The sequence below is a fragment of the Actinoplanes sp. NPDC049316 genome, from assembly GCF_040677315.1.
Taxonomy (GTDB): Bacteria; Actinomycetota; Actinomycetes; order Mycobacteriales; family Micromonosporaceae; genus Actinoplanes.
The window spans coordinates 56,884-112,053 of the sequence record NZ_JBFAQM010000010.1 but is presented as its reverse complement, the minus strand read 5'-3'; the positions used below and the strand labels follow the sequence as shown (position 1 = coordinate 112,053).

Annotated in this window: 58 protein-coding genes and 1 pseudogene (2 of these 59 cut by a window edge); 29 read left to right on the top strand and 30 right to left on the bottom strand. The window is 73.0% G+C overall.

Going from position 1 to position 55,170, the window contains the following annotated elements; all coding sequences use genetic code 11:
• The 3 genes from AB0K03_RS17910 to AB0K03_RS17900 form a co-directional block, all read right to left on the bottom strand.
• A protein-coding gene (locus AB0K03_RS17910; protein WP_364685795.1) for an IucA/IucC family protein crosses the window boundary here: on the bottom strand, window positions 1-10 show its 5' portion. The gene continues 1,610 nt to the left of window position 1, outside the view; the window shows 10 of its 1,620 coding nt (coding positions 1-10); it begins with the start codon at window positions 8-10; the stop codon falls past the left edge of the window.
• A complete protein-coding gene (locus AB0K03_RS17905; RefSeq protein WP_364685792.1) occupies window positions 7-1,449 on the bottom strand; it encodes an IucA/IucC family protein in 1,443 nt (480 codons plus the stop codon). The genes AB0K03_RS17910 and AB0K03_RS17905 overlap by 4 nt, the downstream gene beginning before the upstream one ends.
• A gap of 112 nt (window positions 1,450-1,561) precedes the next feature.
• The gene (locus tag AB0K03_RS17900; protein WP_364685789.1) at window positions 1,562-2,545 is read right to left on the bottom strand and encodes an NAD-dependent epimerase/dehydratase family protein; all 984 of its coding nucleotides are present in this window, start codon (window positions 2,543-2,545) and stop codon (window positions 1,562-1,564) included.
• A 272-nt stretch (window positions 2,546-2,817) separates the two neighbouring features.
• On the opposite strand from AB0K03_RS17900, the gene AB0K03_RS17895 reads away from it, so the two are divergent.
• From AB0K03_RS17895 to AB0K03_RS17875, 5 genes are all read left to right on the top strand, one after another.
• Window positions 2,818-3,780 carry an ABC transporter ATP-binding protein gene (locus tag AB0K03_RS17895; RefSeq protein ID WP_364685786.1) on the top strand — a complete coding sequence of 321 codons (963 nt, stop codon included), beginning with the start codon at window positions 2,818-2,820 and terminating at the stop codon, window positions 3,778-3,780.
• Window positions 3,777-4,562 carry an ABC transporter permease gene (locus tag AB0K03_RS17890; RefSeq protein ID WP_364685783.1) on the top strand — a complete coding sequence of 262 codons (786 nt, stop codon included), beginning with the start codon at window positions 3,777-3,779 and terminating at the stop codon, window positions 4,560-4,562. The genes AB0K03_RS17895 and AB0K03_RS17890 overlap by 4 nt, the downstream gene beginning before the upstream one ends.
• A 50-nt stretch (window positions 4,563-4,612) precedes the next feature.
• A complete protein-coding gene (locus tag AB0K03_RS17885; RefSeq protein ID WP_364685780.1) occupies window positions 4,613-5,701 on the top strand; it encodes a histidine kinase in 1,089 nt (362 codons plus the stop codon).
• A complete protein-coding gene (locus AB0K03_RS17880; protein WP_364685777.1) occupies window positions 5,698-6,312 on the top strand; it encodes a response regulator transcription factor in 615 nt (204 codons plus the stop codon). The genes AB0K03_RS17885 and AB0K03_RS17880 overlap by 4 nt, the downstream gene beginning before the upstream one ends.
• 125 nt (window positions 6,313-6,437) lie before the next feature.
• Window positions 6,438-7,304, top strand: a complete 867-nt coding sequence (locus tag AB0K03_RS17875; protein ID WP_364685774.1) for a sigma-70 family RNA polymerase sigma factor — start codon at window positions 6,438-6,440, stop codon at window positions 7,302-7,304.
• 61 nt (window positions 7,305-7,365) lie between these two features.
• On the opposite strand, the gene AB0K03_RS17870 is transcribed toward AB0K03_RS17875, so the two are convergent.
• Window positions 7,366-8,412 (bottom strand): hypothetical protein, encoded by a 1,047-nt coding sequence (locus tag AB0K03_RS17870; protein ID WP_364685771.1) that lies wholly within the window; start codon window positions 8,410-8,412, stop codon window positions 7,366-7,368.
• The gene (locus AB0K03_RS17865) at window positions 8,409-8,756 is read right to left on the bottom strand and encodes a PadR family transcriptional regulator (RefSeq protein WP_364685768.1); all 348 of its coding nucleotides are present in this window, start codon (window positions 8,754-8,756) and stop codon (window positions 8,409-8,411) included. The genes AB0K03_RS17870 and AB0K03_RS17865 overlap by 4 nt, the downstream gene beginning before the upstream one ends.
• A 224-nt stretch (window positions 8,757-8,980) precedes the next feature.
• Here AB0K03_RS17865 and AB0K03_RS17860 point away from each other — a divergent pair, with 224 nt between their 5' ends.
• The 6 genes from AB0K03_RS17860 (at window position 8,981) to AB0K03_RS17835 (ending at window position 14,914) form a co-directional block, all read left to right on the top strand.
• A complete protein-coding gene (locus tag AB0K03_RS17860; RefSeq protein WP_364685765.1) occupies window positions 8,981-10,573 on the top strand; it encodes an ABC-F family ATP-binding cassette domain-containing protein in 1,593 nt (530 codons plus the stop codon).
• A gap of 12 nt (window positions 10,574-10,585) precedes the next feature.
• A complete protein-coding gene (locus tag AB0K03_RS17855) occupies window positions 10,586-11,554 on the top strand; it encodes a tyrosine-type recombinase/integrase (protein ID WP_364685762.1) in 969 nt (322 codons plus the stop codon).
• A 54-nt stretch (window positions 11,555-11,608) separates the two neighbouring features.
• Complete coding sequence (locus tag AB0K03_RS17850) at window positions 11,609-12,454, top strand: undecaprenyl-diphosphate phosphatase (protein ID WP_364685759.1); 846 nt, start codon at window positions 11,609-11,611, stop codon at window positions 12,452-12,454.
• Window positions 12,451-13,389: a DUF3626 domain-containing protein gene (locus AB0K03_RS17845; protein WP_364685757.1), complete on the top strand. Its 939-nt coding sequence runs from the start codon at window positions 12,451-12,453 to the stop codon at window positions 13,387-13,389. The genes AB0K03_RS17850 and AB0K03_RS17845 overlap by 4 nt, the downstream gene beginning before the upstream one ends.
• Window positions 13,390-13,490: 101 nt before the next feature.
• Entirely contained in the window at window positions 13,491-14,717 is a 1,227-nt protein-coding gene (locus AB0K03_RS17840) for a cytochrome P450 (RefSeq protein WP_364685754.1), read from the top strand.
• A complete protein-coding gene (locus AB0K03_RS17835; RefSeq protein WP_364685751.1) occupies window positions 14,714-14,914 on the top strand; it encodes a (4Fe-4S)-binding protein in 201 nt (66 codons plus the stop codon). Before AB0K03_RS17840 ends, AB0K03_RS17835 begins: the two co-directional genes overlap by 4 nt.
• 24 nt (window positions 14,915-14,938) lie before the next feature.
• Here the strand turns inward: AB0K03_RS17835 and AB0K03_RS17830 are convergent, their stop codons facing one another.
• The 5 genes from AB0K03_RS17830 to AB0K03_RS17810 all read right to left on the bottom strand — a co-directional run bounded on the left by AB0K03_RS17830 (window position 14,939) and on the right by AB0K03_RS17810 (window position 20,961).
• Window positions 14,939-15,301, bottom strand: coding sequence for a GntR family transcriptional regulator (locus AB0K03_RS17830; protein WP_364685748.1), 363 nt, complete (start codon window positions 15,299-15,301; stop codon window positions 14,939-14,941).
• Window positions 15,302-15,321: 20 nt separating this feature from the next.
• Complete coding sequence (locus AB0K03_RS17825) at window positions 15,322-16,710, bottom strand: MFS transporter (protein ID WP_364685745.1); 1,389 nt, start codon at window positions 16,708-16,710, stop codon at window positions 15,322-15,324.
• Window positions 16,711-16,862: 152 nt separating this feature from the next.
• Window positions 16,863-17,474: a hypothetical protein gene (locus AB0K03_RS17820; protein ID WP_364685742.1), complete on the bottom strand. Its 612-nt coding sequence runs from the start codon at window positions 17,472-17,474 to the stop codon at window positions 16,863-16,865.
• Window positions 17,471-19,309, bottom strand: coding sequence for a dynamin family protein (locus tag AB0K03_RS17815; RefSeq protein WP_364685739.1), 1,839 nt, complete (start codon window positions 19,307-19,309; stop codon window positions 17,471-17,473). Before AB0K03_RS17815 ends, AB0K03_RS17820 begins: the two co-directional genes overlap by 4 nt.
• Window positions 19,306-20,961, bottom strand: coding sequence for a dynamin family protein (locus AB0K03_RS17810; RefSeq protein WP_364685736.1), 1,656 nt, complete (start codon window positions 20,959-20,961; stop codon window positions 19,306-19,308). The genes AB0K03_RS17815 and AB0K03_RS17810 overlap by 4 nt, the downstream gene beginning before the upstream one ends.
• Before the next feature lie 199 nt (window positions 20,962-21,160).
• On the opposite strand from AB0K03_RS17810, the gene AB0K03_RS17805 reads away from it, so the two are divergent.
• From AB0K03_RS17805 to istA, 4 genes and pseudogenes are all read left to right on the top strand, one after another.
• A complete protein-coding gene (locus tag AB0K03_RS17805) occupies window positions 21,161-23,764 on the top strand; it encodes a LuxR C-terminal-related transcriptional regulator (protein ID WP_364685733.1) in 2,604 nt (867 codons plus the stop codon).
• Window positions 23,761-24,312, top strand: coding sequence for a LuxR family transcriptional regulator (locus tag AB0K03_RS17800; RefSeq protein ID WP_364685730.1), 552 nt, complete (start codon window positions 23,761-23,763; stop codon window positions 24,310-24,312). The genes AB0K03_RS17805 and AB0K03_RS17800 overlap by 4 nt, the downstream gene beginning before the upstream one ends.
• 124 nt (window positions 24,313-24,436) lie before the next feature.
• Window positions 24,437-25,258, top strand: a complete 822-nt coding sequence (locus AB0K03_RS17795) for a M55 family metallopeptidase (protein ID WP_364685727.1) — start codon at window positions 24,437-24,439, stop codon at window positions 25,256-25,258.
• A gap of 193 nt (window positions 25,259-25,451) precedes the next feature.
• Window positions 25,452-26,542, top strand: a pseudogene (istA, locus tag AB0K03_RS17790) (IS21 family transposase); the annotation flags it as partial.
• A gap of 96 nt (window positions 26,543-26,638) precedes the next feature.
• Here istA and AB0K03_RS17785 read toward each other — a convergent pair.
• The 7 genes from AB0K03_RS17785 to AB0K03_RS17755 form a co-directional block, all read right to left on the bottom strand.
• Window positions 26,639-27,385 (bottom strand): hypothetical protein, encoded by a 747-nt coding sequence (locus tag AB0K03_RS17785; RefSeq protein WP_364685724.1) that lies wholly within the window; start codon window positions 27,383-27,385, stop codon window positions 26,639-26,641.
• Window positions 27,386-27,595: 210 nt separating this feature from the next.
• Complete coding sequence (locus AB0K03_RS17780) at window positions 27,596-28,213, bottom strand: hypothetical protein (protein WP_364685721.1); 618 nt, start codon at window positions 28,211-28,213, stop codon at window positions 27,596-27,598.
• A 190-nt stretch (window positions 28,214-28,403) separates the two neighbouring features.
• Window positions 28,404-29,171, bottom strand: a complete 768-nt coding sequence (locus tag AB0K03_RS17775) for a lysophospholipid acyltransferase family protein (RefSeq protein WP_364685718.1) — start codon at window positions 29,169-29,171, stop codon at window positions 28,404-28,406.
• 269 nt (window positions 29,172-29,440) lie between these two features.
• Window positions 29,441-30,226 carry a hypothetical protein gene (locus AB0K03_RS17770; protein WP_364685715.1) on the bottom strand — a complete coding sequence of 262 codons (786 nt, stop codon included), beginning with the start codon at window positions 30,224-30,226 and terminating at the stop codon, window positions 29,441-29,443.
• 367 nt (window positions 30,227-30,593) lie between these two features.
• Window positions 30,594-31,019, bottom strand: coding sequence for a MarR family winged helix-turn-helix transcriptional regulator (locus AB0K03_RS17765; protein WP_364685712.1), 426 nt, complete (start codon window positions 31,017-31,019; stop codon window positions 30,594-30,596).
• 37 nt (window positions 31,020-31,056) lie between these two features.
• A complete protein-coding gene (locus AB0K03_RS17760; RefSeq protein WP_364685709.1) occupies window positions 31,057-31,518 on the bottom strand; it encodes a phosphotransferase in 462 nt (153 codons plus the stop codon).
• A 615-nt stretch (window positions 31,519-32,133) separates the two neighbouring features.
• Window positions 32,134-32,595: a GNAT family N-acetyltransferase gene (locus tag AB0K03_RS17755; RefSeq protein WP_364685706.1), complete on the bottom strand. Its 462-nt coding sequence runs from the start codon at window positions 32,593-32,595 to the stop codon at window positions 32,134-32,136.
• Between the two features lie 318 nt (window positions 32,596-32,913).
• On the opposite strand from AB0K03_RS17755, the gene AB0K03_RS17750 reads away from it, so the two are divergent.
• Window positions 32,914-34,173 (top strand): hypothetical protein, encoded by a 1,260-nt coding sequence (locus AB0K03_RS17750; protein WP_364685703.1) that lies wholly within the window; start codon window positions 32,914-32,916, stop codon window positions 34,171-34,173.
• Between the two features lie 739 nt (window positions 34,174-34,912).
• Window positions 34,913-35,887 (top strand): tyrosine-type recombinase/integrase, encoded by a 975-nt coding sequence (locus AB0K03_RS17745; protein WP_364685700.1) that lies wholly within the window; start codon window positions 34,913-34,915, stop codon window positions 35,885-35,887.
• Between the two features lie 47 nt (window positions 35,888-35,934).
• On the opposite strand, the gene AB0K03_RS17740 is transcribed toward AB0K03_RS17745, so the two are convergent.
• Genes AB0K03_RS17740 through AB0K03_RS17730 form a run of 3 tightly spaced genes read right to left on the bottom strand, consistent with a single transcriptional unit; the run spans window position 35,935 to window position 37,627 of the window.
• Window positions 35,935-36,756, bottom strand: a complete 822-nt coding sequence (locus AB0K03_RS17740; protein WP_364685697.1) for an alpha/beta hydrolase — start codon at window positions 36,754-36,756, stop codon at window positions 35,935-35,937.
• An 11-nt stretch (window positions 36,757-36,767) separates the two neighbouring features.
• Complete coding sequence (locus AB0K03_RS17735; RefSeq protein ID WP_364685694.1) at window positions 36,768-37,187, bottom strand: organic hydroperoxide resistance protein; 420 nt, start codon at window positions 37,185-37,187, stop codon at window positions 36,768-36,770.
• A 14-nt stretch (window positions 37,188-37,201) separates the two neighbouring features.
• Entirely contained in the window at window positions 37,202-37,627 is a 426-nt protein-coding gene (locus AB0K03_RS17730) for a MarR family transcriptional regulator (RefSeq protein ID WP_364685691.1), read from the bottom strand.
• 74 nt (window positions 37,628-37,701) lie between these two features.
• Between AB0K03_RS17730 and AB0K03_RS17725 the strand changes: the two genes are divergently transcribed.
• A complete protein-coding gene (locus AB0K03_RS17725; RefSeq protein WP_364685688.1) occupies window positions 37,702-38,190 on the top strand; it encodes a GNAT family protein in 489 nt (162 codons plus the stop codon).
• Here AB0K03_RS17725 and AB0K03_RS17720 read toward each other — a convergent pair.
• Window positions 38,172-38,969: an endonuclease/exonuclease/phosphatase family protein gene (locus tag AB0K03_RS17720; protein WP_364685685.1), complete on the bottom strand. Its 798-nt coding sequence runs from the start codon at window positions 38,967-38,969 to the stop codon at window positions 38,172-38,174. The two genes, AB0K03_RS17725 and AB0K03_RS17720, sit on opposite strands and share 19 nt — an antisense overlap.
• A gap of 142 nt (window positions 38,970-39,111) precedes the next feature.
• On the opposite strand from AB0K03_RS17720, the gene AB0K03_RS17715 reads away from it, so the two are divergent.
• On the top strand, window positions 39,112-39,882 hold the full coding sequence (locus tag AB0K03_RS17715; RefSeq protein ID WP_364685682.1) for a TSUP family transporter: 771 nt from the start codon (window positions 39,112-39,114) through the stop codon (window positions 39,880-39,882).
• 22 nt (window positions 39,883-39,904) lie between these two features.
• On the top strand, window positions 39,905-40,372 hold the full coding sequence (locus AB0K03_RS17710) for a heme-degrading domain-containing protein (RefSeq protein ID WP_364685679.1): 468 nt from the start codon (window positions 39,905-39,907) through the stop codon (window positions 40,370-40,372).
• Here the strand turns inward: AB0K03_RS17710 and AB0K03_RS17705 are convergent.
• The gene (locus AB0K03_RS17705; protein ID WP_364685676.1) at window positions 40,357-41,037 is read right to left on the bottom strand and encodes a Clp protease N-terminal domain-containing protein; all 681 of its coding nucleotides are present in this window, start codon (window positions 41,035-41,037) and stop codon (window positions 40,357-40,359) included. The genes AB0K03_RS17710 and AB0K03_RS17705 overlap by 16 nt on opposite strands.
• 65 nt (window positions 41,038-41,102) lie before the next feature.
• Between AB0K03_RS17705 and AB0K03_RS17700 the strand changes: the two genes are divergently transcribed.
• On the top strand, window positions 41,103-41,243 hold the full coding sequence (locus AB0K03_RS17700; protein ID WP_364685673.1) for a hypothetical protein: 141 nt from the start codon (window positions 41,103-41,105) through the stop codon (window positions 41,241-41,243).
• The gene (locus AB0K03_RS17695) at window positions 41,240-42,091 is read left to right on the top strand and encodes an aldo/keto reductase (RefSeq protein ID WP_364685670.1); all 852 of its coding nucleotides are present in this window, start codon (window positions 41,240-41,242) and stop codon (window positions 42,089-42,091) included. The genes AB0K03_RS17700 and AB0K03_RS17695 overlap by 4 nt, the downstream gene beginning before the upstream one ends.
• Here the strand turns inward: AB0K03_RS17695 and AB0K03_RS17690 are convergent.
• Together AB0K03_RS17690 and AB0K03_RS17685 are read right to left on the bottom strand one after the other, a co-directional pair.
• Complete coding sequence (locus AB0K03_RS17690; protein WP_364685668.1) at window positions 42,088-42,444, bottom strand: DUF6204 family protein; 357 nt, start codon at window positions 42,442-42,444, stop codon at window positions 42,088-42,090. The genes AB0K03_RS17695 and AB0K03_RS17690 overlap by 4 nt on opposite strands.
• A 41-nt stretch (window positions 42,445-42,485) precedes the next feature.
• On the bottom strand, window positions 42,486-44,153 hold the full coding sequence (locus AB0K03_RS17685) for a sulfatase (RefSeq protein WP_364685665.1): 1,668 nt from the start codon (window positions 44,151-44,153) through the stop codon (window positions 42,486-42,488).
• Window positions 44,154-44,364: 211 nt separating this feature from the next.
• Here AB0K03_RS17685 and AB0K03_RS17680 point away from each other — a divergent pair, with 211 nt between their 5' ends.
• Complete coding sequence (locus tag AB0K03_RS17680) at window positions 44,365-44,772, top strand: YciI family protein (protein WP_364685662.1); 408 nt, start codon at window positions 44,365-44,367, stop codon at window positions 44,770-44,772.
• Between the two features lie 6 nt (window positions 44,773-44,778).
• On the top strand, window positions 44,779-45,945 hold the full coding sequence (locus AB0K03_RS17675; protein ID WP_364685659.1) for a DUF6596 domain-containing protein: 1,167 nt from the start codon (window positions 44,779-44,781) through the stop codon (window positions 45,943-45,945).
• On the opposite strand, the gene AB0K03_RS17670 is transcribed toward AB0K03_RS17675, so the two are convergent.
• On the bottom strand, window positions 45,914-46,303 hold the full coding sequence (locus AB0K03_RS17670) for a nuclear transport factor 2 family protein (RefSeq protein ID WP_364685656.1): 390 nt from the start codon (window positions 46,301-46,303) through the stop codon (window positions 45,914-45,916). The genes AB0K03_RS17675 and AB0K03_RS17670 overlap by 32 nt on opposite strands.
• Window positions 46,304-46,381: 78 nt before the next feature.
• Between AB0K03_RS17670 and AB0K03_RS17665 the strand changes: the two genes are divergently transcribed.
• On the top strand, window positions 46,382-47,323 hold the full coding sequence (locus AB0K03_RS17665; protein ID WP_364685653.1) for a serine hydrolase domain-containing protein: 942 nt from the start codon (window positions 46,382-46,384) through the stop codon (window positions 47,321-47,323).
• Here AB0K03_RS17665 and AB0K03_RS17660 read toward each other — a convergent pair.
• The gene (locus AB0K03_RS17660) at window positions 47,300-47,767 is read right to left on the bottom strand and encodes a hypothetical protein (RefSeq protein ID WP_364685650.1); all 468 of its coding nucleotides are present in this window, start codon (window positions 47,765-47,767) and stop codon (window positions 47,300-47,302) included. The genes AB0K03_RS17665 and AB0K03_RS17660 overlap by 24 nt on opposite strands.
• A 60-nt stretch (window positions 47,768-47,827) precedes the next feature.
• Between AB0K03_RS17660 and AB0K03_RS17655 the strand changes: the two genes are divergently transcribed.
• Window positions 47,828-48,727, top strand: a complete 900-nt coding sequence (locus tag AB0K03_RS17655) for an aminoglycoside phosphotransferase family protein (protein WP_364685647.1) — start codon at window positions 47,828-47,830, stop codon at window positions 48,725-48,727.
• 15 nt (window positions 48,728-48,742) lie between these two features.
• Here AB0K03_RS17655 and AB0K03_RS17650 read toward each other — a convergent pair whose 3' ends face one another.
• Complete coding sequence (locus AB0K03_RS17650; RefSeq protein ID WP_364685644.1) at window positions 48,743-49,204, bottom strand: endonuclease domain-containing protein; 462 nt, start codon at window positions 49,202-49,204, stop codon at window positions 48,743-48,745.
• 294 nt (window positions 49,205-49,498) lie between these two features.
• Here AB0K03_RS17650 and AB0K03_RS17645 point away from each other — a divergent pair, with 294 nt between their 5' ends.
• Complete coding sequence (locus AB0K03_RS17645) at window positions 49,499-51,097, top strand: methyl-accepting chemotaxis protein (protein WP_364685641.1); 1,599 nt, start codon at window positions 49,499-49,501, stop codon at window positions 51,095-51,097.
• A 48-nt stretch (window positions 51,098-51,145) separates the two neighbouring features.
• Entirely contained in the window at window positions 51,146-52,246 is a 1,101-nt protein-coding gene (locus tag AB0K03_RS17640; protein ID WP_364685638.1) for a substrate-binding domain-containing protein, read from the top strand.
• Between the two features lie 30 nt (window positions 52,247-52,276).
• Here AB0K03_RS17640 and AB0K03_RS17635 read toward each other — a convergent pair whose 3' ends face one another.
• From AB0K03_RS17635 to AB0K03_RS17625, 3 genes are read right to left on the bottom strand one after another with little or no spacing between them, the layout of a single operon-like run.
• On the bottom strand, window positions 52,277-52,801 hold the full coding sequence (locus tag AB0K03_RS17635) for a DUF6817 domain-containing protein (RefSeq protein ID WP_364685635.1): 525 nt from the start codon (window positions 52,799-52,801) through the stop codon (window positions 52,277-52,279).
• Window positions 52,798-53,712, bottom strand: a complete 915-nt coding sequence (locus tag AB0K03_RS17630) for a virginiamycin B lyase (RefSeq protein ID WP_364686128.1) — start codon at window positions 53,710-53,712, stop codon at window positions 52,798-52,800. Before AB0K03_RS17630 ends, AB0K03_RS17635 begins: the two co-directional genes overlap by 4 nt.
• Window positions 53,687-54,592, bottom strand: a complete 906-nt coding sequence (locus AB0K03_RS17625) for a dihydrodipicolinate synthase family protein (RefSeq protein ID WP_364685632.1) — start codon at window positions 54,590-54,592, stop codon at window positions 53,687-53,689. The genes AB0K03_RS17630 and AB0K03_RS17625 overlap by 26 nt, the downstream gene beginning before the upstream one ends.
• A 70-nt stretch (window positions 54,593-54,662) precedes the next feature.
• Between AB0K03_RS17625 and AB0K03_RS17620 the strand changes: the two genes are divergently transcribed.
• Window positions 54,663-55,170 carry the 5' portion of a LysR substrate-binding domain-containing protein gene (locus tag AB0K03_RS17620; protein WP_364685629.1) on the top strand. 458 nt of this gene lie beyond the right edge of the window, so only the first 508 of its 966 coding nucleotides appear in the window; it begins with the start codon at window positions 54,663-54,665; its stop codon lies beyond the right edge, outside the window.

Here is a 55,170-nt window from a genome sequence, read left to right as displayed (position 1 = left end):
TGCGGGTCATGCGCCGGCCAGGGGGTTGTCGTGGTACGTCCACACGTCGGCGAGCGGATCCGCGGCCAGCCGCATCGCCGTCGTGGCCTTGCGCGGCAGCGGCTCGGTGAGCAGGACGCGAGCGTCCGGCGTCGCGACCGTGGCGACGGCCTCCGCGGTGCCGGCCCACAGCTTCGCGGGGTCGGCCCCGGCGGCGGTGAGGACGGCGATGAGCTGCGGGGCGACCGTGCCCAGGACGGCGGCGGCGAGTTTGGTCCGCAGCTCGTGCGGGTCGTCGGTGGGCAGGTCCCCGCGCAGCGGCGGCGCGTCGAGGCCGGCGGCGCGCAGCCGGGCGGGGCTGACCCGGACCCCGCCGAAGTCGCGGTACACGATCCGGACGGGCCGGCCGCGGTCGAGCACGACGAGCGTGTTCTGGCCGTGGGCCTCCAGCGCGACACCGCGGTGCAGCAGCGCCAGCAGCGGCGGGAACAGCAGGTGGGACAGGTCGCGCCACCACGCGTACGGGTCGGTCGCGGCGTGCAGCAGCAGGGGCCGGCCGTCGTACGGGTCGGCCGCCGCGAGCGCCCCCAGTGGCACCACTGTCTGCCCGGGACCGATGCGGGGCGCCTCCCGGTGCAGGTGGGCGAGGTGGCGGCTCGGTTCGCCGTCGACGATCACCGCGCCCGCGCCGGACTCGGCGAGCACGCTCAGCGGCAGGCCGGCGGTGAGCTCACGCAGCAGGGTGGACAGGACGGGGCCGTTGTGCAGGGCGGCGGGGGACACCGTGCGCACGGCCGAGGTCATCTGCACGTCGACGGCGGTCTTGACGTGCCCGGCTCCGGTGTCGACGGTGCGCAGTGACATGAGCGGGCGCACCGGGCCGGTCTCGCCGCCGGGCCGCAGCCACGGGTACGTGTCGAGCAGGCGCCGGGCCTGCCACGGGTGGGCGAGCAGGACCGGCTCCCCGGCGCCGTACCAGCGGCCGGCGGGCACGTGCAGCCTGCTCAGGCGCAGGGTGGGGCGGTGCTCGGGGGCGTACGCGAGCACGTCGGCGACGTTCATGCCGGTGCGCGTACGGCAGCAGGGGTGCAGCGGGTGCCCGTCGGGGACGAGCTGTTCCAGGGTGGCCAGGTCCGGGGCGGTGGACAACAGCGGCCGTGAGGTGGGCGGGGGCGGGTCCGCGTACGCCAGGGCGAGGTTGGCCACGCTGTTGCCGATCTCGGCGGCGAACGTGGACGGCCAGCCCAGCCGCCGGACGAGCCCCACGGGATCGGTGATGGCCTCGGCAGAGGGCGCCTGCACGTCCTCGGACCCCGGCAGGGGCTCGTGGGCGAGCGCGGTCAGCAGCCGGGCGAGGATCTCGGCGCGGGCCCGCGGCAGGGACCGGTCGTAGGCGTCCACCAGGTCCGGCCGCAGGACCTGCAGCTCGGCGCGGGTCGCGGTGGCGTCGGCGGTGGGCACGCCGCCCATTCTCCACCAGTAACATCCTAGGATGCCCTACAGGGTGTGTGCCCCACCGCCCGCCGCGGACACGTACCAACCAAGGTCAAGAGCAAAAAGGAATTCGACGACCCGCTGAAAATCAGGTGAGCAGGGCGGCTTCCCGAACCGGGTCCAGGCCGGCCCGGGGACGGTCCGGCCGCTGCGGGGGCGGGCCGTCGAGGCTGCGCAGCCAGGCCCAGGTGTCGGCGACGGTGTCGCGGAGCGGGCGTACGCGCAGACCCGCGGCGAGGGCCTTGCTCACGTCGCCGCGGTGCAGCAGATCGTGCAGGTGTCCGGGTGGCAGCCAGATCGGCAGCTCCGTCCACGGCTGTACACCTGCGGCGAGGATGGGTTCCGGGTCGGTCCACCGCAGCTGGGCGTGGCCGCCGGTGACGGCGGTGCCGAGCTCCAACAGGTCGCCCATCGTGGCGTGGCCTTCGGGGCTGACGACGGTGTAGGGGCCGCTGCGCCCGTCGGTGGCGGCGTCGAGCAGGAAGTCGGCGAGGTCGCGGGCGTCGATGTACTGGATGCCGAGGTCGCGGGGGCCGGGCGCGAGGGTGGGTCCGCCGGTGGCGAGGCGGTGCAGCCACCAGGGCAGGCGGCCGACGTCCTCGTGGGGGCCGAGGACGAGTCCGGCGCGGGCGTGCAGGACGGGGCCGTCGAAGTGGTGGTCGGCGGCCATCTCGGCGCCGCGTTTGCAGCGGGCGTAGTCGGTGTCGCCGGTGTCGTCGGGTGTGGCGTGGACGGTGGGTGACTGTTCGGTGAGGGGGAGGTCGGTGGTGTCGGCGTACACGCTGCGGCTGGAGACGTACGTGTAGTGCCCGGCGCGGCCGCTGAGGAAGGTGGCGGCGTCGCGGACGGCGCGCGGGGTGCCGGACCAGGTGTCGACGACGAGGTCCCAGGTGCCGGTGCCGAGGGCGGTGAGCCCGCCGGGTTCGGTGCGGTCGCCGGTGCGGGCGGTGACGCCGGGTGGCGGGGGTCGGTGGCCGCGGTTGAGGACGGTGATGTGGTGGCCGCGGGCGCGGGCGTGGTCGATGACGGTGCGGCCGACGAAGCCGGTTCCGCCGAGGACGAGCAGGTTCATGGCTCGACGATGCCGGTGTCGTACCCGGGTGGGAAGGGGTTCTCGCTGTCGGCGGAAAGGCGGGGCCGCGGTGGGTCACCGCGTGACCCACCGCGGGCCCGGTGCGGTCGTGCCGGACCGCACCGGGTGGCCGGTGGTGTCGGGTCCAGTGTGGAGGTGGCGGGCGGGCGGGGGGAGCGGCCGGTCGTCCGATGGACCCCTGACGGATGTCATGGGTGGGTCGTGACGGGTGTGCTGCCCGGGTGGGGTGCGGTGGGGTGAGGGTGGGTGGCATGACGGTCGCTGCGGTGGGTGAGGGTGTGGCTCGCGGGTCGGGGGTTCCGGCGGTGGAGCTGGATGCGGTGGTGAAGCGGTTCGGGGATGTCGCCGCGGTGGACGGGGTGAGTCTGCGGATCGGCGCGGGTGAGGTGGTGGCGTTGCTGGGTCCGAACGGGGCGGGCAAGACCAGCACGGTGGATCTGGTGCTGGGGTTGTCGGCGCCGACGCGGGGGTCGGTGCGGGTGTACGGGCGGTCGCCGCGGGAGGCGGTGGCGTTGGGGCTGGTGTCGGCGGTGATGCAGACCGGCGGGTTGTTGAAGGACTACACGGTCGAGGAGACGGTGCGGTTGACGGCGGTGTTGTTCGGGCGGCCGCGGTCGCAGGTGGCTGAGGTGCTGGAGCGGGCGGGGATCGCGGACATCGGGGGCCGGTTGGTCGGTAAGTGTTCGGGTGGGCAGCAGCAGCGGTTGCGGTTCGCGATGGCGTTGTTGCCGGATCCGGAGTTGCTGGTCCTGGATGAGCCGACGACGGGGATGGATGTGGGTGGCCGGCACGAGTTCTGGTCGGCGATTCGGGAGGACGCGCGGTCGGGGCGCACGGTGGTGTTCGCGACGCATTACTTGGAGGAGGCGGATGCGTACGCGGATCGGGTGGTGTTCGTGCGGCGGGGCCGGGTGGTGGCGGATGGTACGGCGGCGCAGGTGAAGGCGATGGCGTCGGGTCGTACGGTGCGGGCGACGTGGCCGGGTGCGGATGAGGGTGCGCTGGCCGGGTTGCCGGGGGTGGATTCGGTGGAGGTGCGCGGGGATTCGGTGTTCGTGCACGGGCGGGATTCGGATGCGGTGGCGCGGTTCTTGTTGGCGGCGACGCCGGCGCGGGATTTGGAGATCACGTCGCGGAATCTGGAGCAGGCGTTCCTGGCTTTGACGGCGGATGAGGCGGCGACGGCGGATGAGGCTGTGGGGGGTGTGCGGTGACGGTGGCTGCGGTGGTGCGGGAGCGCGGGTTGCCCCGGCTGGGCGGGTTTTCGTGGGGGATGGTCCGGCTGGAGTTGCGCCGATTGGTGCGGAACCGGCGCACGGTGATTTTCACGTTTGTGATGCCGGCGGTGTTCTTCCTGTTGTTCGGCACGAGCGAGTCGTACCGGACGCAGCGGGTGGGCGGCGGGAACGTGACGGGGTTCGTGCTGGTGAGCATGGCGGTGTACGGGGCGATGCTGGCGACCACGAGCGGTGGGGCGATGGTGTCGGTGGAGCGGGCGGCGGGGTGGAGCCGGCAGTTGCGGTTGACGCCGTTGCGGCCGGTGGCGTACGTGGCGGTGAAGCTGGTTCTGGCGATGATCATCGGGGCGGTGTCGGTGGCGGTGGCGTTCGCGGTGGGTGCGGTCGCGGGGGCGCGGTTGCCGGCGGCGGCGTGGGTGGAGTGCGGGGTGCTGGCGTGGTTGTGTGCGCTGGTGTTCGCGGCGTTCGGGTTGTTCATGGGTTATCTGCTGCCCAGTGAGAACGTGATGCAGATTCTGGGGCCGGTGCTGGCGGTGCTGGCGTTCGCGGGCGGTTTGTTCGTGCCGCTGGATCTGATGGGGTCGACTTTTGCGACGCTGGCGAAGTTCACTCCGGTGTACGGGGTCGGGGAGATCGCCCGGTATCCGCTGGTGCGGGAGGGGAATCTGTGGCTGGCGGGGTTGAACGTGCTGGTGTGGACGTCGGTGTTCACGGCGGGCGCGGTGTGGCGGTTCCGGCGGGACACGGCGCGGGTGTGAGCGGCGGCGGTGCCGGCGCGGGGTCGCCGGGTGCGCTTGCGCGCGGGGCGGTGGCGGGTTCGCGGGGGCGTTTCGGCTGGGTGTTCGCCGCGGTGTGGCTGTTCTACCTGGGTGAGAACCTGTCGGCGCTGACGGCGCGGGGCAATGACTGGCAGCGGGACGTGGGCGTGGCGGCGCTCGCCGGGTTCGCGGCGCTGTATCTGGCGATGGTGCGCTGGTTCAGCCGGGCGGGGTCGCGGGTGGCGCGGCTGCACGGTTCGGTGCGGGTGTGGGCGGGGCTGCTGGCGCTGTTGACGTTGACGGTGCTGCAGGTGCCGGGTGCGGGGTTTCATGCGCTGACGTGTCTGGTGTTCGTGGCGGCGACGGCGATGGCGTCGTTGCCGTTGGGGCAGGCGGCGCCGTTCGCGGCGGGGCTGGCGGTGGCGGCGGAGCTGCTGGCGTGGCGGGTGCCGGGCTGGGAGGACGACGGGTACGGGCTGGCGGTGCTGCTGGGTTCGGCGGCGGTGTGGGGGTTGCGGCTGGCGGGGGAGCGGCAGGCCCGGTTGCTGGTGGCTCAGGAGGAGTTGGCGGACATGGCGGTGCAGCAGGAGCGGGCGCGGATCGCGTCGGATCTGCACGACATCCTGGGGCATTCGCTGACGGTGGTGACGGTGAAGGCGGAGTTGGCGCAGCGGTTGCTGGATGTGGATGTGGAGCGGGCGCGGCGGGAGCTGCGGGATCTGGAGGTGCTGGCGCGCGACGCGTTGTCGGATGTGCGGGCGACGGCGATGGGGGTGCGGGGGATCTCGTTGCCGGGGGAGATCGCTGCGGCGCGGGAGGCGTTGGCGGCGGCGCATGTGGCGGCGGAGTTGCCGGGCGCGGCCGATGAGGTGCCGACGCGGTTGCGGGAGTTGTTCGCGTGGACGATCCGGGAGGCGGTGACGAACGTCGTGCGGCACAGCGGGGCGAGCCGGTGTGTGGTGCGGCTGGCGCCGCAGAGTGTGGAGATCGTGGACGACGGGCCGGGTGGTGGGCCGCCGGCGCCGGACGGGCAGGGTCTGGCGGGGTTGCGGCGCCGGGCGGAGGCGGCGGGGGCGCGGTTGGTGGTGGGCCGGCGCGGGGACGGGCCGGGTTTCCGGGTACGGGTGGAGGTTCGGTGATCCGGGTGTTGCTGGCCGACGATCAGGCGCTGGTGCGGGGGGCGATGGCGGCGTTGCTGGACATGGAGCCGGATCTGAGCGTGGTGGCCGAGGTGGGCCGCGGCGACGAGGTGGTGGCTGCGGTGCGGGCGCATGCGGTGGATGTGGCGTTGCTGGATGTGGAGATGCCCGGGTTGGACGGGGTGGCTGCGGCCCGGGAGGTGCATCGGGTGGTGCCGGGGTGCCGGGTGTTGATGGTGACGACGTTCGGGCGGGCGGGTTATCTGCGGCAGGCGATGGCGGCGGGGGCGAGCGGCTTCATCGTGAAGGACACACCGGCGCGGCAGCTGGCGGATGCGGTGCGGCGGGTGCACGAGGGGTTGCGGGTGGTGGATCCGGGGTTGGCGGCGCAGTCGCTGGCGTACGGGGATTCGCCGTTGACCGAGCGGGAGACGCAGGTGCTGCGGTCGGCGCGTGAGGGCGGGACGGTGGCGGACATCGCCCGTGAGCTGCACCTGTCGGAGGGGACGGTGCGCAATCACCTGTCGTCGGCGATCGGGAAGACCGGCGCGCGGACGCGGGCGGAGGCGGTGCGGCTGGCGCTGGACAACGGGTGGCTGCTGACACTTTAGCGTTTTTGCCGTTACAACCGATCGGCAACCGTGGGTGACCGTTCTCTGCACCCTGCGCAACGAAAAGTTCCCCCTGTCAGCCGGTGAGCCGTCACCGGGAGACGGGAAACGAGGGGGAACACACGATGTCCGCAGCGACCGCGCCGAAGACCGTCAGCCGTGAGCTGGAGAGCCTGATTCGCGAGAACATGCCGCTGGTGGGTCACCTGGTCCGGGAGATGCTGTTCAAGGTTCCCGCGCACGTGCACCGTGACGACCTGGCGTCGGCCGGGTACGCGGCGCTGGTGACGGCGGCGCAGGCGTACGACGCGAAGCGTGGCATCCCGTTCGGCCGGTTCGCGGCGGTGCGGGTGCGGGGCGCGCTGCTGGACGAGCTGCGCAGCATGGACTGGGCGAGCCGCTCGGTGCGGGCGCGGGCGCGGCGGGCCGATGTGGCCCGGCAGGAGCTGACGGCGCAGCTGGGGCGTACGCCGACCCCGACGGAGCTGGCGGAGCTGCTGGGTGTGGGTGTGTCGGAGCTGGCGTCGGTGGACGACGACGTGCAGCGCGCGGCGGTGCTGTCGCTGCAGGGTTTCGCGGCGGGCACGGCCGAGGACATGGTGACGGAGTCGGCGCTGAACCCGGAGGAGATGCTGCTGCACCGCGAGCGCATCGGCTACCTGCACGACGCGGTGGCGGTGCTGCCGGAGCGGCTGCGGTTCGTGGTGGAGGCGTCGTTCCTGCAGGAGCGGCCGCTGTCGGAGGTGGCGGCGGAGCTGGGTGTGACCGAGTCGCGGGTGTCGCAGCTGCGGACGGAGGCGTTGGCGCTGCTGCGTGACGGTCTGGGCCGGCACATGGAGCAGCAGGACGCGGCGGCGGCGAAGGGCGACGGGTGTGTGGCGCGGCGCCGGGCGGCGTACGCGGCGCAGATCGCGAGCCGCTCGACGATGGCGTCGCGGCTGGCCGTGACCGACGCGCACGGTGTGAACAAGGCGATGGCGTACGCCGCCTGAGCCGTACGAGCGACGCGACAGGCCGCCACCGAGGTCCCGGTGGCGGCCTGTCGCGTCTCGGTCAGGGCGCGGTGGCCGGCTGGGGTGCGGGTCCGGGGCGGGCGACGGTGGCCGCCAGGGTGCCGAGCAGCAGCCCGCCGATGGTGTAGGCGAGGATCTGCCATCCCGGTCCGAACGGGTAGTACGGACCGGGGTTGAACGCGCTGTGCACGGTGAACGCGACGCCGTCGCCGCCGGCGTAGCGGAAGGCGCGCATGACGTTGCCGTACAGGGCGACGGTGGGCAGCGTGAGCGCTGCCAGTGCCGCAGCGGTCAGGGCGGTGGCGGTGCGGGGCCGGGCGCTGTGCGCGATGCGGTACGTGAGCGCTGCGGCCAGCAGCCATCCGGCGAGCAGCCCGAGCGCGGCGCCGGCTGCGATCAGGGGCAGGTGCGCGGGTGTCGGTACGGCCCACGCGGTGACGCCGACCATGCCGTGTTCGCCGGTGAAGTGGCCGCTGACCTCGGTGTGCACGCCGTCGCGGGTGGCGTCGAAGCGGTACGAGGTCAGCGGCGCGGGCACGGTGGCGCCGCCGGCGTCGGTGGTGAAGGCGGAGCCGCCGGGGTCGGTGAGCGGGCCGACGTCCCATCCGGCGGCGGCGTAGCGGCGGCGGGCCGCTTCGGCGTCCCAGTGGGGCACGTCGGCGCTGTCGGCCATCGTCATGGCCGCGGTCCAGGGTGAGCGGTCGTGGATGGTCCACCAGTCGTCGGTGCCGCCGCCGGCGAGGTCGAGCAGCGCTCGTGGCTGCGGCAGGTCGGCGAAGGTCTGCGTGGCGGTCCAGGAGCCCGCGGCGGCCCCGAACGCGCCGCCGATGAGGGTGATCAGCACGGCGGCGACGAGGGCGAGCGGGCGGCGGGCGGGCAGCCGGAAGCGGTGCCGCAGGCCGCCGGCGAGCAGGTGCAGCGCGTCGGCGCGGGTCGGCCGGCGCTGGCCGGGGGCGGCCATCTCGAGCAGGGTGGTGACGAGTTCGGCCCCGTGCCGGGCGCGGAACCGGCGGGGGTAGGTGCGCAGCAGCCGGTGGTAGGCGCGTTCGAGGCGGGCGTCGGCCTGGGGCCATTCGGTGGTGGTCATGCGGCGCCCGCGGTGAAGGACAGGCCGGGCACGATGCCGCCGCGGCGGCCCAGCTCGGTCTCGGCGGTGGCGGCGTTGCGGCGCAGCCGTTCGGCTTGCGCGGCGAGCGCCCCCGCGCCGCTGTCGCTGAGCCGGTAGTAGCGGCGCAGCCGTCCCTCGACGGCTTCTTCGTGGTCGACCTCGACGAGGCCTTGTTCGGCGAGGCGGTCGAGGGCGCCGTAGAGGGTGCCGGGGCGCAGGTTGACGTCGCCGTGGGACAGCTCGGTGACGCTTCGGATGATGGCGTAGCCGTGCAGTGGTTGCGCGGCCAGCGCGGTGAGGATGAGGAAGGTGGGCTCCTGCATGCCCAGCACAGTACGGGCAACTGAATATACCGTCAACCGTACTATTGGAAATGTGGTTGCGGTCCGGTCCGGTCCCGGGCAGGGTGGTGGCCGAGCACCGCCGAGCCGCGAAGGAGCCGACGCTTCCGTGTGATACCGACCCGACCCGTGCTGCGCCGCTGACCGTCCGCGAGCGCGTGGGTCGCCGTACCCCTGTCGGTATCCGATCGTCCGCGGAGGACTCCGTGCTCAAAGCCGTCTCTCTCAGCTGCACCCACGACGGCGATCCGCTGTTCGCCGGTCTCGACCTGGTCCTCGGCGCCGGCGACCGGGTCGGCGTGGTCGGCCCCAACGGGGCCGGCAAGACCACCCTGCTGCGGGTGCTCGCCGGGGAGCTGCCCCCGTCGTCCGGCACGGTCGTGCGTGGCCCCGGCACCCGGGTCGGGTACGTGCCGCAGCAGGTCGCCGCCGGTCACGACACCGTCGGCGCGTTCCTGAGCGGCGGGCTGGGCGAGCTCGCCGAGGTGACCGCCCGGATGCGCCACCTGGAACGCGAGCTGGCGCAGGGCCGCGACGTGCTGGCCGCGTACGGCGACACGCAGGAGCGGTGGAGCGCCCTGCGCGGGTGGACCGCCGAGTCCCGGCTGGACGAGGTGCGGCTGCGCCTGGACATCGCGCACCTGGCCGACGAACGGCCGCTGGACGAGGTCAGCGGCGGGGAACAGGCGCGGCTGCTGCTGGCCCGGGCGCTGCTGGACGAGCCGGACGTGCTGCTGCTCGACGAGCCCACCAACCACCTCGACGCCGAGGGCGCCGCGTGGCTGGCGCAGTGGCTGGCCGGATACGCCGGCGCGGTCCTCGCGGTCAGCCACGACCGGGCGTTCCTGGACACCACCGTCGCCCACATCATCGAGCTCGACGGCATCCACGACGAGCCGCAGGACTACCCCGGCGGCGGGTACGGCGCGTACCGGCAGGAGAAGACACGCCGCTGGCAGAAGCTGCTGCTCGACTACGAGGCGCAGGAGAAGGACCGCCGCCGCTGGCAGGACGACATCGAGCGCACCAAGGCGCAGTCGCTGTTCGTGGAGACCACGGTGCGTTCCGGTGTGGAGGCGCCGCACCTGCGCCGCATCGCCCGCAAGGTGGCCCGCAAGGCTAAGGTCCGCGAGCGGCGGCTGCGCCGGCAGATGGAGTCGGTGCGCTGGATCAGCGAGCCGCGGACCCGGCCGCCGCTGACCCTGGCGTTCCCGGACGACGACGCCGAGGCGGGCGAGCCGCTGATCACCGTCCGGGACCTGACCGTGAAGTGGGGTGAGCGGGTGGTCCTCGACAGTGTGGACCTGGACGTGCGCCGCGGCGACCGGATCCTGATCACCGGGCGCAACGGGGCCGGCAAGACCACGCTGCTGCGGGAGCTGCAGGCGCAGGCGGCGCTACCGGTGGCGGTGCTGCCGCAGACCGATGCGGGGCTGCGTACCGGCGCCACGGTCGTGGAGTTCTTCCGCTCCCGGGTGCCGGTGTACGCCGACGAGGCGGAGGCCCTGCTCGCCGGGCACCAGTTCGGGCCCGACCAGTGGGGTGCTGCGGTGCGCAGCCTGTCGGCGGGGGAGCTGCGGCGGCTGCTGCTGGCGGTGATGGTGAACAGCCCGGCGCGGGTGCTGCTGCTGGACGAGCCGACGAACTATCTGGACTTCGACGCGCTCGACGTGGTGGAGGAGGCGCTGCGCGCGTACCGGGGGACGCTGGTGACGGTCACGCACGACCGGTGGTTCGCCGACGCGATCGGGCACACCCGCACCTGGCATGTCGAGCACGCCCGGGTGCACACCGGCTGAGATCATGACGGCATGTCCCTGGTACCCCGGCAGAGCGGCGGGACGGTCGCCGTCGGTGGCAGCGCCGAGCAGGTCACCGAGGCGTGGCTGCAGAACCGGCGGTTGTCCGCGCACACCCGCGACGCGTACCGGCGTGACGTGGCCGCGTGGCTGGCCTGGTGCGCCGGGCGCGACGTCGACCCGCTACGGGCGTCGTTCCTGGACGTCAACGCGTACGCGCGCGGCCTGGAGGCGGCGGAGCTGGCCCCGGCGACCGTCGCGCGCAAGCTGTCCGGGCTGTCCAGCTGGTACGACTTCCTCGTCAAGCTGCGCGCGGTCGACGCGAACCCGGTGGCCGGCGCGGACCGGCCGTACGTGTCCCGCGACCACTCGGCCACCGTCGGGCTGAGCCCGGAGGAGGTCGACGCGGTGCTGGCCGCCGCGCAGGCCGGCACCGGCGCGGCGGCGGCCCGCAACCACGCCGCGATCGCGTTGCTGGCCGATCTGGGGCTGCGCGTGGGGGAGCTGGTCGGCCTGGACGTGGCCGACGTCGGTGTGGAACGCGGGCACCGCAGCGTGCGGTTCATCGGCAAGGGCGGCAAGCCGCGGCGGCGGGCGCTGACCCCGTACGCGGCGGCCACCCTGGACGCCTATCTGGCGCAGCGCGCCGCCGCCGAGGCCACCACCGCGGACCGGCTCGACGGGCCGCTGCTGGTCACCGCGTCCGGCGCCCGGCTGGACCGGCACGCGGTGTTCCGGCTCGTGCGCCGGCTCGCACACCAGGCCGGCATCCCGGGCTGGGAGCGGTTGTCGCCGCACTCGCTGCGGCACGCGTTCGCCACCACGGCCCGCGCGGAAGGGGTGCCGCTGGAGGACGTGCAGGACGCGATGGGGCACGCCGACCCGCGCACGACCCGCCGCTACGACCGCGACCGGCACAACCTGGACCGTGACCCGGCGTACACCATCGCCGCGGCGCGGGTCCGCCGCAGCGGCGGCTGAGCGACCCCCTATCCTCGACCGCGGTCAGGCTGTCGATCTCGAGACGGGGTTGGGTTGAACATCTTCGAAGCGGTGCTGCTGGGCGCGGTGGAGGGCTTCACCGAGTTCCTGCCCATCTCCAGCACGGGCCACCTGACCATCCTGGAGAAACTGCTCGGCTACCGGATCGACGCGCCGGACATCACGGCGTTCACGGCGATCATCCAGTCCGGCGCGGTGCTGGCCACGGTGATCTTCCTGCGCCACGACCTGATCCGGATCATCGCGGCGTGGTTCCGCGGCGTGTTCAGCAGCGAACAGCGCGGCAACGCCGACTACCGGTTCGGCTGGGCGGTCATCCTGGGCTCGATCCCGATCGGCATCATCGGGCTGCTGTTCCAGGACACCATCGAGACCACGCTGCGCAGCCTGTGGTTCGTCGCCGGCGCGCTGATCCTCTACAGCGGCGTGATGTGGTTCGCCGACCACGCCGCCACCCAGGTGCGCCACCAGGAGGACGTCACCTGGAAGGACACCCTGATCATCGGTACGGTGCAGTGCCTGGCGCTGATCCCCGGCGTGTCCCGCTCGGGCGCGACGATGACCGCGGGCCTGCTGCGCGACTTCGATCGGGTGACTGTGACGAAGTTGTCGTTCTTCCTGAGCATCCCGGCGCTGCTCGGCGCGACCGTCCTGCAGACCGTCCAGGAGTACGACGGCATCTCCACCGCCAACGGCGGCGTCGGCTGGCCGGCCACCATCACCGCCACGGTGGTCAGCTTCATCGTCGGCTGGTTCGCCGTCTCGTGGCTGCTCAAGTTCATCGCCCGGCACTCGTACTCGATCTTCATCGGCTACCGGCTGGTGCTCGGCGCGCTGCTGATGGTGCTGCTGGCGACCGGCGTCATCGACGCGAAGTGAACCCGCAGGCGGCCCGGGCCCTCGCGCACGTGCGGGCGCTCGGCGCCGCCGGCCGGGTGCCCGTGCCGGGCGCGCGGATCACCGTCAACTTCCACCCCGACCGGCTGCTGCGCGACGGGCGTACGGTCGCCGAGCACCTGGCCGCCGAGGGTGTCTACCGCAGCCAGTTCGAGACCGGCATCTCCAACGGCGGGCTCACCGCGTACCCGGGCGGAGACCGGGACCGGTGGGAGCAGCGCCTGTTCGCCGGCGCGTACCCGAGCCGGTCCGGCGCCGGCCGGCCCGTGTACGGCGCGCTGAACCTGGCCGGGCACCCCGACGGGGCGGCGCCCCGGTTCGGCAGCTGCCACCTGCGGCTGCGCGCCCACGTCGCCGAACGGGCCACGTTCAGTCACGGCGACAGCGTCACCGAACCGCAGATCGTGGGCACCGCCGACGCGTTCGGCGGGATCTGGGCGGCGCTGCTCGAGCAGGTGGAGCGCACCGGGCAGGCGCTGGGCCTCAACGCCGCGGCGGCGCCGCAGTGGGTCGCCGCGCTGACCGGCCCGCGCACCAGTGCCGGGCGCACCCTCGACGACTACGTCGAGGCGCAGGTGCACGGCGGCGTCGACCTGGCCGCCGACGTCGAGGCCGTGGTCTGCGACCCCGCGTTCGCCGGTACGCCCACCGCGGCGCACCTGGCCACGATCGCCCCGTTGGAGTGGCACCCCGGCTTCGTTCTGGACGCCGGCGCGTTCGACGAACGGCTGCGCGGCCGCGACGCCGCCCGCCTCGCCCGCGCCCTGGGGCCGGGCCCGATCGACGCGGCGGTGATCGGCGCGGCCGGCCACCGTACGGGCGAACTCGCCGCGTTCGGTGACCACGCCGACGTGCTGCAGCTCCTCAAATACCTGTGGCACATCCTCGTCATCCGGGGCCACGCGCGGCACAGGTGACCCGGGCGAGGAGATTCATCGACATTCGTTGTCCTATGCCCGATCCGGCGATAACGTAGCGCTTGCGAACCAGTACGCCCCGCAACTTCAGGAGCGCCGCTGTGGCCGATGTGCTGACCGACCGCCTCCCCCTGTTCCCGTTCCGCAGCCCCGACGACGACCCGTTCACCCCGGTGACCGCGGCCGACCGGCGCCGCCTCGACGGGCCCGTCACCCGGGTACGCCTGCCCACCGGCGGCTGGACCTGGCTGGTCACCCGGCACGCCGACGTCAAGCAGATGCTGCGCTCCGACGCGTTCAGCGCCGACATGACCCGGCCCGGCTTCCCGCTGCTGCGCACCCCGCCGCCGGCGACCCCGCAGAACCGCCGCGGCGGATTCATCCGCATGGACGGCGAGGAGCACCTGCGGCTGCGGCGGATGCTCACCGCCGAATTCATGATCAAGAATGTACGGCGGATCGAACCGCACATCGGCGACGTGGTCGACGGCGCCCTCGACGCGCTCGTCGCCGCCGGGCCTCCCGCCGACCTCGTGGCCACCTTCGCGCTGCCGGTGCCGTCGCTGGTGATCTGCCACCTGCTCGGCGTGCCGTACAGCGACCACGCGTTCTTCCAGCAGCGCAGCGCCATCATGCTGGACCAGAGCGCCGACCCGCTCGCCGTGCGCGACGCGGCCACCAGCCTGCGCGCCTACCTCGGCGGGCTCATCGAGACCAAGCGCACCAGCGGCAACCCGGGCGACGACCTGCTCGGCCGGCTCGTCAGCGACCGGGTGCGCACCGGCGAACTGGAGATCGGCGAGCTCATCGGCATGGCGCTGCTGCTGCTCATCGCCGGGCACGAGACCACCGCCAACATGATCGGGCTCAGCGTGCTCCTGCTGCTGCAACGGCCCGCCGTGTGGCAGCGGCTGCGCGACGGCGGCGACGCGGAAGCCGACACCCTCGTCGAGGAGCTGCTGCGCTACCTGACGATCGTGCGCACCGGCCTGCCCCGCCAGGCGATCCGCGACGTGCAGATCGGCGGGCGGCTCATCCGCGCCGGCGAACCGGCCACCGCCCTGCTGTCGCTGGCCAACCGCGACGACGACGTGTTCGACGACGCCGACGGGTTCGACCCGTACCGGCAGGCGCACCAGCACCTGGCGTTCGGCTTCGGCGTGCACCAGTGCATCGGCCAGCCCCTGGCCCGGGCGGAACTGCGCATCGCCCTCACCCGCCTGGCCCGCCGCCTGCCCGGCCTCAGCCTCGCGGCCGACCCCGCCCAGCTGCCCAAACGCGACATGTCCATCGTGTACGGCCTCGCCGAACTGCCGGTGACCTGGTGAGCGCGCACGTACGCGCCGATCGCGACGTCTGCATCGGCGCCGGCAACTGCGTCATGACCCTGGCCCGCGTCTTCGACCAGGACGACGACGGCGTGGTCGTGGTCCTCGACGAGCATCCCGACGGCGAGGACCCGGAGCTGCTGCAGCGCGCGGTCGTGATGTGCCCGTCCGGCGCGATCACCGTCACCACCACCTGAACCGGGCCGGCCCGGCCCCGACGGTCAGCCCGGATGCCGGAGAACGGCCTCGACCAGCGCCAACGCCGCCTGCGGTGTCAGTCCGAGGGACTTTGTCTCGTCCGCGTACCGTTGGGCCGCCTCCCGGGCCGCGACCGGCGTCCCGGCCGCCGCCGGCGTGATCAGCGTGCCCGCCCGGCCGTGGGTCTCCACCAGCCCGGCCTGCTCCAGCTCCCGGTAGGCGCGGGCCACCGTGTTCACCGCCAGGCCCAGCTGCGCGGCCAGCGCCCGCACCGGCGGCAGCCGGGTGCCCGCCGCCAGGACCCCGTCGGCGGCCAGCGCCGCGATCCGCAACCGGACCTGCTCGTACGGCGGCACCGGCGACGCCGCGTCGATCGTGATGTCCACCCGTGCCGCTCCCTGTCCGCTCACAGCAGCCGCGGGGGCGTGTTGCCCGCGGCCACGATGGCCCGGCGCATCGGCACCATCGCCAGCAGGATGCCACCGGCGACGAAGAACACCACCAGCGACACGATGCCCACCCGGTAACTGTCGGTCAGCTGGAACACCAGCCCGAACGCCAGCGGCCCCAGCCAGCTCGTGCCCTTGTCGCTGATCTCGTAGAAGCCGTAGTACTCGCCCTCGCGGCCCTCCGGGATCAGCTGGCTGAACAACGAGCGGCTCAGCGCCTGGCTGCCGCCCATCACCAAGCCGATCCCCACGCCCAGCAGCATGAACGGCACCGGCTCGCCCTCGGGCAGCCAGAACGCGGCCAGGATCACCAGCAGCCACATCGCCAGCGCGAACAGCACCGTGCGGCGCGCGCCGATCCGCGCGGCCAGCGCGCCCAGCAGCAGCGCGCCGCCGAACGCGAGGAACTGCACGATGAGGATGGTGATGATCAGCGTGCTCTGCCCCAGCTTCAGCTCCTCGGTGCCGAACTGGCTGGCCAGCGCGATCACCGTCTGGATGCCGTCGTTGTAGACCAGGAACGCGGCCAGGAAGAACAACGTCAACGGGTACGCCTTCAAGCTGCGCACCGTGTGCCCCAGCTGCCGGAACCCGTCGGTGAGCACGTTGCCGCGCGCCCCGCTGGCGGCCGTGCCGGGGTGCTCGCGCAGCCACCGCAGCGGCAGCAGCGTGAACACCGCCCACCACACCCCGGCCGACACGATGCACCAGCGGGCCAGGTCCAGGGTGCGCCGGTCGTCACCCTCGACGCTGAGCACCATCACGACCACCAGGTTCAGCAGCAGCAACACCCCGCCGCCCAGGTAGCCCAGCGCCCAGCCACGGCTGGACACCTTGTCCCGCTCGTCGGGGCCGGCCAGCCGCGGCAGGAACGAGTTGTACACCACCACCGACGCGCCGAACGCCACGTTCGCGACGATGAACAGCGCCCCGCCCAGCAGATAGCGCTCGCCGGTCACGAACGCCATCGCCACCGTCGCGCCGGCGCCGGTGAACGCCGCGGCGGCCAGCAGCGGCTTCTTGCGCTCGGCCCGGTCGGCGACAGCGCCCATCACGGGCAGCACGAACACCGTCAGCAGCACCGACAGCGACACCAGGTACGGAAAGTAGGACCCGGCGGCGACGCTGATGCCCAGCGGATGCACCCGCCCCGAGCACTCGTCGGCGCCCAGCGCGCACCCGGCGGCCTGCTCGGCGACCGAGGTCAGGAACGGCCCCAGGAACACCGTGATGACGGTGGTGGAGAACGCCGAGTTGGCCCAGTCGTAGAAGTACCAGCCGGTGCGTTCCCGGCGGCCGGTGACGGGCGCGACAGTGCCGGCCGGCGGATGTGCGGATGCGCCCATGACCGTGAAACCTCCCAGGGACCACCAGCCTTCAGTCCGTTTCTGGGGGGCGGTGGGGTGGTTGGACGGGGCGATTTCCCGCCGCTCGGCAGGCAGCTTAGAGCATCCGCGGCGCTGCGCGACCCCGCCTGTGGACGCGTTTCGCCGGCTTGTCAGCCGTTGTCGCGCCACCAGCGGGCCAGGGCACTGGTGGCCGGGTCCTCCGACTGCGCCAGGTGCGCCCACGGGTCCTCGGCGGGTGGCAGCTCCTCGGCCGCGTACCCGGCCAGATCCGCGGCGGTGACCGGATCGGCGTGCACCGCGACCGGGTCCACCGTGCCGAGGCTGCCCGTGTCGATCCACGGGAACCCGTCGACCGGCTCGGGCAGCGGTCCCACGTCCAGCGCCGGCGGGAACACCTGCGCGGGGTCGGCGACGTCACCGGGATCCGCCGCGGCGTCCGGGTCCGCCCCGACCGGGCCCATGTCGTGCCCGTGCGTGACGTCCACGACGGCGTGGGCGTCCGCCGCGTCGTGCGCTTCGGGGACGTCGTGCAGCTCGGGCATGCCGTGCCCGGTGGCGTCCGGCTGCTCCCAGCCCTGCTCCGGCGCGCCGTGGTCCAGCCCGGCGAGGTCGTCGTGGCCGGCGTCGGCGACGTCGTCGTGCCAGCCGTCCGCCGGGTCCGGGTGCGCGTGCACGCCGCCGTCGTCGTCGTAGCCGTGGTGGCCCGGGTCGTCGTGGTGACCGGGATCGTGGAACTCCGGCCAGCCGTGCTCGTCGCTCATGAATCCTCCTGACCGCTTGCGGCGGGCGCCAGGGACCGGGCCCGGGCGAGAACGTCGTCGGCCTGCTTGACCCGGGCGCGGGCCTGCTGCAGCTCGGCGGACGCCGCGGCCCGGCGGCGGGCGCGGCCCGCGGCGTCCTCGGCGGCCGCCGCGTCGATCTCGGCGATGCGCGCGTCCAGGTCGCGCAGCCGCCGCTCCACGGCGTCGTCGACGGCCACGCCCAGGGCGTACTGCAGATCGGTGAACCGGTACGAGATCTCGTCCTGCAACGCCGCGCGGGCCTCGCCGAGCACCTCGCGCAGCCACGCGCGGGCCTGCTGCCGGTCCGACTGCACCCGCCGCCGGTACAGCACGTACCCGCCCGCGGCCACCCCCAGGCCCAGACCCGCCACGGGAACGAGCAGGCCGCCGGCGACCACCCCGCCCACACCCAGCAGCGACGCGCCGAACACCGCGCCGCGCCCGGCCATGACGGCGATGCCGCCGGCCGACAACGCGATCAGCATGTTGTCGGCCGAGTGCTCGCGCGGCGGCCCGGCGCTCAGCGCGTGCCGCAGGGTGGCGTTGAGCCGGTCCAGCACCGCGGCCAGCTCCTCGTCGTCGAACACCTGCGCCAGGACCTTCTCGCCGACCTGACGGAACGTGGCCTGCAGATCCTGCGACAGCCGTACGGCCACCGCCTGCAGCTCCGCGTCCACCTGATCGGGCAGCGCGGCCAGCCCGTCGCCGCGCAGCGTGTCGATGCGCGCCCCGACCTGCTGCTGCACCTCGGCGATGCGGGTGCGCAGCATCCCCACCACCTCGACGCGGGCGCGCTGCGTCTCGGCGCTGAGCAGCAGCGCCCACTGCCGAGACTCGGTGCGTTTCCGCGCGGCCAGGGCGCTGCGCTGCTCGCGGACCCGGGCCGTCGCCCCCGGGTCGGCCTCGGCCGCGGTGACCCGGTCCTGGGCGGCCTGCTCCAGCCGGGCCAGCTCGGCGCGGGCCGCGCGCAGCACGTTGGCCAGCTGCAGCTGATGCCCGCGCCCGGCGAGCTCCACCAGGGCGTGCTGCAGCTCGGCGATGCGCGAGGCGTCGACCAGGGCGGCCTGCTCGCCGGCCGGCACCGCCAGCGCCATCTCGGCCAGCCGCGCCGACACCGGGAACCACGGCGCGGCCGCGAACCGGGGCGCGCGGGCCCGCAGCAACGCCCGGTTGTCCTCGGCGATGCGCCGCCACCCCGGGAACGCGTCCACCTTGGTCAGGGCGAACACCACCGTGTCGACGCGTTCGCTCGCGGCGACCAGGAAGTCCAGCTCCGGCTGCGACAGCGGAGCCGACGCGTCCGCCACGAACAGCAGCGCGGTGGCGCGTTCCACCGCGTCCAGCGCGACGGCGGTGTGCGCGGGATCGAGCCCACCGACGCCGGGAGTGTCCAGCAGGCTCACGTACTGCAGCAGCGGCGCGGGATGGGTGACGTCGATGCGCCGCGGCGCCCGGACGCCGCCGCGCCCGGTGGCCCACTCGGCCAGCTGCTGCACGCCCAGCTCGACCGGCTCGCCCGACCCCGGCACGTACGCCGTCGCGGTCACCGTGCTGCCGGGCGAGAAATGCAGGTACGCGGCGGTGGCGACAGCCGCGTCCACGGGCGACAGTCCCGGCACCCCCAGCAGCGCGTTGATCAGCGAGCTCTTGCCGCGTTTGGTCTCACCGACCAGCACGACGGACGGGCGGGTCAGCCGGCGCCGGCGCAGCTCGGCCAGCTCGGCGCCGGCGTCGGGGTCGGCGGCCTGCACGGCGGCCAGGGCGTCGTCGACGGCGGCGGTGAGCACCCCGGCCAGCTCGCGGGTCCCGGTCATCGTCCCGCCTCCGTCGCCTGCTCGCGCCACCACGCCTCGTCGTGGCCGGGCGGTGCCGCCGGCGCGTCGGCCGGCCGGGTCGCTTCTTCGGCAGCTGCCGGCCGGGTCACTTCTTCGGTGGCGGGCGGCGCGGCGGCCTGGGCGCGGATCGCCTGGGCGAGCAGGTGGAAGCCGCGGTGCGCGACCTGCGCGACCCGCGACTGGGCCGGGGCCGCGCCGGCGACCGCGTACACCCGCCAGCGGCCCGCCGCCTCGACCGCGGCCGCGGCCAGCTCGTCCGGGCCGGCGTGCGGCAGCCGCAGGATCCAGCGGGCGTCGTCGGAGGTCGCCAGCCGGGTCAGCTCCCGCTCCCACGCCACCGGCAGCGGCACCGCCCCGGTCGCGACGCGCTGCGCGACCTCCAGCAGCCGCAACCGGTGGTACGCGGGCTCGCGCAGCAGCCGCTCGGTGGCCGCGCGCAGCGTCTCGCGGTCCCGCAGATCCCCGGTGTGCCCGGCGATGCGTTCCAGCCGGGCGAGCGCCCAGCCCGCCTTGATCGCGTCGGCGCGCCATCGCAGGGTCTGCTCGAGCGTGCGCTGCAGCCGCGGGAACCCGGAGGCCTGCACGAGCCGGCGCACCAGTTCCCCGCTGCTCAGGGACGGCTCCGCGGCCAGCTGCGCCAGGCAGAAACCGATGCCGTACAGGTCGAGCAGCTCCAGCAGCCGTTCCCGGCGGGCCGCGTCGAGCGGGGCGGGACGGGTGCGGAACAGGTCGACCGAGGCCAGCAGCACGCGCAGCTGGTCGGCGGGGACGGTGGACAGCTGCCGCAGGGCGGCGCAGTCGGCCGCGGTGAGCCGCCCCGCCTCACCGGTCTCGGCGAGCAGCCCCACGACCGGGATCACCTCGGAGACCGTACGGGCCAGCAGCGCCGCCTGCTGCTCGGCGAGGGGACCGGCGACCGGCCACGGGTCCGCGGCCCCGCCCACGAGCGTGTCGACCTTGCCGAAGACTCCGAGCGCGTTGATCGGGCTGCTGGCCAGCCGTGCCGACGCCGACCGGAACGCCTCCAGGGCCTGCACGTCGTCGGCCCGTACGGCCTGGGTGAACACGTAGGCGACGGCCTCGGCGGCGGCGACCTCGGAGGCCGAGTCGGCGTCGATCGCCGCGTCGAACGGCGCGGTGGGGTCCGGTTTGTGCGCCTCGCCGAGTTCGGCGGCGGCGCGGGCGGACAGTCCCGTGTCGGTGGAGGCGAGCCCGGGGGTGTCGACCACGGTCAGCCCGCGCAGTTTCTCACTGGTCAGCGTGACGTCCACGTACGCGACGCGCCCGGCGGGCACCCCGAGACGCTGCGGGATCATGCCGTCGTCGCCCAGCGGCAGGCTGCGGCGCTGCCCGTCGCGGCACACCACGTCGACGCGGTCGGCGGGGCCGTACCGGAACCGGGTGACCACCCGGGTGCACTCCCCGGCGGCCGTGGGCGCGACCCGGCGGCCGATCAGCGCGTTGACGAGTGTCGACTTTCCGGCTTTCAACCGTCCCGCGATCGCGATGCGTAACGGCTCGGCGAGGCGGTCCCGGACGTGTTCCACCTGGCCGGCGGCCTCCGGCCCGACCCGTGCGAGGATCTCGTCACACAGCGTCGCCATGCGGGCGGAGAGCGGTCCGACGGTCATGACTCGTCAGCCGAGCACACCGTCAGGGACAATGTGCTGACCGCGGCCGTCATCGCAGACAAAGGTGGTTGCCCTTCCCGTACGCGGGCAGGGCGGGATCGCCTGCCGCAGCACAGACTACGGAGGCAGGCGGCACGGGCGGGATCCCGTGTTCGTGCCAAGGCAACGCTGCCGGGGGCGCAGCGGGATGGGGGCGTGGGTGGCATCGCACGACCTGGCCGGGCTCGCGGCCGCGCACCTGCGCCGCCCCGGCCTCGTCGTGCTCACCGGCGCGCCCGGCTCCGGGCGCACCACGCTGCTGCGCCGCGTCGCCGCCGCCGCGGGCGGTCCCGCGTACGCCGGGGGTGGCCTGGCCATGCTCGCCGCCGTGCCCGCCCTCGCCCTGTCGCGGGCGGTGCGCGCCCGCCTACCCGTGCACGACGTCCCCCTGCTGGCCGAGGCGGTGCGCTCGCGGGTGCGCGGCGGTCTGCTCGTCCTCGACGACCTGCAGTACGCCGACCCCGCCACGCTCGCCGCCCTGCCGCACCTGGCCGCCCACGTCCGCGTCGTCGCCGCGCTGCGCACCCCGCACCGGCTGCCCGCCGACACCGTCACGGCCCTGCGATCGACGGCCACCGCGTGGCTGGACGTGCCACCGCTGAGCCCCGCCGACGCGGCCGCCCTGGCCCGGCGTACCGCGCCGCACCTCGGCGACGACGCCCTGGCCGCGGTGCTGGCCCGCGCCGGCGGAAACCCCCTGGCCGTCACCGCGCTCGCCCGGCACGCCGCCGGCGGACGCGGCGCCGCCGACACCGGCATCGACCAGGTGGCGTACGCGATCGCCGCCGCACTGGCCGACCTGCCCCGTCCCGCCCGCACCGCGCTCGCCGCGCTGGGCCTGCTCGGACGCCCTGCGCCGGCGGCCATGCTCGGCCCGGGCGCCGCTGTGCTGCACGAGGCCGGCCTCGTCGAACAGTCCGGTGACGGGATGATTCCCGTGTCGGCGTACGTGGCCGAGACCGCGGCCGGGCTCCTCGACGGCGACGCCCGCATCGAGCTGCACCAGGCGCTCGCGGCGCTCACCCCCGACGCGGAGGCCGCCCGGCACCTGGCCGCCGCCGGCGACCACAGCGGCGCGTACCGGCGGGCCCTCGCCGCGGCCGACCGCGCCGCCGGCGGCGACCGCGCCGACCTGCTGCTGTTCGCCTGCGACCTGCCCGGCGTCACCGTCGACCCCCGGGTACGCCTCGCCGCTGCCGACGCCCTGCTCGCCGCCGGCCGCCCGCACGCCGCCGCCCGGGTCCTCAGCACCGCCCGGCCGCTCGGCGTGGAGGCCGACGTACTGCGCGGGGAGGCACTGCTGCAGGGCGGCGACCCCGTGGCGGCCCGCGACTGCGTACGCCCGGTGCCCGACGCCGCCTCGGCCACCGTGGTCGCCGCCCGCGACCGCATCCTGCTGCTGGCCGACCTCGCCACCGACCCGGCCGGCGCCCTGGACACCGCCGACAAGATCGCCGCCCGTCACCCCGTGCCGCCACCGGGCGTCGCGGCCGCCCTCGCCGCCGTACGCGCCGCGCACCGTACGCCCGGCTGGGAGCAGGGCCTCGCGGCGGCCGCCGCCACCGCGGACCCGCTGACCGGCCGGTGGAGCGCCTGGCTGCTCGTGGAACACCTCGCCGCCGACGGCCGTCTCGCCGACGCCGCCGCCACCGCCCGTCACGCCGCCGACGCGTGCGCGGCCGATCTCGCGTACAGCTGGCAGACCCGGTTCCTCGCCGCCGCGGGCTGGGCCGACGTCCTGCTCGGCGCCACCCCGGCCGTCGACGACGTGCTGCGGCGTACCGCGGACCTCACCGACCGCGCCCTGCCCGCCGACGCCCGCGGCTACGCCCTGGCCGCCACCGCCCTCGCCGAGGCCGACACCGGCCTGCTCGCCGCAGCCCGCGCCCGCCTCGCCGCCGGCGCCACCCACCCGGCCACCGCCTGGGTCGCACGCGAGGCGGCCTGGCTCGACGGCCAGCCCGACCGCGCCACCGGCACCCCGGCCACCGCCACGGCCGGCCTGCTCACCGGCCTGCACCACATCACCGCCCGCTGGGCCGCGTACGACATCGGCGCCGCCGCCGGCGGCCAGGCCCCCGCCATTCCCGCCGGGCTGCCCGCCGCGGCCCGCCGTACGCTCACGGCCTGGGCGACCGGCACCGGCTTCACCGCGGCGGCGCAGGCCTGGACCGGCACCGCCCTGCGCGAACAGATCCGCTGCCTGCTCGCGGCAGGCCTGCAGGACCGCGACCCGCACCGCGCGGTCGACGCCCTCCTGCAGGCCGAACACCTCGCCGACACCGCCGGCCTGGTCGTCCTCGCCGGCCGGGCCCGCCGCGGCCTGCGCCGCCACAACGTGCACCGCGACACCCGAAGCCCCCGCTCCGGCACCCAGCTCACCCGCCGCGAGGCGGAGGTGCTGCGCCTGGTCGCCGCGGGGGAGCCGACGCGCCGCATCGCCGGGCAGCTCGGCATCTCGGCGGAGACCGTCGACACCCACATCCGGGCGGGCATGCGCAAACTGGGCGCCCGCACCCGTACGGAAGCCGCGGCGCTCGCGTTGACCCAGCTGGAGGATGGCGCGCGCACCGCTTCTCCCGGCCGTCCGGCCTTCGCGGACCGCTCCGCCCCGCCCGGCGGCTCTGCTTCGCCCGGCGGCTCTGCTTCGCCCGGCGGCTTCGCTTCGACCGATCGCTCCGCTCTGACCGACCGCTCCGCTCTGACCGACCGCTCCGCTCTGACCGACCGCTCCGCTTTCACCGATCGTGAGGATGGCCGGTGACCCGACAGCCCGACGCCCCCCGCCACGTCGTCGCCTCCACCGCCGACGCCGACACCGTGGTGCGCCGCCTCATCCGCGACGGCTGGACCGTCCGGGAGGGTTTCGCGCTGCCCAGCGCCACCTGGGACGTCACCACCGACCGCCTCGTGCTGCACGGGCGCATCACCGACCAGGACGCCCTGCACCTCGCGGTCCTCGCGGCGGCCCGGGGAGCCGGCATCGTCGCCGTCTGCGACGCCGACAGCCCCACCGGCCGCGCCCTCATCGACGACCTGAGCCGCCTCGGCTCCGTCCACCTCGGCCCCGGCGGCGCCACCACCCCGGCACCGGCCGAGGGCACCGACGCGGTGGCTGAGCTCGTGCCCGAACAACGCGCCCTGCTGGACCGCCTCGCCGCCGGCGACACCATCGCGGCCGCCGCCGCGGCCGAATTCCTGTCCCTGCGTACGGCGAACCGCCGCATCGCGGAGGCCCGCGCCCTGTTCGGCGTCCGCACCACCCGCGAAGCCGTGCTCGCCTACCTGCGCCAACGCCGCGCCGCCGAGTAACCCTCGCAGCTCATCTCAGCGACGTCTCCCGGCGCAGCAGCGACCAGTCTCCCGGCGCAGCAGCGACCAGCCCGGTGGTGCCGATCCGCTGCGCTGACATGGCGCTCGCGTAGGGTGCTCGTCGATGAAGGTGCTGATCTCCGCCGACATGGAAGGCATCTCCGGCATCGTCCACCCCGACGAGACGAACCCCGGAGGCCCCAACTACGAACGCGGCCGAGCCCTGATGACCGCCGAGGTCAACGCGGCCATAGCCGGGGTGCTCGAAGCCGTACCCGCCGCCGCCGTCCTCGTCGCCGACGCGCACGGACCATACCGGAACCTGCTGCCCGAGACCCTCGACCGCCGAGCCCGCCTCGTCCGCGGCAAGCCCCGCCCCCTGGGTATGCTCGCCGGCCTCGACACCGACACCGCGGCGGTCCTGCTCATCGGCTACCACGCCCGCGCCGGCACGGGACCCGCCGTGCTCGCCCACACGGTCAGCGACCACATCCTCGACGTCCGCATCGACGGCCGATCCCTCGGCGAGATCGGCCTCAGCACCGCGCTGGCCGGCCACCACGGCGCCCCCGTCGTGCTGCTCACCGGCGACGACGCGGCCTGCGCCGAACTCCGCGACCTCGTACCAGCCGCGGCGACGGTCGCCGTGAAACAATCCCTCGGCCAGGGCGCGGCCGTGGCCCTGCACCCGGACGAGGCCCGCGACCAGATCCACCGCGCCGCCGCCAAGGCCGTACGCCGCGCCGGCCAGATCCCCGTCAGCGACCTACCCGGCCCCCTGAGCCTGCAGGTCGACCTGCTCAACCCCGCCACCACCGAGCTTGCGACCCTCATCCCGGGCGTCACCCGCACGGCCGGCGCCCGAACGGTGTCCTTCACCGCCCAGGACATGAAGCAGGCGTACGGCCTGGTGCAGCTGTTGAGTCACCTCGCCAAGACATCCTGACCCGGCAGCTCCGATCGCTGCTTTCCGCATCGGCCCTGTGTGCAGCCGCAGCCGCAGCCGGAGGACACTCAAGAGGTCGTCCAGTTGATTCTGACGGGTATCAGTGGCCGCACCTGGACGGCCTGAGATGGCCCCACCGGTACTCGTTGGAGTGACAGAGTGACGGTCTGATCTGGCCGCACTTGGGCGGGCGGTGCCACGATGCACCGTGCGCGCGGCGATCGATTCGGCTGCGCCGCCGCCACCGCGTAAGTCACCGGAACGGACCGCGCCGCGGTTGGAGCCGTTCAAGCTGGCTATCGATGCGATGCTGCGCGCCGATCTGAGCGCACCGCGAAACAGCGGCACACGGTGAGGCGCGTCCTGGCGCGGCTGGTGGCGGAGAACAACGCGGGTGACTTGTCGTACTCGACGGTGCGCGACTACGTCGCTCGCCGTCGGGCGGAGATCGCGGCCGAGGCAGGCCGCAGCCGGCAGGAGGCGTTCATCTTGCAGACTCACCGTCCAGGCTAAGAAGCCGAGGTCGACTTTGGGGAGTTCTGGATCCGGCTGGCCGGTGTCCCGACGAAGGTGTTCATGTTCGCGCTGCGGCTGTCGTTCTCAGGCAAGGCCGTGCATTACGTGTTCGCGTCACAGGGCCAAGAGGCTTTCATCGAAGGTCACCTGCACGCGTTCGGCGTGCTCGGTGGCCTGCCCACGGTGAAGATCCGATACGACAACCTGCGGTCAGCGGTGACCCGAGTGGGGTTCGGACGCACCCGCACCGAAAGCGACCGGTGAGTGCAGTTCCGATCCCACATGGGCTTCGAGGCGTGGTACTGCATGCCCGGCATCAAGGGCGCCTACGAGAAGGGCGGCGTCGAGGGCGAGGTGGGCCGATTACGGCGCAACCACCTGGTCCCCGTCCCGGAGGTCACCATGTCGGCCGAGCTCAACGATCGGATCGCGGCCATCGATCGGGCTGAGGATGACCGGCGCCTCGAGCACCGGGTCCGCACCGTCGGCCAGGACTTCGGCGTCGAGCAACCACTGCTGGCGCCGTTGCCGGCCGAGCCGTTCGAGGCCGCACGGCAGCTGAATCCGAAGGTCAACCGTTACGGACTGATCGGGGTGCGCATGTCGCACTACTCGGTGCCGGCGCGGTTCATCGGCCAGACGGTGCGGGTGATGCTGCATGCCAGCGAAGTCGTCGTGTTCGACGGCCACGCCGAGATCGCCCGTCACGAGCGGTCGGTGACGAAAGGCTCGCAGACCCTGGTGCTGGACCACTACCTGGAGGTCCTGCTGCATCGAGACGGGCACCGAATCCTATCGTCTGGGCCCACGCTCACCAGAAGAACCTGGCCATGGCCACAGAGTGATCGCTGCACGAGCGGACGCTCAGACACAGTCCCAGAAGAACCGGCCCTCCCGTTGGTCCTGGCTCAAGAACGCGTATCCGGTGCCACCACCGAAGTTGAGCGCGAACGCGTCCTCACCTATGCCTTCCGCGCCGTCCAACTGGAAGAAGAACCGCCACGAATCATCAATCTCAGGAGGCGTCCACGGCTGCCAGAACAGAGGTTCGCCACCCACGTAGCTGCGGCTGTCCACGTCAGGTAGATCATCGTTCTCCGCTAGCACCATGCCCTGAAACGCCGCGTCACGGTCGACGAGCTGCCGCTCGAAGACCGCAGCCGCCGTCTCGTCCGGCGTATTCAGGTCGAGATACAACTCCACTGGCTCCCGTGCGAACCAGTCTGTGCCTCGCCGCCATAATGCCGGACCGGTACGGCGAGTCTCGCCGTTCACGAAAGACGGCACGCGCCCATCCGGCTGAACCAAGAGCGCGTTTTCCCCACCCTCCAGGTCGAACGTGCCGTCCTCGTCGCTGACGAACAAGTACGCCATCCCAACACTCTGTCCCGGCAGCGGGAACTGCCCGATGAACGTCATCAGTTCACCGGATCCCCGCGACACCGGCCAGAACGGTTCACCCATCCAGAACGGCTGTCCACCGAGCTTCGCGACTGGTCCGTCGATCGGAGCGCTGCTGGGCCGCCACGACATCTCCAGGCGGGGCGTCAGCCACCGATCGAACGGCCCACCGGCCGACCCCAACGCTTCGAAACGCCTCGACCACGCCATTTCACAACCTCCCAGAGCGATGATCTAGCGTCGCCAAGGTACGGGACTTGCCGCGGGTCGGGGCACATTCACAACCGTCGTTCACCCTCCGTCACGGAAACGGGCTCCGCTGCTGGGGCCAGGTGGGGCCAGATCGAGCCGTTATCCCATGGCCCTTCCCGCCAAGCAGGGGCCACTTCAGGCCGTCCGAGCCACCGCCGGCCGTCAGAATCAGTCGCCCGCCAAGCCCAGGTGCCCGCGGGCGAACTGCGAGCGCGCGGTCCTGACCCAGCGCCGGACGTCCGCCGCCGACCGCTGCACGCCGCGACCCGTCGTGTCGACGATCTCCACGGCCCACCGAGGATCGGCGCCGGTCCAGTCGCTCCAGCGCTCCCACCTCATCTCCTGCCACCCAGGCATGATGGCCTCCGGCTGGTGCCCGGGGTCGCCGGCGTGCCCGCGATTCCACCGAGCCCAGGCCATGAACGAACGCTTGGCGTCAGGATCCCACTTACCGGGATCGCGCTCCTCGAGCCGGCTCTCACGGAACTCGTCGTCGACGTCCAGCAGACACGCCGCGATCGCCTCCAGCCTGGTAGCCGAAGGACAGGCCAACACTTCACCGAGAGGTGACTGCCCGGTCAGCACCACGTCCACGCCGTCAGCCTGGTAGCGCAGCACCCGGCTGAGCCAAGCCTCCGTGCTGCGCTGGCGCCACTGCCTGTCCGCATCGCTCGGGACACCGATCTCGTCGAAGTCGTGAACAACCAGTCGCTGCATGTCCGCGCAGGCGGCCCACGCCGCCGTGGTCTTCCCGGAGCAACTGGAGCCGGCGATCGTCAGCAACATCGGCGCAGTATGCCCAGCGGCCCGTCCGGGACGCGATCGCATTCCCGGCGCCGACACAGCTACGTGCCCGCGCTCGTCGCCGCCGGACCTCCCGCCGACCTCGTGGCCACCTACCTGACGGTTACGTGCCCGCCTGACGGTCCGAAACAGGCACCGACCTCGCGGACGTCGCGATCCCGCCGAGGCTCACTCAGGGAACGCGGGGGCGTCGACGGACCCGCGCCATGTCCACCGGCCGCGTACGGTCCACGAACCGCGGCATCTCCGGCTCGTCCTCCCGCAACGGGGCGAGCGTGTCGGCGATCGCCTGCACGATCCGGTCCGTGGCCCGCATGGCCTGCGCCCCCGCCGTACCGGACAGCCCGGTCAGGTCCACAGGGTCACCGAAACGCACCAGCACCACGGGCCGGCGCACCATCGCCTTGAGCGCCGAACGCACCACATCCTTCGGCGACGTGTACGGCAGCACCGCATGCGACCCCCACTGCGCCACCGGCACCACCGGCGCACCCGACAACGCCGCCATGCGAGCCACCCCGGTCTTGCCCCGCTCGGGCCACATCCACGGGTCCAGCCCGATGCGCCCCTCCGGGTACACGAGGATGACCGAGCCGGCCCGCAACGCAGCCGCGGCATTCGGGAGCGCCTCGGCGACCTGCGCGGTGTGCCGGTCGACCCGCAGATGCCCGGCCGCCCGCATGGCCCAGCCCGCGACCGGCGCGTCGAACAATCCCGCGGTCGCCATGAACCGCGGCGCCACCCCGGCGATGCTGCAGGCCGCCGTCACGATGACCGGATCCACCGGGCTGACATGGTTGGCCGCCAGAATCAGCGGACCATGCCGCAACGACTCGGGCACCTGCCCGCTGACCCGCAGCCGGCAGATCAAGGGCACCAGCACCCGCGACAGCCGCAGGAGCACCCGCCACACCACCGGTACACGCCACGTCGCTTCCATCAGTGCGCCATGATCGCACGTCCTCATCGTGAGCAGGGGGCAGGTCACCCGTGAGCAGCGGGCAGGTCACTCAAGGATGCATCCGCCCCGGAACCGCACTGGGCGGCTGTGGGCTCGACGCCCGCGCACGTCGAAATCCAGCCGCCTGTTGCCCGGAGCCGGCCCGGATGAGCCGGCACCCCTCAGCCTGCCGCGGGTTGCGCCGAATCTGCCCATGATCGACCGGCATCCCTCAGCCCGTGCCGCCGGTCGCGCTGGGCCGGCCCGGGTCAGCCGGCGTCCCTCAGCTCCTGTAGCCGCGCCTCGATCTCGGCCAGCTCCGCCCGTAACCGGTCGGCCTGCTGCTCAGCCTCCGCCCGCTCCGCCGCCAGGATCTGCTCCACCGCCTCCTGCACCCCGGGCACATCCACCAGCGACACCATCCGCATGGCCTCCGCCGGACGAATCACATAGGGCTTCGCCAGCGCCTTCGCCCCCTGGTTCGCCGCCACCGTCCACTCGCCGTCGGTGTACGCCAGCGTCACCGTCAACCCCGGCGGCGGCTTCGGCTTGCCCGCCCGGCCCGCTGCCTTCCGCGGAGCCGGCGCCGGAGCAGATGCCGGAGCCGGCGTCGCGGGAGACGCGCCCGCGGGCCTCTCGGCGGCCGGAGAAGCCGCAGGCCGCGAAGACCCCGTCCCGTTACCGGCAGCAGACGACGCCGCCCCGGACGAACGGCTCGGCGGCACCGGCTTGTCGATGACGAATTCCGGCTCGACCCGCACCGGCTGCACCGGAGCCGGGGGAGGAGCCGGCGCCTTACGCCCCGTCGCCCCCTTCGGCGCGATCTGCAGATCACCCGGCGCGAACGGCAACTCGTCACGCCCGAACCGCACCACCACCCACTCGTCCGACTCCGCCGGGTCGGCCAGCGTCACCACCTGACCCACCTGACCCGCGATCTGACCCGCCGACTCCGTGAACATCACCCGCGGTTTACGCCCGGCCGCCAGCTCGTCCCGGATCATCTGCAGGTCGTCGCTGCTCAGCCCTCGCACACCGGTCCGCGCCGCTGCCATCGGTCCACCCCTTCTCGAACGTGTGTTCCAACGTCGTCTGTTCTACCAGCACCCACCGACAAGAACCCGTCAACCCAGCCGGCCCGTCGCCGGATCCCGGTCGGTCACGCAGTAGACCCGGCCCGCCGGATCCCGCAACGTCGTCGGGGGCCGGGTGGGCGTTTGCGACGTTGGTGCCGGCCTTCGGTGACGCGTACCTGAGGGTGCCGCGGCGACAAGCCCGAACCCGTCACGGCCTGCCAGAAGCCCTCCGCCACCCGCGACGGAGAATCCAGAAACCCGGTGATCCACCGTACGAAAGTGTCAGACCCCGCCTCTACGGTCTCCGCCATGACCGAGATCCTGCCCTGCCCCCGCAGCACACCCCTCAGCGGGCGGCGTCGCGCACCTTCGCCACCAACCGCGACAACTCCGCCAGCTCGGCAGGGGAGAGCACCGCCCCCAGCCGCACCTGCACCTCGTCCTCGAAAACGACCTCCGCCGCCGCCAACGCCGCCACACCCGCCGGCGTCAACTCGATGAGCGACGAGCGACGGTCATCCGGATTCGGCCGCCGTAGGCAATGCCCTGCGGCCTCCACGCGATCCACGGTCTTGCTGGCCGCACCCACCGTGATCTGTAACTGCGCCGCGACATCGAACACCCGGCAACCCGGCGTGGCCGCAATGACACGCATCGGCATCAGCCTGCCCAGCGACAACTCGCCGGCGGCCCGCAACCGCGCATCCATCACCTCCCACAACCGGATCTCCAACCCCACGATGTCGTCGAAGAGAAGCTTCAGATCAGCCACAGGCCAACCCTATTCAGAGGAAGCAGATTCCCCGGAATCAGACCCGCGCCAGCTCATCGCGATGCTCGAGCGTCCACGCGTACGCGGCCCGCACAGCCCCCGCGACACCGGCATCACGCAGCCGCACCATGGCCGCATCGCCCGTCCGCGCAGCCGACTCGATCCCACGCCAACACCGGTCCTGCCACCACAACACGACATCGAGCACCCCGGCGGCCTCCCACACCTGCCCGCCGACGCTCGCCTGAGCCGCCGACCCACCCGGTTCTCCCGCCGAACCGACGGGGGAGAGGCACTCCTCGTACGCGTCAAGCACCACCCGAACCCGCCGCGCCGCCACCGATACCTCCACGGCAGGCCCCAACGGCACGAACTGCCAGCACACGTGCGCCACGTCATGCACCCGACGCCCCGGAGCAGCGATGTCCCAGTCGATGAAAGCCACCGGCAACCCGCCCCGATACACGGTGTTCTTCGGCGACAGATCGTTGTGGCACACCACCTCCTGGCCCCGGCCGCGAGCTCCGTACCGGCCGTCACGTCATGAAAGCCCCGCACCAGCCGCGCCACCGCTGCCAAGCTGCGATCGTCACGGGGCTCCGAACCGGGTTGCCACGGTACGAACCCGTCCATGTAGCTCAACGTTTCCCGGCCCCGCTCATCCACCCCGAGGAACCGAGGAGCGCCGCTCCAGCCCGCCGCCTCGAACAAGGCGAGCAGCGTCCGGACGAACGCCGGATCGCGCGGGGGAGACTTACGTACGGTCGAGCCGACCCGCACCACGTCGCTGACGAAGCCACCCTCAAGCCGCTCTTCCACCAGCCCCGCCCATCCTCGACGCCAACCCGGCTGCAGCACCGCCGCTGGGGACCGCGCCCACCGGGGGACCGCGCTTACCTGGGCTGCGCCGCCATTCACAGAACCGCGCCGCCATCCACAGAACCGCCCGGGAACCAACTTCACCGCCGCTCCCAAAGGCCCACCCAGTCTTGCCGACGCCCGTCCGATCTCACCGCTGCCCCGGAACGCCCCGCCGCAACCGTCCGCGAGATGTCGCTGCGCGAGGTGCGACCGCCTGCGCCCTCCGGCGGCGCAAGCAGGCGACAGGAGCGGGTCAGCCGCGAAGGTCCAGCACGCCGACGGTCTGACCGCCGCTCTTCTCACCGGTCGCCCTGAACCCCAACCGCAGGTAGAAGCCCTCCGGGCCGCCGTCACGCGGATCCCACGTCACGTACGCGCGCGTGCCGCCGCGGGCGCGGATCTCGTCGCACACCGCCTTGACGGCGTACCGGCCGTAGCCGCTGCCCTGCGCGTCGGACGCGATGTTCAGCCGCCAGAGCCCGGAGCGCCGGTCGTCCGGGGCGCGGTCCGGGTCCCAGGGGATGTCGAGGAACGCCATCAGAAACCCGACCAAGCGGTCGCCGTCGTAGACCAAGCGGGGCCAGGCGTACTGGGCGAACACGTACGCCTCCGCGAGCGACTTGACCACCGGCTCGACCAGATCCTCCTGGTCCGGACGCACCGACAACGCGAGCGCCGCCTCGTAGTTCTGGGGGGTGATCTCTTCCAGCCGCATGGGCCGGACCCTAGCAAGCACGAAGCTGTCCGCTCTCACTGATGTTGAGCCACGCAGAGCCGCCTGAGCCGCGATGGCTCAGCATTGTGAGAAATCGAGAACGCCCAGCCTGAGCGCCGCGGGCCAAGGTCCCACCGGGCGATGCCGCTCGGCTCTGCCGGACCGTTCCCCGACGGAGTAATGCTGGCCTCGTCGGCACGTGGAGCCGCGCTCATCGCGACCTGCGACGGCACGACGTCGGAGCACCCCGCACGGATCCGTGGCCGGCGCCTCCTCTTCGGTTCCGACGCCGTCGCTTCCCTCGCGAAGGGAGTCCTCATGTCTCGGCACAGCAAACGGGCGCTGCTCGGCGGCAGTGCCACGGCGGCACTACTGATCGCGCTGATCGCGGCACCGAACGCGGCCAGGGCGGCGAACCACTCCGGCACCCTGGACGAGTCCTTCGGCGGGGACGGCATCGTCGTCACCGACATCGGAGGAACGGATGCGTACGACGCGATCCAGGCCGTCGTCGCGACGCCCGGCGGCCGGATCCTGGCGGCCGGGCTGAGCAATCCGCTCGAATCCGCCGGCGCTACGGCCCTCGCCCGGTACCGCTGGGACGGCAGTCTCGATCCCGGCTTCGGCACGCAGGGCCAGGAGACGCTGTCCTTCGCCGACGTCGCCCACGCCGCCGTGGTGCAACCCGACGGCCTGGTGGTCGTCGGGGGCTCGAAATTCAACGACTACGGCGCCCTGCCCGACTTCGCGCTGGCCCGGTTGCTCCCCGACGGCTCCCTCGACCCCGCCTTCGGCCAGGACGGCCAGGTCACCACGGACTTCGGCGAACATGACGAACTGCTGGCGCTGGCCCGCCAGCCGGACGGCAAACTGGTCGCCGCCGGCTACACCTACAAGTTCCTGGACACCACGAACATGGCGCTGGCGCGCTATCTGCCGAACGGTTCGCTCGACACCCGGTTCGGGCAGGGCGGCAAGGTGGTGATGTCGCTCCTGCCGACCGCGTCGGCCAGCGCGGTGGTCGTGCAGCCCGACGGCCGGATCGTGGTGGCCGGCTGGACGGGCGGCGCTGACTTCGTTCTGGCCCGCTTCCGCCGCGACGGCTCGCTGGACCGGTCGTTCGGCACCGGCGGGCTGGTCACCACCGACCTCGGCGAGGACAGCCGGGACCAGGCGGCGGCGATGACACTGCACGGCGACGGGCTGGTCGTCGTGGGCCAGGGCCTCGGCGGGGCGGCGGTCGCCCGGTACCGGATGAACGGCAGCCTGGACCCGAACTTCGGCACCGGCGGCGTGCTCCGGGTGCCCGGCCTCACCGACGCGGCGACCGCCGTGGTGACCTACGGCTCGGACCTCATCGTGGGCACCGCACGCTTCTCGCTCGCCCGCCTGGACCGGCACGGGGCCCTGCGCACCGATTTCGGCACCGGCGGCGTGCTCACCACCAAGATCGGCGGCAGCGCCTCCCTGCAGGCCCTCGCCTGGCAGCCGGACGGGCGGCTGGTCGCCGCGGGCTACACGTCCGATGCGCCGCACTGGACCGACGACTTCGCCGTGGCGCGGTACCGGATCAACTGACGCATCCTCGCCATCCGGCCCGGCTCGACCGTGACGACGATCTTGCCGGCCGGATGGCCCTGGGCGAGGGACGCATTGCGTCGACCGCGTCGCCAACGGGACCGCGAGATGTCGGTACCCGCCAACTACAACGACATCGCCGCCGGAGACAGGCTGCGCGACAGCTTTCGATCGAATGAGACGGCTTCAGATCGACTGAGCTGACAACAGAAGCCACCCCGGCGATCGGGGTTCACGGTGGTCGGAGTTCAAGATTGGCTGGTCGATAATCTACATTATGTCAATCTGAGCGCGGATCCGGCGCCGAGGGGACTCAACATGTGCCTCACTCGGCCGAGACCACCGTCGGCAGGCCGGCGAAATCGCAGGAGATCGCTCCTGGCAGAACCGGTGCACGGGCGCGAGCCGCCAGGAGCCGGGCCGCCGCCAGAAGACGCCCGGAACATGGCGCGGCAGATCTCGGACCGGCGTCGGCGCGCGAAAGTCCGCTCGGCCCGCGAGATGCACTGCAGAAGACCCGCGAGATGCGGAAGGCGCCCGAGACGCAGAAGACACCCGACACGCGACATGCGACGCGACGCAGGGACCGCGGCACGCGAGACGAACGATCCGCCCCACCCCGGCGCCGCTGCGCTCAGTCGCCGACATCACGCCCGACGAAAAGCCGGCATGACACCGACCGGCGGCAACGGCGTCTGCCCCTCTCGCACAGACCCGACTTTCCTGCATAATATTCCTTATGCAGGATGAACAAGACATTCCGGTCGAGCCGCTCGTCGAGGAGTTTCTCGGCGCCCGCGCGGTGCAGAAGCCGTCCCCGCACACTCTCCTCGCCTACCGGCGCGACCTCGCCGCCGTCCTGCGCGTCATCGCCGACACCCGGGACACCCCCACCGACGCCGTCACGCTGCGTGACCTCTCCCCTCGTTCGCTGCGGTCGGCCTTCGCGGCGTTCGCGAGCGGCCGGGCGCCCGCTTCGGTGTACCGGGCCTGGTCGACGTGGAATTCGTTCTTCGGGTTCCTGGTGGTCGACGGCGTGGTCGCGGGGAATCCGATGCCGGCGGTCGGGAAGCCGCGGGTGTCGGTCCCCTCCCCCAAGCCGCTTCGCGGTGAGGACACGCCGGAGCAGTTGCTGGAGGCGGTGAGCCGGTCCGATGAGCGGCAGCGGGATCCGTGGCCGGAGCGGGATGTGGCCGTGCTGGCGTTGGCCTTGTGCGCGGGGTTGCGGTTGTCCGAGCTGTTGGCTTTGCGTACGGGTTCGGTGGTGGGGCGGCCCGGTGAGCGGCGGGTCGAGGTGGCGGGCAAGGGTGGGCGGCCGCGGTCGGTGCCGATCGAGCCGGAGCTGGATGCGGTGGTGGCGCGGTACGTGGAGAGCCGGCGGGTGCGGTTCGGGCGGGTGCGGCCGGATGATGCGTTGCTGGTGGATCGGCGGGGTGAGCCGTTGCGGCGTGGTGGGCTGCAGTATCTGGTGCAGTCGTGTTTCCGGCGGGCGGGGGTGTCGGATCGGGTGCCGCGCGGGGCGCAGTTGCATGCGTTGCGGCACACGTTCGCGACGCGGTTGGCGGAGGACGGGGCGAACGCCTCGGAGATCATGCGGCTGCTGGGGCATGCGTCGTTGACGACGTCGCAGGGGTACATCGAGGTGACGGCGGCTCAGCAGCGGGCGGCGGTGCGCGCGAACCGCACGAACAGGGCGCTGGGAAAGCTGGGATGAGTAGAACTGGCCGACCCCCGGGAAGGGGCCGGCCAGTGAAGCAGGCGTCAGCTGTTGAGGAAGCTCAGCAGGGCTTCGTTGAACTCGGTCGGGTGCGAGGCGTTGATGCCGTGCGGCCCGTCCTGGATGACGACGAGCTTGGCGCCGGGGATGGTGTCGGCGGTGCGCTTGCCGCTGTGCTCGATGGGGACGATGGCGTCGCTGTCGCCGTGGATGACCAGCGTGGGGATGCTGATCTTGGCGAGGTCGCCGCGGAAGTCGGTGCGGCTGAAGGCGGTGATGCAGTCGAGGGTGCCCTTGGGGCTGGCCACGTGGGCGAGTTCCTGGGCGTAGCGGACCTGGTTGTCGCTGACCTTGAGGGTGCCGCCGGCGGTGAAGAAGTTCTGGGCGAAGCCGTCGACGAAGGCGATGCGGTCGGTGGTGACGCCGTCCTGGAACTGTTTGATGGTGGCGTCGTCGAGGGCGCCGTCGGGGTTGTCGTCGCTCTTGTAGAGGTACGGGGGCACGGCGCCGGCGAAGACGGCCTTGGTGACCCGGTCGGTGCCGTAGGTGCCGAGGTAGCGGGCGACTTCTCCCCCGCCCATGGAGAAGCCGACGAGGGTGACGCCGGTGAGGTCGAGGTGTTCGAGCAGGGCGCGCAGGTCGGCGGCGAAGGTGTCGTAGTCGTAGCCGGTCCAGGGCTGGCTGCTCTTGCCGAAGCCGCGGCGGTCGTACGTGATGACGCGTTTGCCGTCGGCGATGAGGGCGGGGATCTGGGCTTCCCAGCTGCGGCCGGACAGGGGCCAGCCGTGGATGAGGACGACGGGGTCGCCGGTGCCGAAGTCCTCGTAGTGGAGGTCGACGCCGTTGCTCACGGTTGCGTAAGGCACAGGAGGTCCTTTCAGGCCAGGGTGAGGGTGACGTCGACGTTGCCGCGGGTGGCGCTGCTGTAGGGGCAGACCTGGTGGGCGGCGTCGAGGAGCTGGCGGGCGGTGGTCTCGTCGAGGCCGGGGAGTTCGGCTTCGATGGTGACGCTGAGGCCGTACGCGCCGGTGCCGTTCGGGCCGATGCCGACGTCGACGGTGATGGCGGTGTCGGTGAGCTGGATCTTCTGCTTGCTGGCGACGATCTTGAGGGCGCTGTGGAAGCAGGCGGCGTAGCCGGCGGCGAAGAGCTGTTCGGGGTTGGTGAGGTGCCCGCCGGGGCCGCCCATCTCCTTGGGGACGGCGAGGTCGAGGTCGAGGACGCCGTCGCTGGAGCGGGTGTGTCCGCTGCGGCCGTCTCCGGTGGCGGTGGCGGAGGCGGTGTAGATGGCTGGCATGTCGTGTGTCCCCTTCAGTGGGCTGCGCCGCGGATGCGGCTGAGCAGGGTGTGCAGGGTGGCGAAGTCCTCGGCGCTCAGGTCGAGGGCGCAGGCCAGGCGTTGCGGCAGGTCGGCGACCTGGTGTTGCAGCTCGGAGCCTTTGTCGGTGGGGGTGATCCAGACGACGCGTTCGTCGTCGGTGCCGCGGGTGCGGTGGATGATTCCCTGGTTCTCGAGCCGTTTGAGCAGGGGTGAGAGCGTGCCGCTGTCGAGCTGGAGGGCGGCGCCGAGGTCGCGGACGGTGACGCGGCCGCGGTGCCAGATGACGCGCAGGGCGGCGTACTGGGGGTACGTGAGGCCGAGGGCGTCGAGGGCGGGCCGGTAGAGGCTGGTCATGGCCCGGGAGGCGGCGTAGAGCTCGAAGCAGATCATCTGCTCCAGGCCGGTGCTCTCTTGCATGCCCGGAACGGTAGTCCGCAATTGAGTTGTGCACAACCGAAGTGAGGCGACGGCCACACCTCTAGGATCTGAACATGATCACTTTCGTACCCCTGCCGCTGCCGGCTCTGCGTGCGCTGATCGCCGGCGACCTCCCGGCCGCGAGCGCCGCGGCCGGGCACCCGCTGAGCGAGTGGATGCTGGGTGAGCGGTGGCTCTGGGAGATCCGGGTACGCGACATCGAGGCGAATCCGGCGGCGGAGGAGTGGATCGCCCGGGCGGCCGTGGTCGACGGGCAGGTCATCGGCGCCGGGGGCTTCCACGGGCCACCGGACGACGAGGGCGTCGTGGAAGTCGGCTACTCGGTGGACCCGGCGTACCGGAGGAAGGGTTTCGCGAGGGCGATGCTCGCCGAGCTGATCCGCCGCGCCGAGGGTGACCCGCGGGTGCGCCGCGTGCGGGCGAGCATCCGGCCGGACAACGCGGCGTCACTGGCCACGATCGCGCCGTTCGGCTTCGAGAAGGTCGGCGAGCAGTGGGACGAGGTGGACGGCTTGGAGACGGTCTACGAACGGCCGGCCTGATCGGGGTCCAGGTGCACGACCAGCGGGCGGTGGTCGGAGACGGAAACGGCCGGGGTGCGAACCTGCACGACGCGCCCGAGCGGGCCGGCGCCGCGCGGGTCGGCGAGGATGTGGTCGAGCTGCGCGCGTGGCGCCGGGCTGGGGTACGTCGGGCGCCGGGCGAGGCTGCGCCAGCCGGTGAAGGCGCGTACCGGACCGCCGGGCATGTTGAGGTCGCCGAGCAGGATGCGCGGCGCCGGCAGCGCGCGCAGGGCACGGACGGCCGCGCGCAGCTGGCGGACGTTCCAGCCGGGGACGAAGGACAGGTGGGTGGTGGCGACGGTCATCGGCCCGGCGGGCGCGTCGACGACGCCGGCGATCATGACGCGGGGTTCGTCCTTGAGCAGCATGAGGCCGCCGCCGGGGCCGGGCGCCCAGACCGGTGAGCGTACGGGTGCGGCGGGCAGCTGGGTGATCTGCCAGCGCAGCACCGGGTAGCGGCTGACCAGGGCGATGCCGTACAGGGGGTGGGCGTTGTCGTCCTCGGAGCGCCAGGGGTGCCAGGTCTCCCCCGGTGTGCCGGCGACCGCCGCGGCGAAGCGGTGGGCGGGTGCGCCCAGGGCGTCGGCCGCGATGGCGGTCAGGTCGAGGTGCCCGCTGCGGGGCTGGGCGCGGTCGACCTCCTGCAGGCCGAGCACGTCGGCGTCGAGGTCGGCGACCGCGTCGGCGATCCGTCCGGCGTGTACGGTGCCGTCGGACAGGGAGCGGCCGTGCAGCAGGTTGAAGGTTGCCAGGCGCACGGGTGTAGAGCCTAACCGGCGGTGCGGAGGTGCGCGGGTGGTCGTCAAGGCGCTGTGTTGCGCGATGAGCGTGTTCCTGCTCGTCGGGACGGCGGGGATCTGGGTGCGGCGGCGCCGGAGCCGGTAGCCATGCTTGTCAGCTGTGGATGGACTTTCGGTCGTTACCTTGCTGGGGGCGGCGACGGCGGCGGGCTGGGTGGACGCGGTCGTCGGCGGGGGCGGGCTGCTGCTGTTGCCGGCGCTGCTGATCGCGGCTCCGGGGCTGCCGCTTGCCACGGCGCTGGGTACGAACAAGCTGGCGGCGGTGGCGGGCACGAGCACGGCGGCGGTGACGTACGCGCGGCGTACGAAGCTGGACTGGTGGGTGGCGGGCCCGGCGGCGGGGATGGCCGTGGTGGTCTCCGGGCTGGGCGCGTTGCTGGCGGGGCGGGTGCCGGCGGGCGCGTACCGGCCGGTGGTGCTGGGTGTGCTGGTGGCGGTGGCGTTGTTCGTGACGCTGCGCCCGGCGATGGGTCTGGTGGCCGATCCGTTCAAGCGCACCCGGGGCCGGGTGGCCGCGGTGGTGGCGCTGGCCGGTGGGGTGATCGCCGCGTACGACGGGCTGATCGGCCCGGGCACCGGGACATTCCGGGTGCTGGCGTTCACGACGGTGGTGGGTGCGGACTTCGTGCACGGCTCGGCGATGGCGAAGATCGTCAACACGGGTACGAACCTGGGGGCGTTGGCCGTGTTCGGTGCGACCGGTCACGTGCACTGGCTGCTGGGCGCGGGCATGGCGGTGTGCAACATCGCCGGCGCGGTGCTGGGCGCGCGGATGGCGTTGCGCCGGGGCTCGGGTTTCGTCCGGGTGGTGCTGCTGGTCGTGGTGCTGGCCCTGATCGTGAAGTTGGGCGTCGACCAGTACCGGGCCTGAGGCGGTGCGCGAGGATGGGCGCATGAGCGACGACGATCTCATCGCCCGGCTCGAGGAGCAGGAGCGGCGGCTGACCTTCACCCGGTTCACGAACGCGGACGCGTGGCAGCTCGGCAGCCTGCTGGTGGACCTGGCCACCGGCAGGGAGCTGCCGGTGGCCGTCGACATCCGCCGGGGCACGCAGCAGCTGTTCCACGCCGCCCTGCCGGGCAGCACGGCCGACAACGACCATTGGATCGCCCGCAAGGTACGGGTGGTGGAACGCTTCGCGGCCTCGTCGTACCTGGTGGGGCGCCGGCTCGCGGCGAAGGGTGACACGCTGGACGCCAAGTACGGGGTGGACCCGGCCGGCTACGCGGCCCACGGCGGCGCTTTCCCCGTACGCGTGGACGGGGTGGGTGTGGTCGGGGTGGTGACCGTGTCGGGGCTGCCGCAGGCCGACGACCACGCGCTGGTGGTCGAGGCGATCGAGACCTACCTGGCGGACTGAGCCGCGCTCTCCACGGCGGCCTTGTCGATGCCGAGGCCGGCCAGCACACCGCCGGGCGGCTCCTCCTCGATGAGGGCGAGCAGGATGTGCTCGGTGCCCACGGTGTCGTCACCCAGGCGCAGCGCCTCGCGGAAGGTCAGCTCCAGGACCTTGCGCGAGCGCGCGTCGAACGGGATCAGCTCGGGCATGTCTGCGCCCGGCGCCTCGGGTAGCGAGGCCATGGCGGCCTGCCGGACCCGGGCGAAGTCGCCGAGCGCGGCGTGCGCGGTGGCGTCGGGCACGTCGAGCAGCCCCAGCAGCAGGTGCTCGGGGCGGATCTCGGGGTGCCGGGTGGCGCGCGCCGCGGTCATCGAGCCGGTGACGGTGGTCCGGGCGTTGGGGCTGAAGCGGCTGAAGCCCTGCGACGGGTCGAGGTCGGCCTTGGGCACGAACCGTTTCTGGGCGGCCTGCTTGCTGACGCCCATGCTGCGGCCGATGTCGGTCCAGGAGGCACCGGAGCGGCGGGCCTGGTCGACGAAGTGGCCGATGAGGTGGTCGGCGAGGTCGCCCAGGTGGTCGGCGAGCAGGACGGCGTCCGACAGCCGTTCCAGCGGGGCGTCGGGCCGGTTGGCGGTGATGCTGTGGATGAGGTCGTCGAGCCGCACGGGCGGCGAGGTCTGCGTCATGCCGTCAACTCTAGGTTGACGGTCGGGTCGCGTCAACCACCGGTTGACGCGTAGGGTGATCCGCCATGGCCTCGGACCCGGTACGTCACATCACCATCGACGCCCACGACCCCTGGCGGCGCACCGCCGAGGGGCTCGGCTGGGCCACCGGCAACGAGTTCTGCGTCGAGCGCAGCGCCGCCGAACGCGGCCTGGCCCAACCGTGAGCGGCACCGCGGTGCTGGGCGACCGTACGGTGCACCGCCTCGGCTTCGGCTCCATGCGCATCACCGCGAACCCGGACCGCGACCTCGCGATCCGGGTGCTGCGCCGCGCCGTCGAGCTGGGCGTCGACCACATCGACACCGCCGCGTTCTACGTCTCCCCCGGCGGCACGCTGGGCGTCGGCACCGGCGAGAAGCGCTACGCCACCGAGCTCATCCGCGCCGCGCTCAGCCCGTACCCGCAGAACCTGGTCATCGCCACCAAGGTCGGCGCCGCCGCCGGCGACCGGCCGGCCACCGCGGCCGAGCTGCGCACCCGGGTCGAGGACAACCTGCGGCGCCTCGGCGTCGACACCCTCGACGTGGTGAACCTGCGGCTGCGCGACCGCGGCGCGGCGCTGGGCGAGCAGTTCACCGCCCTGGCGGACCTGCGCCGCGAGGGCCTGATCCGGCACCTGGGCATCTCCAACGTACGGCCGCACCACCTCGACGAGGCCCAGGCGATCGCGCCGGTCGCGTGCGTGCAGAACGAGTACGGCTTCGACCTGCGCGACGCCGACGGCACGGCCCTGCTGCACGAATGTGCCCGGCGCGGCATCGCGTTCGTGCCGTACTTCTCCCTGGCCGGGTCCGGCCGCGAACAGGGAGCGACCGGCGGCCCGGGCGGCGCCGCGCTGCGCGCGGCCGCGGCCGCGCACGGCGTCACCGAGCACCAGATCCGGCTGGCGTGGATCCTGCACCGGGGTCCGCACGTGCTCGCGATCCCCGGCACCGGCAACGTCGAGCACCTGGAGCAGAACATGGCCGCGGGCAAGCTGCGGCTCACCGGCGCCGAGCTGGCTGCCCTCTAGCCGTTGCGGGCGGCCTCGCGCCGGCCGCGGCTGCCCAGCGGCGTCTGCGACAGGTCCACCGCCTGCGCGCTCAGGTTCTTGAAGCCGTAGCCGCGCGAGGCGCACCACTGCTCGGCGGCCGCCTGCGCCCGGGCCGTCACCGCGGGGATGTCGCCCTCCCCGGCCACCGTCTCGGTGTAGCGGAAGGTGAAGAACGGGCGCGCGGCGATGTCGTAGGTCATCGTGCCCTCGGCGGTGAACGCGGCGAACGCCACGTCGTGCCGGTCCGCGGCGGCGAGCAGCTCGGCGCGCTGGGCGCCGGTGAGGGCGTCGAAGGCGCCGCGGACGGTGACCCGGATGGTGCGAGACGTCATGCGGCAGACCGTAGACCCCGCACCGCCCGGCGACACCCCATTTACCGGGGCGGGGACAGCGGCCGCGGGGCCGTCGCCGCGGCGAACGTGGTGAGGAACTTGTCGCGGAACTGGTCCATGCGCCACACCGGGGCCTGCGGTTCCGGGCGCAGCCCGTCGGTCCAGCCCCACGAGGCCACGCGGTCCAGCACCGCCGGGTCGTGCGCGACGACGGTCACCGGCACGTCGCGGCCGGCCTTGTCGCCGACCACCACCGGCGCGGGCTGATGGTCGCCGAGGAACACCAGCACCAGGTCGTCCGTGCCGTACGTGCGCACCCACGACACCAGGCTGTCGATCGAGTACGTGATCGACTGGGCGTACGCCGCGCGTACCCGTACCGGGTCCTTCCAGACCTGCGCGGCGCTCTGCCCCCGCGCGTGCTGGGCGGCGTACATGGAGCCGTCGCCGAGCTCGTCCCAGCCGACCAGCGAGGGCAGCGGCGCCCACGGGGTGTGGCTGGACACGAAGGTCAGCTCCGCCATGAGCGGCGCACGGCCGGGCCGGGCGTACTCGGCGTCGGTGAACGACTTGAGCGCGAACTGGTCCGGAACCGGCCCCCACCCGAACACCGGCCCGTGATAGCCCAGCGTGCGCGAGTCGTACAGCTTGTCGTAGCCGTAGAACTGCGCCTCGGGCCACGCGTACGTGACCCCCGGCTCGACCGCGACGGTCTGCCACGCGCCGGCCTTCTTGAAAGCCCCGGTCAGGGTGAGCCGGTCGCCGGAGACCAGGCTGCGGTAACGCTGCTCGTTGTCGATCCACACCCCGGACTGGAACGTGGAGTGCGCCAGCCAGCTGCCCCCGCCCGCGGTCGGCGAGGTGAGGAAACCGCTGCGGGCGGCGTAGCCGGCGTCGCGCAACTGCCTGGTGCCCGTGTCCAGCGCCGCGCGGACCGTCGTGTCCAGCGCCGGGTCCTCGATCGCCGAGCGGCCGTAGCTCTCGATGAAGGCGAACACCACGTCCTTGCCGCGCAGCCCGCCGAGCAGCTGCTCCGGCGCGGTGCCGCGGAACGCGTCGGCGGCGACCTCGGCGGTGAAGGTCCGCTTGTCGCGGATCGCCGCGGGAACGGTCAGGACGCTGTCGCGGGCCAGCGCGACCGCGCTGTCGGAGGCGACGTACACCCCGGGCACCAGCGACGTGCCCAGCACGGCCAGGACCAGCCACGCCACGGCGGCGACCCCGACGGACACGCGAGCCGGCCGCCGGTGCCGGGCCGCGACGGCGGCCAGACGCCGCACCGCGAGGACCATGACCACAGGTACGGACACAGCAAGGGCGATCGCCCCCACGAGCGCCCCCACCGCCGCCGCGCCACCCGCCGAGCCCTCGACGAACCGGTAGCCGTCGGCGAACAGCGGCCAGTCCAGCACCGGGTCGAACGGGCGCGACAGCACGGCGAAGAACCCGACGTCGACCACCTTGACGACGGTCAGCACCCCGAGCAGCGCGCCGAGCACCCCGGCGGTGACCACCCGCGCCCGCGCCGGCAGCGCCAGCAGGACGGCGGCGACGGCCAGCGCCTCCAGCGGTACGCGCAGCAGCGTCGCCCACGGCGACGCCCCGGGCGGCAGCCGGGTGACCTGGTCGGGCACGACCAGTGCCAGGAAGACCACGGAAGCGGCAAGGCCGGTGGCGATCCACCCGGCGGCGCGGCGCGGACGAGACACCCTGAACGATCCTTTGTTTTCTGCGACGGAAGGCAGCAGCCTACCCCTACCTGCTGCACACGCCCCGAACGCGCAAGCGGTTCAGACCCGGTGTGCCCGGTCCGGTCCGGCCCCGGAAAAAATCTTGCGCCGCCATGTCGAGAACGGACCCGCTGCTGCGTCCCCGCTGCGAACACGGCGAGAATGGCCGTACCGCACCGAGGAGCTCACCATGGCCAAGTACCTGTTGCTCAAGCACTACCGCGGCGCGCCGGCGCCGGTCAACGACGTACCCATGGACAAGTGGACCCCCGAGGAGGTCTCGGCCCACATCCAGTTCATGCAGGACTTCGCCGCCCGGCTGGAGAGCACCGGCGAGTTCGTCGACGGCCAGGCGCTGTCGCCGGAGGGCACCTTCGTGCGCTACGACGGCGAGGGCCGCCCGCCGGTCACCGACGGCCCGTTCGCCGAGACCAAGGACCTCATCGCCGGCTGGATGATCATCGACGTCGAGACGTACGAGCGGGCCCTCGACCTGGCCGGCGAGCTGTCCGCGGCCCCCGGCGCCGGCGGCAAGCCGATCCACGAGTGGCTGGAAGTGCGCCCCTTCCTGACCGAGCCGCCGACCATCACGGAGTGACCCACCGTGGATGAGGCGCTGCTGCGCACGCTCACCCCCGCCGTCATCGGCGTCCTCGTCCGCCGCGGAGCCGACTTCGCGGCGGCCGAGGACGCGGTGCAGGACGCCCTGGTCGAGGCGCTGCGCGCGTGGCCGCACGAGCAGCCCCGCGACCCCCAGGGCTGGCTGGTCACCGCCGCCTGGCGCAAATTCCTCGACGCCACCCGCGCGGACAGCTCCCGCCGCCGGCGCGAGATCCGCGCCGACGCCGAGCCGCCACCCGGTCCCGGCGAAGCGGTCGACGACACCCTGCAGCTGTACTTCCTGTGCGCCCATCCGTCCCTGACCCCGTCGTCGGCCGTCGCGCTCACCCTGCGCGCGGTCGGCGGCCTCACCACCCGCCAGATCGCGCAGGCGTACCTCGTACCCGAGGCCACCATGGCCCAGCGGATCAGCCGGGCCAAACGCACCGTCTCCGACGTCCGCTTCACCCGGCCCGGCGACGTCGCCACCGTGCTGCGCGTGTTCTACCTGGTCTTCAACGAGGGCTACTCCGGCGACGTCGACCTGGCCGAGGAGGCGATCCGGCTGACCCGCCAGCTCGCGGCGCGCATCGACCACGAGGAGGTCGCCGGCCTGCTCGCCCTCATGCTGCTGCACCACGCCCGGCGTACGGCCCGCACCGGCCCCGCCGGCCGGCTCATCCCCCTGGCCGAGCAGGACCGCAGCCGGTGGGACACCCGCATGATCGCCGAAGGCGTCGACATCCTGCAGAGCGCCCTGGCGCGCGACCGGCTCGGCGAGTTCCAGGCCCAGGCGGCCATCGCGGCGCTGCACGCCGACGCCCGCACCGCCGGGGAGACCGACTGGGTCCAGATCGTCGAGTGGTACGACGAACTGGTCCGCCTCACCGGCAGCCCGGTGGCCCGCCTCAACCGCGCCGTCGCCATCGGCGAGGCCGACGGCCCCCGGGCGGGACTGGCCGCCCTGGCCGAACTCGACCCGGCCCTGCCCCGGTACGCGGCGGTCGCGGCGTACCTGCGCGAACGCGACGGTGACCCGGCCCGGGCGGCGCAGCTCTATGCGCAGGCGGCCCGGGCGGCGCACAGCGCGGCCGAACGCGACCACCTCACCCGCCAGGCCGCCCGCCTCAACGCGACGATCACGGACGCAGGGGCGCACGCCGCGGAATGACCTTACGGACGGCGATCCGCCACCCGCCCGCCTCCCTGCGTACGACATCCTCGTAGACGACGCTGCCCGCACGCCCGTCGGCGTAGATCCCGATCCCTTTCGACCGCACCCGCACCACGCCGTCCGCGTCCTCGCTCACGCAGACGTTCGTGACGTGATGACCGACGGGGTTCGCGTCCCCGACCGCGCGGCTGGCCTCGGTGATCGCGGCGTACCCGCGCAGTTCACCGAGGCCGAACGCGGACACGTCGTAGACGACGTCGGCGCTGAACAGCTCGCTCATCCGCTCGAACTCACCGTCGTCCATCAGGTGGCCGTGCAGCGACATCAGCTCGTGCACGGCAAGCCTGTCCTCCACCGACAACGCCATCCCGACCCCCGGTCCCGTGACCTAATCGATTGCCCGGTGGCGATCCTGCCGGATACAACGTGCGGCATGGCGCTCGGACTGCGTGACAGCACTGCGGCTCTGATCCAGCAGGCCGGCTTCGGCGCCGACGAGCCGCTGGTGGTCGGCGTGCGGCAGCGCGGCGAGCCGCCGGTCTTCCTGACCCGCGGGCTGAGCGCCGACACGGTGCTCTACACCGCGTCGCTGTCCAAACAGGTCACCGCCGCCTGCGCAGCGCTGCTCGTCCAGCGGGCACGGCTGGACACCTCGTCCACGCTGGCGCAGTGGATGCCTGAGCTGCCGGCATGGGCGCACGGCATCACCGTGCGCCACCTGATCCATCACACCAGCGGCCTGCCCGAGGGCGTCGACTTCGACGATCTCGACCGGGCCGGGCTCGACCGCACCACCGCCGGCGTCATCGAGGCGCTCACCCGCCACGACCGGCTGGACGGCACGCCGGGAACGGCATTCCGCTACTGCAACGCCGGGTACGTCTGCCTGGCCGTCGTCGTGGAACGCGCGGCGGGCCGGCCGTTGCCCGCCTTCGCCGACGACAACGTGTTCCGGCCGCTCGGGATGTCCGCCACGCGCTACTGGGCCGGCCCTGCGCCGCACCCGCCCGGCGCGGCGCCGACCCCCGCACAGTGTCCGGCCGCGCTGTCGCTCGGCGACGGGGGCATGTGGTCCACGGCCCCGGACCTGATCCGCTGGAACGACGCGCTGGAGCGCGACGAGCTCGGCGTGTCCGAACTCCTGCAGACGCCCGGGCGCCTCGACGACGGCACCCCGCTCGACTACGCGTGGGGTCTCGGCGTCCGCGAGCATGCCGGACGCCGGATCCACCGCCATGGCGGCCGCTGGGCCGGGGTCTGCACGCAGCTGGTCCGCGTCGCCGGCGAGGGGTCGAGCTTCGTGGTCATCGCGCTGGACGACGACGAGGACCGTACGGAACGCCTGGCCACCTCACTCCTGACGGCCGGTGAGTAGCCGCTCTAGCCGCTCCGCGCCGGCGCGGATCAGCCGCCCGTACGCGTCATCGCCCAGCGCCCCCATCCCGGCTTGCGCCAGCTGAAGATGCTCGCGGGCCCGGCCGAGATCGCCGAGCTTGCGGTAGCACTCGCCCAGGTTGAGATGCAGCGACGGGTACAGACCGGCCAGCGGCAGCATCACCCCGGCCTGCGCGACACGGTCGTCCGTGAGACGGTCGGCGGCGGCCAGGGCGCGCTGGTCCCAGAGCAGCTCCTCGCCGACGTCGGCCTGCACGTCGGCCATGGCGTGCGCCAGGACGCAGACGTGCAGCGGATCGCCGGTCTCTCCGCCGATGTCGGTCCAGACCTGCTCGAACAAGCGGCGGGCGGCGTCGCGACGGCCTGCACCGTGGTGCAGCTGCACCCCGTCGTTGATCCGGGCCAGGGTAGGGTCGGTGACCAAGAGATCCACCCCTCCGTCCGTTCACGGTCAGGCTAGCGAAGCCACGTACGGTGGCGAGCCATGACGAAGTCCGAGGCAACCGAGGATCTGGTCCGCGACCTGTTGCGCGAGCAGCATCCGGACCTGGCCGGGCTGTCCCTGCGCGAGGTGGCGGGCGGTTGGGGTAACCAGATGTGGCGCCTCGGCGACGACCTGGCCGTCCGCCTGCAACGGATGGACCCGAGCCCCGACCTGCAGCTCAAGGAACGCCGCTGGCTGCCGACGCTCGCCCCCCGCCTGCCGCTGCCGATCCCCACCCCGGTACGCAGCGGTACGCCCTCCGCGCGCTTCCCCAAGCTGTGGACGGTCATGACCTGGGTCCACGGCGAGCCCCTGGACCACGCCACCATCACCCGCGGCGACCACGCGGCCGACGCGCTGGCGGCGTTCCTCACCGCGCTGCACGTACAGGCGCCCGCCGACGCGCCGCCCGCCACCGACTTCGGCACCCACCCCAAGGACTCCCGGGGCGGCTTCGAGCACTTCCTGGCCGCGGTGGACCTGGCCGGCTCCGGCTTCGCCGGGGACGACGTCCGGGCCGTGTGGGACGACGCGGCGGCCACCTCCGCATGGCCAGGACCACCGGTATGGGTCCACGGCGACCTGCACCCCGCGAACGTCGTCGTCGCCGACGGCACCCTGGCGGGCATCGTCGACTTCGGCGCGCTCTTCGCCGGCGACCCGGCGTGGGACCTCGGGGCCGCCTGGCTGCTGCTGCCCGAGGGAGGCGCCGCACGGTTCTTCGACGCCTACGCCCGGGCGGACGAGGCGACGATCCGGCGGGCGCGCGGGCTGGCCGCCCTGAAGTGCCTGTTCCTGATGCTGATGGGCCAGAACGGCGACCGAGGCCTGCCCGGCGGCAAACCGCACTGGGGACCCGCGGGCCGCGAGGCACTCCATCGCGTCCTGAAAGGCCTCTGACAGACCGGTTCCTGGTCAGCCTGATGGTTCCGGGTCTCCCGGGGACGTGTGCCGTTGCAGGTAGGCCCGTACCGCGTCCAGCAGGGAAGGATTCTCCTCCACTGCCCAGGTGACCAGGTTGCACCGGTGGCACAGCAGCTGCCGAACCACGCCGCTGCGATGGTCGTGGTCGACCGCAAGTCGCCGCGGGGCGCCGCCACGGCCCCGCGCGGTCTCGGCCTTGCGGCAGATCGCGCACAAACCCTGCTGATCAGCGAGCATCCGGTCGTATTCCGCGGGGGTCAGCTGGTACTTCTCGCGAAGCACCTGCGCATGCGAAACCTTGTCACCGTCTTTGGCGGCATACCGCGCACGCTTGTAGTTGCTGATACAGGTCTTGCAGGGACGGCGCGGTTTCGTGGTGTGCAGCTGGTCGTAGAACGCGTCACGGGGTTTCGTCTCGCCGCACTTCGCGCAGAACACCAGCTCATCAGGCATAACTACACCATACAGCTAGTGTGTTGTAATCACATAACTGTCATTATGGTGTGTGTCTGTTATGTCCGGTTCCAGGATTAATGGATTACCGGTATTAGCAATCCAGTAATTGCCCCGCAGGTCTGCGGCTGAGAGCCGGGTCACTGACATTCAGCCGGGGTGCCCAGGCGGTCGATGGTATGGCGACGGGTGAGACGACGCGTCCAAGCGTTGTCGCGTCGCGGGCCGAGGAGGCAGCGGGTGGGGAAGGTGCGGGGGAACGGGAAACCGTCCGTGAAGGGGTCTCGCAGGCGGATGTCGCCGCTGAAGTGGCTGGCCGACCTGCCGGTGCTGCGCAAGCTTCTCGTCCTGGTCGCGGTGTGCTGCGCGATCAGCGCGGCGCTGCTCGGCGTCGGCGTGGCCGGGCTCGGGCAGGTCAACAGCAAGGCCGCCGAGTTGTACTCCCGCAACCTGCAGCCCTCCGCGCATCTCTCCGCGATCAACTCCGCGGCGCTCAAGGTGCAGAACGACCTGGCGAACCTCGCGCTGTCGAACGGCCCGGTCGCCGCCAAGTCGTTCAGCGACGACATCGCGGCCACCGACAAGCGTCTCGACCAGGAAGTCGCGGCCTACCGGTCCACGGTGCGGACCGCGGACCAGCGCGCCCGCCTCGACAAGTTCGAGATCTGGTGGGGCGCGTACCGCAATGTCCGCGATCACCGGCTGATGCCGCTGATCGCCGGCAAGCAGACCGCCGACTTCCAGCAGGCGTACCTCGGCGACGGTCAGATCATCAGCGACAACGCGATGACGGCGCTCGCCGAGCTGCAGGCCTACGAGCAGACCAGCGGTCAGCAGGCCGCCGCGTCCGCCGACAACACCTACCACACCGCCCGGACCCTGATGATCATCGCGCTGGTGGCCGGCCTGGTGGTGGCGTTCCTGCTCAGCCGGCTGATGGCCGCCATGATCGCCAAGCCGATCCAGCGGATCCGCGCCGTCCTGGCCGCCGTCGCCGCCGGCGACCTGACCGCCCAGGTCACGATCGACTCGCGCGACGAGGTCGGGCAGATGGCGCGGGACCTGGCCGTGGCCAACGCCCGTACCCGCGACGCCGTTCACGCGCTCAGCGAGAACGCGTCCTCGCTGGCCGCCGCGACCGAAGAACTGATCGCGATCGGCACCCAGATCGGCGACAGCGCCGTCGACGCCAACCGGCGCGCCGGGATCGTCGCCGGATCCGCCGCGCAGGTCAGCTCGCACGTCGGCTCGGTCGCCGCCGGTACCGAGGAGATGGGCATCTCGATCGAGGAGATCTCCCGCAGCTCGACCCAGGCGGCCACCGTGGCTGCCGAGGCGGCCACCGCCGCCGCGGCGGCGACCACGACGATCGGCAAGCTCGGCGCGTCGTCCACCGAGATCGGCGCGGTCGTCGACGTGATCACCGCGATCGCCGAGCAGACCAACCTGCTCGCGCTCAACGCCACCATCGAGGCCGCGCGCGCCGGTGAGTACGGCAAGGGCTTCGCCGTCGTCGCCGCGGAGGTCAAGGACCTCGCGCAGGAGACCGCGAAGGCCACCGAGGACATCAACCGGCGCGTCAAGACCATCCAGGGCGACACCGACGCCGCGGTGGCCAGCATCGACCGGATCAGTGCCGTGATCGCGCAGGTCAGCGACCTACAGGGCACGATCGCCGCGGCGATCGAGGAACAGGCCGCCACGACGGAGGAGATCAGCCGCAGCATCTCGCAGGCCGCCGTGGGTTCCAGCGAGATCGCCGAGACTGTCGGCGGTGTCGCCACCGCCACCGAGACCACCCAGGAAGGCGTCGGCAGCACCGTGCAGGCGGTGCAGGACCTGGCCCGCATGGCCACCGAGATGCACACCGTCGTCTCGCAGTTCCGCAGCTGAACCGCCGTGCCGACCACCAGCCCGAATCGATCGAAAGCGGAGTTCCCGATGCGTCTGCTCACCACCGCCGCCGCGCGCCTGGCCGGCCTGGGGCTGACCGTGTCCCTCGCCCTCGCCGGCTGCGGCCTCACCGGCAGTTCGGAAGCGGCCACCTCCCTGCAGGCCAGCGGGCCGCAGGCCCGGGTGGCGCTGCTGCTGCCCGAGATGGCCGCCAGCCGGTACGAAGCCGCGGATCAGCCGTACTTCGCGCAGAAGCTCAAGGAGCTGTGCCCCGGCTGCACGGTCGACTACCGCAACGCCGCCCAGGACGCGGCCAAGCAGCTGGAGCAGGCCAAGGACGCCCTCGACAAGGGCGCCGAGGTGCTCGTGCTCACCCCGGTGGACAGCGTCGCGGCCGGTCAGATCGTCACCCTGGCCAAGACCAAGAACGTGCCGGTCATCTCGTACGACCGGCTCGTGCTGGGCGTCCCCGTCGACTACTACATCTCCTTCGACAACGCCAAGGTCGGCAGCCTGCAGGCCAAGGCGCTGCTCGACGCGCTGGGCGCCGGGGCCGGCTCCGGCAAGATCCTGTGGATCAACGGCTCGCCGACCGACAACAACGCGACGCTGTTCAAGCAGGGCGCCCACGCCGGCCTGGACGGCAAGGTGAGCGTCGCCGGCGAGTACGACACCATCGACTGGAACCCGGACAACGCCAAGGCGTGGACCACCAGGGCCCTCGCCGCGCTGCGCGGCCAGAAGATCATCGGCGTGTACGCGGCCAACGACGGCACCGCCGGCGGGGCCATCGCCGCGATGCAGGCGGCCGGGCTCGGCAACGTCCCGGTCACCGGGCAGGACGCCGAGACCGGCGCCCTGCAGCGCATCCTCGCCGGCCAGCAGTACATGACCGTGTACAAGGCGATCCGGCCCGAAGCCGAGAAGGCCGCCGAGCTCGCCAACGACCTGCTGCGCGGGCAACGCCCCCAGGCACCGGCCACCGTCGACAACAAGGCGGGCCAGGTCCCGTCGTTCCTGCTCGACCCGGTGGCGGTCACCCGCGACAACATCGCCACCACGGTCATCAAGGACGGGTTCGTGACGCCCGGTTCGCTGTGCGCGGGCCAGTACGCCACCGCCTGCAAGGCCGCAGGCATCGGCGGCTGACCCGCCGCCCCGTCCGGAAGGCCCGATCGGTCAGGCGAGGCGGTCGAGCTCCTCTACCAATGCCGGGGATGCGACGGCACGCCACGAGGCGAAGACGGTGCGGAAGTAGGACCCGTGGCGCTCGGCGATGCGCGGGTCCTGCTCACACACGTCGAGCTCGTTGACGATGCTCAGATCCGCGAACGCGGTGGTGTCCTCGTCGCCCAGCACGACCGGCTGCCCGCTCCACCGGTCCACCACCCGGCGGGTACGCCCGAACGCGTCCCAGGTCGCGGACCGGTCGCAGCCGCCGTACGTGTGGATCAGCGCCTCGGCGCGCGCGCCCACCAGCGCCCGCAACGGCCCCCGGTCGGCCGGGTCGCACAGCGTCAGGTCGAAGCCGTCGGTGCCGTACGCGGCGTGCGCCAGACCGGCGAGGCACACGTCGCGGCCGTGCCCGAGCGCGCCCAGCCGGTCGTGGACGCGGCCGAGGTGCGCGTACAGGGTGCCGCCCGGATGGTCGATCGTCTCGGCGCCGCGCTCACGCAGCCACGCCCTCACGTCGTCGGGGTTCATGGCTCCAGACGTACCAGCCGGCCGATCTCCAGCGCCACCCACACCGCGCCGTCCGCGGCGACCGTGAGCCCGTGCGGTTCCGACGCCGCCGTCGGCAGGTCGTACTCCGCGATCGCCGCGCCGGCGATGTCGCCGCTCGCCGCGCCGGCTCTGTCGCCGTTCGCCGAGCCCGCGCGGAGCCGGCCCACCCGGTTGGCGCCCCACTCGGTGAACCACAGGTCACCGCGACCGGCCGCCACGACGGCGTGCGGGCGCGCCGCCCGGTCCGGCAACGCCACCTCGGTGACGTGCCCGTCCGGCATGATCCGGCCCACCTGCCCGGCGCCGATCTCGACGAACCACACGGCCTCGCCGTCGGCGGCGATCCCGACGGGCGCGGCGCCGGCGGTGGGCAGCGCGTGCAGCCGCACGTCGCCGTCCACGGTGATCCGGCCGACCGCGTTCGCCTGGTTGAGCGTGAACCACAGCGCGCCGTCCGGCCCGGCCGTGATCGCCGAGGCGAACCCGCCGCTGACCGGCAGCGGGAAGTCGGTGATCACCCCGTCCGGGCTGATCCGCCCGATCCGGTCGGCGTTCATCTGCGTGAACCACAGCGCGCCGTCGGGCCCGGCGGTGATCCCGTACGGCCCGCAGCCGGCCGGCAGGGCGAACCGGGTCACCGCGCCACCGGCCGTGACCCGCCCGATGTGATCGTCGCGGGTGCACGTGAACCACAGCGCGCCGTCCGGCCCGGCCGTGATGAGCGCCGGCTGCGCCGCCGGCCCGCCGGCGTCCACCGTCGTCACGTCACCACCGGCATCGACCCGGGCGACGTGACCGCTGTGCGTCAAAGTCAGCCACAGCGCGCCGTCGGGCCCGGCGGTGATCCCGTACGGTCCGGCCCGCTCATCGGAAATGGTGATCTCGCGCATCCGCACGCCCCGACCCTGCCGTCACCGTGTCCCCGCCGCAACCGGATTGCGCCGCCAGCGCCGCGTCCAACGCCCGCGGCGACGCGTCGAGCAGCGGCAACCGTACGCGAGGGGTCGGGATCCGGCCGTGAGCGTGCAGCACGGCCTTGACCACCGCCGGGTTGGGCTCGGCGAACAAGGTGATCGACAGGGCCGCGAGCCGGTTGCCGATCTCCCGCGCCCGGGCGGCGTCGCCTCGCTTCCACGCCTCGGTGAGCTCCACGAACCGGTCCGTCCGCACGTGGGCGGAGGCGAGGATCCCGCCGTGCGCACCCATCGCCAGCAGGGGCGACAGGAACGCGTCGTCGCCACCGAGGATGGCGAAACCGGGCGGTGCATCGGCGAGCAGAGCCACCGTCTCGACGTCGATCGCCGCGGTCGCGAGCTTCACCCCGGCGACGTTGCCGATACCGGCGATCCGGCGAAGCGTCGCCGCCGACAGCGGCTGCCCGGTGCGGTACGGCACGTGGTAGACGATCAACGGGGCGGGGCTGCGGCGTGCCAGGTCGGTGAAGTAGGCGACGACACCGTTCTCGCCGGGCCGTACGAACGGCGGCACGAGGGCCAGCACCGCGGCTGCGTGTGCGGGCACCCGCTGCGGATCGCCGCCCACGATCAGCGGCGCGTCCCGCTCGCGGCAGACACGCGCCAGCACGCCGGCCACGTCACCGCGCTCGGCCTCGGTCAGCGAACCCGGCTCGCCTGTGGTGCCCAGCGCCACCAGGCCCCGCGCCCCGGCGCTCAGCACGTCGTGCGCCAGCGCCTCCAACGCATCGAGAGCGACCGCGCCCGCGCGGTCGAAGGGAGTGATCAGCGGCACGAAGACACCGGAGAACGTCATGCCTTCACCCTGGAACCCACCAACCATAAGGTCCAGTTCACATATGTACGGTGAACCGTAAGCTGAACTGATGCTCGACGTGCGCCGGCTCACCCTGCTCTGCGACCTCGACCGGCTCGGCACCATCGCAGCAGTCGCGCAGGCCCGCTCGTACACGCCGTCCGCGGTGTCGCAGCAACTGTCCGCCCTCGAACGCGAGGCCGGCACCGAGCTGCTCGAACGCTCCGGCCGGCGCGTCACGCTCACCGCCGCCGGGCACACGCTGGTGGCCCACGCCGAAGCGGTCCTGGCGGCCCTCGAACGCGCCACCGCGGCGCTGGCCCAGCTGTCCGCCGGGCTCACCGGCCCGCTGAGCATCGGCGCGTTCCCGACCGCGGCCCGTACGCTGCTGCCTGCTGCCCTCATCCGGCTGGGCCGTGACCACCCGGGCCTGGACCTGCGGGTCACCGAGCTCGACCCCGTCGCGGTCCCCCGGGCGCTGCGCGAGCGCCGCCTCGACGTCGGGCTCGTGCAGGACTACGACCTGGCACCCGCCGCGCCGGAACCCGGCCTGGACAGCACAGCCCTGCTCGACGAGA

Coding starts and splice junctions, on each gene's coding strand:
- AB0K03_RS17725 (WP_364685688.1), top strand. CDS start 37,702: ATGATCACTTTCGTACCCCTGCCGCTGCCGGCTCTGCGTGCGCTGATC.
- AB0K03_RS17665 (WP_364685653.1), top strand. CDS start 46,382: ATGGCGCTCGGACTGCGTGACAGCACTGCGGCTCTGATCCAGCAGGCC.
- AB0K03_RS17645 (WP_364685641.1), top strand. CDS start 49,499: ATGTCGCCGCTGAAGTGGCTGGCCGACCTGCCGGTGCTGCGCAAGCTT.
- AB0K03_RS17635 (WP_364685635.1), bottom strand. CDS start 52,801: ATGAACCCCGACGACGTGAGGGCGTGGCTGCGTGAGCGCGGCGCCGAG.
- AB0K03_RS17750 (WP_364685703.1), top strand. CDS start 32,914: ATGTCTCGGCACAGCAAACGGGCGCTGCTCGGCGGCAGTGCCACGGCG.
- AB0K03_RS17680 (WP_364685662.1), top strand. CDS start 44,365: ATGGCCAAGTACCTGTTGCTCAAGCACTACCGCGGCGCGCCGGCGCCG.
- AB0K03_RS17630 (WP_364686128.1), bottom strand. CDS start 53,712: ATGCGCGAGATCACCATTTCCGATGAGCGGGCCGGACCGTACGGGATC.
- AB0K03_RS17780 (WP_364685721.1), bottom strand. CDS start 28,213: ATGTTGCTGACGATCGCCGGCTCCAGTTGCTCCGGGAAGACCACGGCG.
- AB0K03_RS17865 (WP_364685768.1), bottom strand. CDS start 8,756: ATGCAGGAGCCCACCTTCCTCATCCTCACCGCGCTGGCCGCGCAACCA.
- AB0K03_RS17785 (WP_364685724.1), bottom strand. CDS start 27,385: ATGGCGTGGTCGAGGCGTTTCGAAGCGTTGGGGTCGGCCGGTGGGCCG.
- AB0K03_RS17640 (WP_364685638.1), top strand. CDS start 51,146: ATGCGTCTGCTCACCACCGCCGCCGCGCGCCTGGCCGGCCTGGGGCTG.
- AB0K03_RS17815 (WP_364685739.1), bottom strand. CDS start 19,309: ATGACCGGGACCCGCGAGCTGGCCGGGGTGCTCACCGCCGCCGTCGAC.
- AB0K03_RS17735 (WP_364685694.1), bottom strand. CDS start 37,187: ATGCCAGCCATCTACACCGCCTCCGCCACCGCCACCGGAGACGGCCGC.
- AB0K03_RS17770 (WP_364685715.1), bottom strand. CDS start 30,226: ATGGCAGCGGCGCGGACCGGTGTGCGAGGGCTGAGCAGCGACGACCTG.
- AB0K03_RS17795 (WP_364685727.1), top strand. CDS start 24,437: ATGAAGGTGCTGATCTCCGCCGACATGGAAGGCATCTCCGGCATCGTC.
- AB0K03_RS17650 (WP_364685644.1), bottom strand. CDS start 49,204: ATGCCTGATGAGCTGGTGTTCTGCGCGAAGTGCGGCGAGACGAAACCC.
- AB0K03_RS17820 (WP_364685742.1), bottom strand. CDS start 17,474: ATGAGCGACGAGCACGGCTGGCCGGAGTTCCACGATCCCGGTCACCAC.
- AB0K03_RS17810 (WP_364685736.1), bottom strand. CDS start 20,961: ATGACCGTCGGACCGCTCTCCGCCCGCATGGCGACGCTGTGTGACGAG.
- AB0K03_RS17655 (WP_364685647.1), top strand. CDS start 47,828: ATGACGAAGTCCGAGGCAACCGAGGATCTGGTCCGCGACCTGTTGCGC.
- AB0K03_RS17855 (WP_364685762.1), top strand. CDS start 10,586: ATGTCCCTGGTACCCCGGCAGAGCGGCGGGACGGTCGCCGTCGGTGGC.
- AB0K03_RS17775 (WP_364685718.1), bottom strand. CDS start 29,171: ATGGAAGCGACGTGGCGTGTACCGGTGGTGTGGCGGGTGCTCCTGCGG.
- AB0K03_RS17895 (WP_364685786.1), top strand. CDS start 2,818: ATGACGGTCGCTGCGGTGGGTGAGGGTGTGGCTCGCGGGTCGGGGGTT.
- AB0K03_RS17825 (WP_364685745.1), bottom strand. CDS start 16,710: ATGGGCGCATCCGCACATCCGCCGGCCGGCACTGTCGCGCCCGTCACC.
- AB0K03_RS17625 (WP_364685632.1), bottom strand. CDS start 54,592: ATGACGTTCTCCGGTGTCTTCGTGCCGCTGATCACTCCCTTCGACCGC.
- AB0K03_RS17755 (WP_364685706.1), bottom strand. CDS start 32,595: ATGCGGCTGGAAGAGATCACCCCCCAGAACTACGAGGCGGCGCTCGCG.
- AB0K03_RS17900 (WP_364685789.1), bottom strand. CDS start 2,545: ATGAACCTGCTCGTCCTCGGCGGAACCGGCTTCGTCGGCCGCACCGTC.
- AB0K03_RS17905 (WP_364685792.1), bottom strand. CDS start 1,449: ATGGGCGGCGTGCCCACCGCCGACGCCACCGCGACCCGCGCCGAGCTG.
- AB0K03_RS17710 (WP_364685679.1), top strand. CDS start 39,905: ATGAGCGACGACGATCTCATCGCCCGGCTCGAGGAGCAGGAGCGGCGG.
- AB0K03_RS17875 (WP_364685774.1), top strand. CDS start 6,438: ATGTCCGCAGCGACCGCGCCGAAGACCGTCAGCCGTGAGCTGGAGAGC.
- AB0K03_RS17745 (WP_364685700.1), top strand. CDS start 34,913: ATGCAGGATGAACAAGACATTCCGGTCGAGCCGCTCGTCGAGGAGTTT.
- AB0K03_RS17700 (WP_364685673.1), top strand. CDS start 41,103: ATGGCCTCGGACCCGGTACGTCACATCACCATCGACGCCCACGACCCC.
- AB0K03_RS17870 (WP_364685771.1), bottom strand. CDS start 8,412: ATGACCACCACCGAATGGCCCCAGGCCGACGCCCGCCTCGAACGCGCC.
- AB0K03_RS17730 (WP_364685691.1), bottom strand. CDS start 37,627: ATGCAAGAGAGCACCGGCCTGGAGCAGATGATCTGCTTCGAGCTCTAC.
- AB0K03_RS17705 (WP_364685676.1), bottom strand. CDS start 41,037: ATGACGCAGACCTCGCCGCCCGTGCGGCTCGACGACCTCATCCACAGC.
- AB0K03_RS17690 (WP_364685668.1), bottom strand. CDS start 42,444: ATGACGTCTCGCACCATCCGGGTCACCGTCCGCGGCGCCTTCGACGCC.